52 protein-coding genes and 1 riboswitch (1 of these 53 running past the window's edge) are annotated in these 57,671 nt (G+C 42.3%); of the genes, 38 read left to right on the top strand and 14 right to left on the bottom strand.

All coding sequences use genetic code 11. The annotated features are described in order from the left end of the window. The 3 genes in view from BLS49_RS07445 to BLS49_RS07435 are tightly spaced (at most 30 nt apart) and all read left to right on the top strand, a layout consistent with a single transcriptional unit that may run on beyond the window. Positions 1–229, top strand: the final stretch of a protein-coding gene (locus BLS49_RS07445; RefSeq protein WP_091228218.1) for a carbohydrate ABC transporter permease. 647 nt of this gene lie to the left of the window's left edge; only the last 229 of its 876 coding nucleotides appear in the window; the start codon falls outside the window, past its left edge; the stop codon is at positions 227–229. 19 nt (positions 230–248) lie between these two features. Further along, the gene (locus tag BLS49_RS07440) at positions 249–1,088 is read left to right on the top strand and encodes a carbohydrate ABC transporter permease (protein WP_091228002.1); all 840 of its coding nucleotides are present in this window, start codon (positions 249–251) and stop codon (positions 1,086–1,088) included. Between the two features lie 30 nt (positions 1,089–1,118). After that, the gene (locus BLS49_RS07435) at positions 1,119–3,848 is read left to right on the top strand and encodes a glycoside hydrolase family 2 protein (protein ID WP_091228000.1); all 2,730 of its coding nucleotides are present in this window, start codon (positions 1,119–1,121) and stop codon (positions 3,846–3,848) included. Positions 3,849–3,939: 91 nt separating this feature from the next. Here the strand turns inward: BLS49_RS07435 and BLS49_RS07430 are convergent, their stop codons facing one another. Both BLS49_RS07430 and BLS49_RS07425 read right to left on the bottom strand, forming a co-directional pair. Next, positions 3,940–5,139 carry an AI-2E family transporter gene (locus BLS49_RS07430; RefSeq protein ID WP_091227998.1) on the bottom strand — a complete coding sequence of 400 codons (1,200 nt, stop codon included), beginning with the start codon at positions 5,137–5,139 and terminating at the stop codon, positions 3,940–3,942. Positions 5,140–5,318: 179 nt separating this feature from the next. Continuing rightward, entirely contained in the window at positions 5,319–5,540 is a 222-nt protein-coding gene (locus BLS49_RS07425; RefSeq protein ID WP_091227997.1) for a hypothetical protein, read from the bottom strand. A 202-nt stretch (positions 5,541–5,742) separates the two neighbouring features. Here BLS49_RS07425 and BLS49_RS07420 point away from each other — a divergent pair, with 202 nt between their 5' ends. After that, positions 5,743–6,408: a YheC/YheD family protein gene (locus BLS49_RS07420; protein ID WP_091227995.1), complete on the top strand. Its 666-nt coding sequence runs from the start codon at positions 5,743–5,745 to the stop codon at positions 6,406–6,408. A 276-nt stretch (positions 6,409–6,684) separates the two neighbouring features. After that, the gene (gene sda, locus BLS49_RS07415) at positions 6,685–6,828 is read left to right on the top strand and encodes a sporulation histidine kinase inhibitor Sda (protein WP_091227993.1); all 144 of its coding nucleotides are present in this window, start codon (positions 6,685–6,687) and stop codon (positions 6,826–6,828) included. A gap of 116 nt (positions 6,829–6,944) precedes the next feature. On the opposite strand, the gene BLS49_RS07410 is transcribed toward sda, so the two are convergent. Continuing rightward, the gene (locus BLS49_RS07410; RefSeq protein WP_091227992.1) at positions 6,945–7,946 is read right to left on the bottom strand and encodes an NAD(P)/FAD-dependent oxidoreductase; all 1,002 of its coding nucleotides are present in this window, start codon (positions 7,944–7,946) and stop codon (positions 6,945–6,947) included. A 431-nt stretch (positions 7,947–8,377) separates the two neighbouring features. Between BLS49_RS07410 and BLS49_RS07405 the strand changes: the two genes are divergently transcribed. Further along, the gene (locus BLS49_RS07405; RefSeq protein ID WP_091227990.1) at positions 8,378–9,571 is read left to right on the top strand and encodes an NAD(P)/FAD-dependent oxidoreductase; all 1,194 of its coding nucleotides are present in this window, start codon (positions 8,378–8,380) and stop codon (positions 9,569–9,571) included. Position 9,572: 1 nt separating this feature from the next. After that, positions 9,573–9,827, top strand: coding sequence for a hypothetical protein (locus BLS49_RS07400; RefSeq protein WP_091227988.1), 255 nt, complete (start codon positions 9,573–9,575; stop codon positions 9,825–9,827). Between the two features lie 136 nt (positions 9,828–9,963). Here the strand turns inward: BLS49_RS07400 and hemQ are convergent, their stop codons facing one another. Continuing rightward, positions 9,964–10,710, bottom strand: a complete 747-nt coding sequence (gene hemQ / locus BLS49_RS07395; RefSeq protein ID WP_091227987.1) for a hydrogen peroxide-dependent heme synthase — start codon at positions 10,708–10,710, stop codon at positions 9,964–9,966. A 239-nt stretch (positions 10,711–10,949) separates the two neighbouring features. Between hemQ and BLS49_RS07390 the strand changes: the two genes are divergently transcribed. The 3 genes from BLS49_RS07390 to dnaI all read left to right on the top strand — a co-directional run bounded on the left by BLS49_RS07390 (position 10,950) and on the right by dnaI (position 13,937). Further along, the gene (locus BLS49_RS07390) at positions 10,950–11,243 is read left to right on the top strand and encodes a YuiB family protein (RefSeq protein ID WP_091227985.1); all 294 of its coding nucleotides are present in this window, start codon (positions 10,950–10,952) and stop codon (positions 11,241–11,243) included. Positions 11,244–11,420: 177 nt separating this feature from the next. Next, the gene (locus BLS49_RS07385) at positions 11,421–12,944 is read left to right on the top strand and encodes a replication initiation and membrane attachment family protein (protein ID WP_091228216.1); all 1,524 of its coding nucleotides are present in this window, start codon (positions 11,421–11,423) and stop codon (positions 12,942–12,944) included. Positions 12,945–12,983: 39 nt separating this feature from the next. Beyond that, on the top strand, positions 12,984–13,937 hold the full coding sequence (dnaI, locus tag BLS49_RS07380; RefSeq protein WP_091227984.1) for a primosomal protein DnaI: 954 nt from the start codon (positions 12,984–12,986) through the stop codon (positions 13,935–13,937). 78 nt (positions 13,938–14,015) lie between these two features. Here the strand turns inward: dnaI and BLS49_RS07375 are convergent, their stop codons facing one another. Beyond that, entirely contained in the window at positions 14,016–14,171 is a 156-nt protein-coding gene (locus BLS49_RS07375) for a YqzM family protein (RefSeq protein WP_091227982.1), read from the bottom strand. Positions 14,172–14,415: 244 nt separating this feature from the next. Here BLS49_RS07375 and trxA point away from each other — a divergent pair, with 244 nt between their 5' ends. After that, positions 14,416–14,733, top strand: coding sequence for a thioredoxin (trxA, locus tag BLS49_RS07370; protein WP_091227981.1), 318 nt, complete (start codon positions 14,416–14,418; stop codon positions 14,731–14,733). Positions 14,734–15,082: 349 nt separating this feature from the next. Next, a complete protein-coding gene (gene uvrC, locus BLS49_RS07365) occupies positions 15,083–16,993 on the top strand; it encodes an excinuclease ABC subunit UvrC (RefSeq protein ID WP_091227979.1) in 1,911 nt (636 codons plus the stop codon). On the opposite strand, the gene BLS49_RS07360 is transcribed toward uvrC, so the two are convergent. Further along, positions 16,965–18,701, bottom strand: coding sequence for a CPBP family intramembrane glutamic endopeptidase (locus BLS49_RS07360; protein WP_091227978.1), 1,737 nt, complete (start codon positions 18,699–18,701; stop codon positions 16,965–16,967). The genes uvrC and BLS49_RS07360 overlap by 29 nt on opposite strands. Positions 18,702–18,986: 285 nt before the next feature. Beyond that, a riboswitch (cyclic di-AMP (ydaO/yuaA leader) is annotated at positions 18,987–19,153 on the top strand. 113 nt (positions 19,154–19,266) lie between these two features. Between BLS49_RS07360 and BLS49_RS07355 the strand changes: the two genes are divergently transcribed. The 6 genes from BLS49_RS07355 to BLS49_RS07330 all read left to right on the top strand — a co-directional run bounded on the left by BLS49_RS07355 (position 19,267) and on the right by BLS49_RS07330 (position 25,419). Further along, positions 19,267–20,556: a TrkH family potassium uptake protein gene (locus BLS49_RS07355; RefSeq protein WP_091228214.1), complete on the top strand. Its 1,290-nt coding sequence runs from the start codon at positions 19,267–19,269 to the stop codon at positions 20,554–20,556. 13 nt (positions 20,557–20,569) lie between these two features. Beyond that, a complete protein-coding gene (locus BLS49_RS07350; protein ID WP_091227976.1) occupies positions 20,570–21,241 on the top strand; it encodes a potassium channel family protein in 672 nt (223 codons plus the stop codon). 41 nt (positions 21,242–21,282) lie between these two features. Further along, positions 21,283–22,530 carry a cation:proton antiporter gene (locus tag BLS49_RS07345; protein ID WP_091227975.1) on the top strand — a complete coding sequence of 416 codons (1,248 nt, stop codon included), beginning with the start codon at positions 21,283–21,285 and terminating at the stop codon, positions 22,528–22,530. 263 nt (positions 22,531–22,793) lie between these two features. Beyond that, a complete protein-coding gene (locus BLS49_RS07340; RefSeq protein ID WP_091227973.1) occupies positions 22,794–23,366 on the top strand; it encodes a sigma-70 family RNA polymerase sigma factor in 573 nt (190 codons plus the stop codon). After that, complete coding sequence (locus BLS49_RS07335) at positions 23,359–24,327, top strand: DUF4367 domain-containing protein (RefSeq protein ID WP_175471342.1); 969 nt, start codon at positions 23,359–23,361, stop codon at positions 24,325–24,327. Before BLS49_RS07340 ends, BLS49_RS07335 begins: the two co-directional genes overlap by 8 nt. 501 nt (positions 24,328–24,828) lie before the next feature. After that, entirely contained in the window at positions 24,829–25,419 is a 591-nt protein-coding gene (locus tag BLS49_RS07330; protein WP_091227970.1) for a DUF1349 domain-containing protein, read from the top strand. Positions 25,420–25,492: 73 nt separating this feature from the next. Here the strand turns inward: BLS49_RS07330 and BLS49_RS07325 are convergent, their stop codons facing one another. From BLS49_RS07325 to BLS49_RS07310, 4 genes are all read right to left on the bottom strand, one after another. After that, positions 25,493–26,179: a hypothetical protein gene (locus BLS49_RS07325; RefSeq protein WP_091227968.1), complete on the bottom strand. Its 687-nt coding sequence runs from the start codon at positions 26,177–26,179 to the stop codon at positions 25,493–25,495. Then, complete coding sequence (locus BLS49_RS07320; protein WP_091227966.1) at positions 26,163–27,083, bottom strand: ABC transporter ATP-binding protein; 921 nt, start codon at positions 27,081–27,083, stop codon at positions 26,163–26,165. The genes BLS49_RS07325 and BLS49_RS07320 overlap by 17 nt, the downstream gene beginning before the upstream one ends. After that, entirely contained in the window at positions 27,080–27,451 is a 372-nt protein-coding gene (locus BLS49_RS07315; protein ID WP_091227964.1) for a GntR family transcriptional regulator, read from the bottom strand. The genes BLS49_RS07320 and BLS49_RS07315 overlap by 4 nt, the downstream gene beginning before the upstream one ends. Before the next feature lie 92 nt (positions 27,452–27,543). Beyond that, positions 27,544–28,446: a LysR family transcriptional regulator gene (locus BLS49_RS07310; RefSeq protein ID WP_091227962.1), complete on the bottom strand. Its 903-nt coding sequence runs from the start codon at positions 28,444–28,446 to the stop codon at positions 27,544–27,546. A gap of 278 nt (positions 28,447–28,724) precedes the next feature. Between BLS49_RS07310 and BLS49_RS07305 the strand changes: the two genes are divergently transcribed. The 4 genes from BLS49_RS07305 (at position 28,725) to BLS49_RS07290 (ending at position 32,934) form a co-directional block, all read left to right on the top strand. Beyond that, the gene (locus BLS49_RS07305) at positions 28,725–29,393 is read left to right on the top strand and encodes a succinate dehydrogenase cytochrome b558 subunit (protein ID WP_091227960.1); all 669 of its coding nucleotides are present in this window, start codon (positions 28,725–28,727) and stop codon (positions 29,391–29,393) included. A 391-nt stretch (positions 29,394–29,784) separates the two neighbouring features. Next, a complete protein-coding gene (gene sdhA / locus BLS49_RS07300) occupies positions 29,785–31,530 on the top strand; it encodes a succinate dehydrogenase flavoprotein subunit (protein ID WP_091227959.1) in 1,746 nt (581 codons plus the stop codon). Between the two features lie 17 nt (positions 31,531–31,547). After that, the gene (gene sdhB / locus BLS49_RS07295) at positions 31,548–32,312 is read left to right on the top strand and encodes a succinate dehydrogenase iron-sulfur subunit (protein ID WP_091228212.1); all 765 of its coding nucleotides are present in this window, start codon (positions 31,548–31,550) and stop codon (positions 32,310–32,312) included. Between the two features lie 112 nt (positions 32,313–32,424). Further along, positions 32,425–32,934, top strand: coding sequence for a GNAT family N-acetyltransferase (locus BLS49_RS07290; protein WP_091227957.1), 510 nt, complete (start codon positions 32,425–32,427; stop codon positions 32,932–32,934). A gap of 61 nt (positions 32,935–32,995) precedes the next feature. Here the strand turns inward: BLS49_RS07290 and BLS49_RS24500 are convergent, their stop codons facing one another. Both BLS49_RS24500 and BLS49_RS25510 read right to left on the bottom strand, forming a co-directional pair. Beyond that, positions 32,996–33,460, bottom strand: coding sequence for a CBS domain-containing protein (locus tag BLS49_RS24500; protein WP_139173110.1), 465 nt, complete (start codon positions 33,458–33,460; stop codon positions 32,996–32,998). A 191-nt stretch (positions 33,461–33,651) separates the two neighbouring features. Further along, the gene (locus BLS49_RS25510) at positions 33,652–37,773 is read right to left on the bottom strand and encodes a S8 family serine peptidase (protein ID WP_091227956.1); all 4,122 of its coding nucleotides are present in this window, start codon (positions 37,771–37,773) and stop codon (positions 33,652–33,654) included. Between the two features lie 257 nt (positions 37,774–38,030). Here BLS49_RS25510 and BLS49_RS07280 point away from each other — a divergent pair, with 257 nt between their 5' ends. The 11 genes from BLS49_RS07280 to BLS49_RS07230 all read left to right on the top strand — a co-directional run bounded on the left by BLS49_RS07280 (position 38,031) and on the right by BLS49_RS07230 (position 50,527). After that, positions 38,031–38,867: a CPBP family intramembrane glutamic endopeptidase gene (locus BLS49_RS07280; protein WP_091227954.1), complete on the top strand. Its 837-nt coding sequence runs from the start codon at positions 38,031–38,033 to the stop codon at positions 38,865–38,867. 266 nt (positions 38,868–39,133) lie between these two features. Then, on the top strand, positions 39,134–40,528 hold the full coding sequence (locus BLS49_RS07275; protein WP_091227952.1) for an ABC transporter substrate-binding protein: 1,395 nt from the start codon (positions 39,134–39,136) through the stop codon (positions 40,526–40,528). 118 nt (positions 40,529–40,646) lie between these two features. Continuing rightward, on the top strand, positions 40,647–41,489 hold the full coding sequence (locus BLS49_RS07270) for a carbohydrate ABC transporter permease (protein WP_091227950.1): 843 nt from the start codon (positions 40,647–40,649) through the stop codon (positions 41,487–41,489). Continuing rightward, positions 41,489–42,325: a carbohydrate ABC transporter permease gene (locus BLS49_RS07265; RefSeq protein ID WP_091227949.1), complete on the top strand. Its 837-nt coding sequence runs from the start codon at positions 41,489–41,491 to the stop codon at positions 42,323–42,325. The genes BLS49_RS07270 and BLS49_RS07265 overlap by 1 nt, the downstream gene beginning before the upstream one ends. 200 nt (positions 42,326–42,525) lie before the next feature. After that, entirely contained in the window at positions 42,526–43,557 is a 1,032-nt protein-coding gene (locus BLS49_RS07260) for a LacI family DNA-binding transcriptional regulator (protein WP_091227948.1), read from the top strand. A gap of 154 nt (positions 43,558–43,711) precedes the next feature. Continuing rightward, complete coding sequence (locus tag BLS49_RS07255) at positions 43,712–46,066, top strand: S-layer homology domain-containing protein (RefSeq protein ID WP_091227947.1); 2,355 nt, start codon at positions 43,712–43,714, stop codon at positions 46,064–46,066. 132 nt (positions 46,067–46,198) lie between these two features. Next, positions 46,199–46,903, top strand: a complete 705-nt coding sequence (locus BLS49_RS07250; protein WP_091228210.1) for a DNA alkylation repair protein — start codon at positions 46,199–46,201, stop codon at positions 46,901–46,903. Between the two features lie 248 nt (positions 46,904–47,151). Further along, the gene (locus tag BLS49_RS07245; protein WP_091227945.1) at positions 47,152–47,835 is read left to right on the top strand and encodes a type 1 glutamine amidotransferase; all 684 of its coding nucleotides are present in this window, start codon (positions 47,152–47,154) and stop codon (positions 47,833–47,835) included. Positions 47,836–47,857: 22 nt separating this feature from the next. Further along, positions 47,858–48,388 carry a hypothetical protein gene (locus BLS49_RS07240; protein ID WP_091227944.1) on the top strand — a complete coding sequence of 177 codons (531 nt, stop codon included), beginning with the start codon at positions 47,858–47,860 and terminating at the stop codon, positions 48,386–48,388. Then, a complete protein-coding gene (gene nagZ / locus BLS49_RS07235) occupies positions 48,385–49,650 on the top strand; it encodes a beta-N-acetylhexosaminidase (RefSeq protein ID WP_091227942.1) in 1,266 nt (421 codons plus the stop codon). Before BLS49_RS07240 ends, nagZ begins: the two co-directional genes overlap by 4 nt. Positions 49,651–49,771: 121 nt before the next feature. Beyond that, the gene (locus tag BLS49_RS07230) at positions 49,772–50,527 is read left to right on the top strand and encodes a DUF1361 domain-containing protein (protein ID WP_245742294.1); all 756 of its coding nucleotides are present in this window, start codon (positions 49,772–49,774) and stop codon (positions 50,525–50,527) included. A gap of 163 nt (positions 50,528–50,690) precedes the next feature. Here BLS49_RS07230 and BLS49_RS07225 read toward each other — a convergent pair whose 3' ends face one another. Continuing rightward, positions 50,691–51,500 (bottom strand): histidinol-phosphatase, encoded by an 810-nt coding sequence (locus tag BLS49_RS07225; RefSeq protein WP_091227941.1) that lies wholly within the window; start codon positions 51,498–51,500, stop codon positions 50,691–50,693. A gap of 32 nt (positions 51,501–51,532) precedes the next feature. Further along, positions 51,533–52,435 carry a LysR family transcriptional regulator gene (locus tag BLS49_RS07220; protein ID WP_091227939.1) on the bottom strand — a complete coding sequence of 301 codons (903 nt, stop codon included), beginning with the start codon at positions 52,433–52,435 and terminating at the stop codon, positions 51,533–51,535. A gap of 247 nt (positions 52,436–52,682) precedes the next feature. Here BLS49_RS07220 and BLS49_RS07215 point away from each other — a divergent pair, with 247 nt between their 5' ends. The 5 genes from BLS49_RS07215 to BLS49_RS07195 all read left to right on the top strand — a co-directional run bounded on the left by BLS49_RS07215 (position 52,683) and on the right by BLS49_RS07195 (position 57,559). Continuing rightward, on the top strand, positions 52,683–53,144 hold the full coding sequence (locus BLS49_RS07215) for a chemotaxis protein CheX (RefSeq protein ID WP_091227937.1): 462 nt from the start codon (positions 52,683–52,685) through the stop codon (positions 53,142–53,144). Positions 53,145–53,185: 41 nt separating this feature from the next. Then, positions 53,186–53,962, top strand: coding sequence for an SDR family NAD(P)-dependent oxidoreductase (locus BLS49_RS07210; protein WP_091227936.1), 777 nt, complete (start codon positions 53,186–53,188; stop codon positions 53,960–53,962). A 138-nt stretch (positions 53,963–54,100) separates the two neighbouring features. Continuing rightward, positions 54,101–55,525: a DEAD/DEAH box helicase gene (locus BLS49_RS07205; RefSeq protein ID WP_091227934.1), complete on the top strand. Its 1,425-nt coding sequence runs from the start codon at positions 54,101–54,103 to the stop codon at positions 55,523–55,525. 60 nt (positions 55,526–55,585) lie between these two features. Further along, positions 55,586–56,341: an ABC transporter ATP-binding protein gene (locus tag BLS49_RS07200; protein ID WP_091227933.1), complete on the top strand. Its 756-nt coding sequence runs from the start codon at positions 55,586–55,588 to the stop codon at positions 56,339–56,341. A 3-nt stretch (positions 56,342–56,344) separates the two neighbouring features. Next, complete coding sequence (locus tag BLS49_RS07195) at positions 56,345–57,559, top strand: ABC transporter permease (RefSeq protein ID WP_091227931.1); 1,215 nt, start codon at positions 56,345–56,347, stop codon at positions 57,557–57,559. Positions 57,560–57,671: the final 112 nt, after the last annotated feature.

The following is a 57,671-nucleotide window of genomic DNA, read 5'->3' as shown; positions in this document are numbered from 1 at the left end:
CGTCATTCTTCTGCAAACGATCGCCTCTTTCAAGCTTTTTGGTCAAACCTGGCTTATTACAAAAGGCGGACCGGGAACATCTACCACGCCGCTTGTTCACTATATTTATCAAATCGCATTTCGGCAATGGGATACGGGATATGCCTCAGCTGTATCATTCGTCCTGTTCCTAACGATTGCACTGATTTCATTAGCACAATACAAGCTGCTGATGGGCAAAAAGAATTAAATAAAGAGGTGATACAAGCGTGAGTAACATAAAACGAATCATTGACTCAAAAATCGTAGGCTACATTATCGGGTATGCGTTAGCTGTCATCATGTTTGCACCCATATTGTGGATGCTTATAGCGGCATTGAAGCAGCCTGGCTCCACGGTTACTGTGCTTGGTGAGCTGTTCACAACGAAGTTTTCACTTGAGAGCTTTAAAGCTGTGTTAAAACCGGACGGAACAGCCATGATGTGGAGATGGACATGGAACAGTGTCATTGTTGGTGTTGTGCAAACAGCTATTACCGTATTGTTCAGTTCATGGGCGGCATTTGCAGTATCACGAATACAATTTAAAGGTAAGACATTTATTTTTGCACTCATTCTAGTAGGAATGATGGTACCTGTGGAATCTATCGTTGTTCCATTGTTCGATATGATTACTGAATTTGGTTGGACTAATAGCTATAATGCGTTAATTTGGCCGGGAATGATGTTGCCTCTTGCCTTCTTAATTCTTAAGCAATTTATCGATCAGCTTCCAAATGAATTACTTGAGGCTGCCAAAATTGACGGAGCCAATATATTCGTTATCTGGTGGAAAATGATTTGGCCATTATCTAAAAGCTCCATGGCTGCGGTTAGTATCTTTATTTTCATACAGTCGTGGAATAACTTGCTCTGGCCTTTACTCGTTGCACAAGAGACTTCGATGATGACACTGCCTGTAGGTATACCGACGTTCCAGAGTATCTTCGCGACAGATTTAGCTGTGCCAATGGCATCGAATGTTCTTGCGAGTATTCCTGCAATTCTCGTCTTCCTGTTGTTCCAACGGCACATCATCAAAGGTATTTCTATGACTGGAATAAAGTAATAACAGGATTTATGTAATGGAGGAGAAGATATGAGAGAGAGTCATAACTTAAGCGGATTGTGGAATTTTCGAATCGACCGGAAGGATCAGGGAGAAAGAGAAGCTTGGTTTGCCGAAGGTTTAAAAGAATCTCGGCAGGTTGAGGTTCCGCATATATGGCAGCGAGAAGAGGATTACGTGCAATACTGTGGTACGGGGTGGTACGAGAAAGAATTTGCTAGCCTGGAAATCCCTACTGATAGACACGCATATCTTCATTTTGGTGCAGTAGATTTTCAGGCAAGAGTATGGTTGAACGGAGTGTACATTGGAGAGCATGAAGGCGGATTTACTCCTTTCGAATTTGACGTAACGGATGTTATAAATCGGGGGGGAATGAACAGACTTACGGTTCGAGTATTTGATCCCCAGGATAATGCTGAAATTCCGATTGGTAAGCAAGGCAGCTGGTATACAAGAATCAGTGGGATCTGGCAGGATGTTACCTTGGAATTACGTGCAAATTGCTTCATTAAACAAGTGCATGCATATCCGAATATTGATGATGAGATAGTAGAGGCGAAGCTGACTATTTCTGGTGAAATAGAGGGTGAGCTAGTAGTTGAATATGTTGTAACAGACCATATGGACCCTCAGAATATTCTATCGATAGCTAGAGAGAGCGTTACAGATAATGAAGCAAAACACGTTATACCTCTTAAGAACGCGACTCTGTGGTCACCGCAAAATCCGCATTTATATGATATGCTCGTAAAAATCATAGACGTTAAGAGCGATATAATCATCGATGAGATTAGTATTTATTTTGGGATGAGAGAGATTGAATTTCATGATGGACAACTGCTATTGAATCATAAGCCACTGTATGTGCGCGGGGCGCTGGATCAAGCTTTTTATCCGGATACCATTTACATTGCTCCGTCTGACGAGTGGATACACAATGAAATCAATTTAGCGAAACAGATGGGTTTTAACTTGCTTCGCAAGCATATTAAGGTTGAGATTCCTCGCTACCTCTACTGGGCCGATCGAATGGGGATGCTAATTTGGGCTGAAACCCCTAACGTAGTGAAATGGTCAGCACAGAGTAGACAAAGATTTCATAGTGAGCTTACGGGTATGATCGAGCGTGATTTTAACCATCCATCTATCCTGATTTGGTCTCTATATAATGAAGAATGGGGATTGGAATGGGATTTAGCTAATGATATAGAGAAGCAAGAGCATGTGAAAAAGATGTACGACGAAATTAAGCAACTAGACCCTACTCGACTGATCTGCGACAATTCCGGCTGGGTACATGTGAAGACCGATATTAATGACCATCATCGCTATTTTGTATTGCCTGAGCAGATAGAAGATTGGAAGTCAGATATAGACGATTATATGGTAGGAACCCCTGAGAAGAACTATGTGAAAGGCTATAAACCGGAGGGTGAGCCGATTATCGTATCCGAGTTCGGGGTATGGGGATTGCCAAGTATTCAAAAATTGTTCGAGTACTATCAGGGAGAACCTTCGTGGTTTTCAAATCTGGGGGATGATACTCATCGTGAGGATTTCAAGAATCCTCTTACCGCCTTGCGTAATTTCGAAAAATATCAATTAAATGAAATCTTCGGTGATTTTGAGCAATTGTCGTTTTATTCTCAGCGCAGAATGCATCGGGCTGTGAAATCCCTTATCGAAGAAATGCGTAAACAGCCAAAAATCAACGGATATGTTGTTACAGAATTCACAGATATTGAGTGGGAAACAAACGGCTGGCTGGACTATACAAGAAACATGAAGCTCGGCATAGATCATGCGGCTGATTTTAATGGCAGTTTAATTGTAATGGCTGATCGAATGAAGCGAAATCTTTGGTGCGAGGAAGAGCAGGCATGGGATGTCATTATATGCAATGATGATATGCTTCCGCTTAATGGAGTTGTTAAATGGGAAATTTGCGGAACTAATGAATGTGGGAGTATTCCGCTTCATGAAGGAAACCGCGCTTATGTAAAACTCTCGGAAGTGATTCAGTTTACGGTTCCAGCTGTTCCAAAAGCGTCATTCCATCGTTTGAAGCTAACTCTAGTTTTAGATGGTGAAAATGCGGCAGTTAACGAAGAGGAGCTAACGATTTCTCCTCAAACTCAGATGTCTCAGGTTGCTGTATGTGCATATAAGCTGGGGGGAGATTTTAAAGCCGTGCTCCAAGATAACGGATTATCAGTAGTTGATACAATTGAAGCTGCTGAGGTTGTAATCACTTCCACTCTGGACGATGCTGTCATGGAGTATTATCGCCAAGGTGGACACGTATTGTTCTTGGCTGAAGAAGGAGATAAACTGTCGCAAAAAGGACAATTTACGTTCCGGCAGCTTGTACAAGGGGAAAGCTGGGATCGCACATCTTCCTTTAACTACGTTGATCCTGGTTATTTTGAAGGTATTCCTCTGCTCCATGAGATGGGCTGGGAGATGGAAGGCCTGTACCCTGAATATATCGTTCCGTTTAGCAATTACAATAAATTAGGTGGAACGATGGGGCGTGTTGTGTACATGTTCGGAAATGAGAATATCACAGAAACAAGCCGGATTCTTTCGGGGTACTTTCAGGGGTGGCTTGGGCAAGCTGGCGGTTCCTTGATTGTACAGCGAAGCGCTCAAGGCAGTCTCATCTTAACAACTTGGAAGCTGAAGGACAATTACGGTAAACATCCAATAGCAACTCAATTAGTAAATGCTTTAATAATGAAGCGTAATGAATACTAAAGAAGAATAAAAACAATAAATAAAAAGGTATGTTACCTCAGAGTATGAACTGTGAGAGTAACGTACCTTTTTCTATGTCACATGAAACTAATTATTGTCCTTCATTTGCTGTCACTGTTGTTGCAGTTGCAGTTGGATCTGTCTCGTTGTCCGTATTTTCTGGTTCATATAGCTGGGAACGCATTTCGAACCATTGGAACAAGTGGGTCATAATGACCTTGAGTACGGCGTATCCAGGAACAGCTAGGATGATACCAAAGACGCCAAACAGATTTCCAGCAGTCAAAATAACAAAGATGATCGTAATTGGATGTATCTGCAGTGTTTTACCCATAATTTGCGGAGATATGAATTTTCCCTCGATCAATTGCACTACAGTCCATACGATGATTAATTTCAGCAGCATGAACGGAGAAGTGACTGTCGCAATAATGAGCGCAGGGGTAATCGCGATGGCAGGACCTAGATAAGGAACTATACTTGTACAAGATGCGATGATCGCTAGAACAAGAGAATAATCAAGCCCAATAATCAGAAATCCAAAATACATAAGAATACCGATGCAGAAGCTTACGATAATTTGTCCACGGATATAGTGACTGATTTGTCCGTTCATTTCCGACATGACATGGCCAGTCGAATTACGTAAGCGTATAGGTACAAAACGCAGAATGAATGCTGGGAGTTTCTTTCCGTCTTTTAGCAAGTAGAACAAAATGAACGGAACGGTGATGATCGCCAGAATGAAGTCTTTGAGTGCCCCTAAAAAACCGCCAATCCCAGACCATGCATTATTCAGAATTGAGGTGGCTTGCTCAGATACATTTTGCCAGATCTCGTTCAAATTAAAGTTTGCCGTACTCTGGAACTGATGAAATAAATCGCTGCCAGTCAGATTTTCAAATAGGATTTGCAGTTCATAGCTGTACCGTGGGAAATTGTCAATTAACCTAGTAACCTGCTCCTGAACGATTGGAACGATGGAAATCACAACAACAGTAATGATGCCAATGATAAGCAAATACAAACCGATAATCGTAAAAACTCGTTTGACGCCTTTGTTTTCCAGCCAATCGACAAGTGGATTAAGCAGGTAATAGATCGCTCCAGTTAACAGAACCGGAAGCAGTACGGTTTTTATAAGTACCACGAATGGTGTGAATATAAAAGAAATTTTGTTCAACACAAGGACGTTAAGCCCAATTAACAAAAGAACGAGTAAAAATAGAACGAAACGGTTGTTGATAAAAAATTTCTTGAACCTGTCGCTCCATATATGCGTATTTCCCATGCTGGTAAGGAACCCCCTGTCTAAAGTAAAAAACGTCTCAAAAATTATTACTATATAAATAATACGATTTAAATGAAATTAGTTTCAAATTTATTATTTAAATGTCTCTATATTAAGAAAAGACCCATCTCTATTATGCGCTAATACGAGATGAATCTTTCTATAATTTGGTCTGGAAATTAGAAAAATTGCCTGTTAATCATGAGGACTACCATACCGGCGGCGATTACAGAGAACAGGATGCATCCTACTCCAAGAGCCTTGCGGCTGCCTTTGAGCGTTTTAATGCCAAACATGAAGAGTACTACGGTGATCGCTGCAAGAACGAGCGACATTGCAATCATAGAGAACCAATACAAAATTTTGAATACAGCTGGTGCTATGGAGCTATCGTTGTTCAAGTAATAATCCTCCTAGGTTCAAGCTTATTTCATATGCTTGTTTTGTCTCATATATTCCACTTGAAAATAACTATACGTTAATTTGAACAATTTGCATAGAAACAAGGATAGATTAAAACAGGCTTATGCCGCGGACAGACATACAAGAACACTGAGCGTTGGTTGAGTATGAATAACGTATAACGGAAAGGGGGATGGTGCTATGGCAGGAAGACAATTTGCTAACAAATGGCTTAAGACGGAAGCTCTGTTAAGCAATGCGGACGTGGCCGGACACATACCGCAAACCCGTATTTACAGCTCTGAAGCTCTTAGGCAAATGCTAATGCAGCATGGAATGGTAGTTATTAAGCCTCTTCGTGGCGGGGGTGGATATGGTGTAATTAAGGTGGCTTATAGTAATGGTGTATATTCTTATATGTATATGTCACAACAAAGGTCGTTTCCTAGCTACGAAGCGATGTTCAAGTCATTGAATCGGGCAAAGGTAGGGCGCAAGTATATGATACAACAGGGAATCAGATTAGCAAAAATCGCAGGTCGTCCAATTGATTACCGTGTTAAGGTCGTCAAAGACAACGGGACATGGGTATACCGTTCTATGGTTGGCAGATTGGCTAGACCAGGATTGTTTGTTACGAATCTTTGTAAGGGTGGCACACAGCTGACTGCTAGGGAAGGGCTGGGTCGATCACTTCATCACAAAGGAGCGGCGAAAAAAAAGCGTCAAGAAATGCGAAATCTAACGAATAAATGTATTGGTATTATGGAATCGTCTTTTCCTGGGATCGAGCAGCTGGGGTTTGATTATGGCATTGATAGATATGGCAAAATATGGATTTTCGAAGTGAATACACGTCCTCAATAGTGGTGAAAATGCCAGAAATCGATATTTTGTAACACAATTACAAAAAAAAGAACTAAAAATTCGTAGTTTTACATTTTTTTTTAAGGTTAAAAGGTTATAAAATGTCCTGTGAATAACTTTTGTCCACATTATCCCATCATATTTAGCAATGGTTTGGCTTTTTTACTAACAGGTTATTCACAGGATTTCCACAGATAATTGTGGATAACAGGAACGCTTGTTCTTACCTCTTTTTCTTGTTATGATAAGGAAAAATATAGAAAGGATGTGTAAACAATGGAGATGTTAACAGATGATATGTTGCTTGAATCCTATCGCATGGCTACAGTACTTCATCTAGATCAGGAGTTCATTGGGCTGCTGTTGGCAGAAATCCATAGACGTGACCTTAAAACTCATACAGAAGTGATGATACATTGATATTGAGGTGGACAAGTCTTGCTAGCAATAAGTAAAATTAATTAAAGGGTATCTTTCTTTACCGTACATAGTACGACGTAAAGAATAGATACCCTTCGTTGTTCCATCTGGAATTATTATAGTTTTAAATTACTGCTGTGTCCTGGTGAGAGCTTGGCATCCGGGTCAACATATACTTTAGCATTATTGACCGCTGTAGGCGCTTCGCCGAAGCCTACTGCAATGAGATCCAATTTACCTGGGTAAGTGGTGATATCACCTGCTGCAAAGATACCTGGGATAGAGCTCTCCATCCGTGAATCCACTACGATGGAGCCTGATTCGATATCAAATCCCCATTCTGCGATAGGTCCCAGGGAAGACACAAAGCCGAAATTGACGATTACATCATCGACTTCGATTTCCTGAGTCTCCTGAGTTTTCACATGGGACAGTGTTACGCGCTCGATGGAATCTGTACCATGAAGAGTGGTGATCTCAGTAGGAGTAATTACTTCTACTTTGGATTTCATCAGGTTCTCAACGCTATGCTCATGTGCGCGGAATTTATCGCGACGATGCACGAGGATTACCTTTTCGGCAATTGGCTCTAACATAAGTGCCCAGTCTACAGCAGAGTCTCCTCCGCCACTGATCAGAACCTTCCGGCCTTTAAATTTATTCAAATCGCTAACGAAATAATGAAGATTGCTCTTCTCAAAATGGGCAGCATTCTCTACATCCAGACGGCGTGGTTCGAATGCGCCAACACCTGCTGTAATGATAACAGCGTGTGCATGATGAACCTCTTTGTCAGTAGTGACTACAAAATGACGCTCATCCTTTTTCTCAATTTGAAGCACTTTTTCTTCAAGACGAATGTCAGGCTCGAAGCGCCCTAGCTGTTCATTAAGATTGTTTACCAGCTCTTGACCCGTAATTTTCGGAAAGCCAGCAATATCGTAAATATATTTCTCAGGATACAAGGCAGCTACTTGTCCGCCTAACTGAGGCATACTTTCGATGAGTTTAACAGATGCTTTGCGCATTCCGCCGTAAAAAGCGGCAAACATACCTGCCGGACCGCCTCCGATAATGAGCAGGTCAGTAAAATCGCCGCTAGTAGTTTGGGATGACACAGGTAAACACCTCCAGTTGTTTTCGTAATACTTTATATTGTCATTTCTACTTTATTATAAACATCCCATTCCATGTTGGAAAGGCAAGGAAATTATTGTGTAATCCGATGCTCCTGAAGCCTTAAAAACCGCTGAAAGTCGCGTAAAATAAGACTTGATCTTTTAAACAAAAGCCTATATCATTCAAATGTATGTACATCTATTTGTGACGAAAAAGGTACATTTGGTATATTTCTAAAAGGTACCCTTTATTTTTTGCAATCATTCAACATATGGTTCGTTTGGTTAAGTTAAATGTTGGATGTATAATTATTGTAGTTATTGTATAAGGCTAATTGGTTATGTGTTAATTTTCACATTGAAGTATGAGATTAGCTTTTATCCCAAAAAATATAAATATAGAAGCTTCAAAACCGGAAGGAGATCAAAATATGAGTACCATACCTAAAATAGTTATTCTTGGTGCGGGCTACGGGGGGATTTTGACTGCCCAGAGACTGCAGAAAGAGTTGAACTATAATGAAGCTGACGTTACGCTTGTGAATCGTCATGATTATCATTATTTCACGACACATCTTCATATGCCTGCGGCCGGAACCGATTCCATTGATCATACAAGAGTGGCAATTTCTAAATTAATTGATGAATTTAAGATCGATCTGGTTAAATCTAACGTGCAGGAGATTCGCCTTTCGGACCGTAAGGTTGTTCTTCAGGACGGAACATTATCCTACGATTACCTTGTGATCGCTCTGGGCGGCGAGCCTGAATCATTTGGAATTCCGGGACTCAGTGAATATGCGATGACGATCCGCAGCATTAACTCCGTTCGTCTGATCCGTCAGCATATTGAATATCAGTTTGCTTTATATAAATTGGATGAAACTCGAACAGATCGCTTGAACTTCGTGGTTGGAGGCGCCGGCTTTAGCGGTATTGAGTTTGTTGCCGAGCTGGCAGACCGGATTCCTCAATTGTGCAAGGAGTACGATGTAGATCCTAACCTTGTTCACGTATACAACGTAGAGGCTGCGCCAACAGCATTGCCAGGATTTGATCCTGAACTGGTGGAGTATGCCATGGACGTCCTTCGGAAAAAAGGTGTAGAGTTCAAAATCGGAGTAGCGATTCAGGAGTGTACACCGGATGGTGTCTTTTTAGCTACTGGTGAAGAGATTAAGACGGCTACAGTGGTATGGACCGGGGGAATACGCGGCAACCGTCTAATCGAAGCGGCGGGATTTGAAACAGCGAGAGGTAGAGTCAAGGTAGATGACTACCTCCATGCTCCTGGCCATGATAACGTGTTTATTATAGGAGATAACTCGTTGATGTTTAATGCAGAAGGTCGTCCATATCCGCCAACTGCACAAATAGCTATGCAGCAGGGTGTGACTTGCGCACAAAATGTCGTTGCTTCTATCCGCAGCAAAGAGCTTAAGAAATTCGTGTTCAGCAATAAAGGCACAGTGGCTTCTCTCGGTAAAGGCGAGGCCATTGCTTCGGCATTTGGCAAGAAGTATAAAGGCTGGGTAGCGGCACAGCTTAAAAAACTTGTGGATATGCGTTATTTGTTTACGATCGGTGGCATTTTGCTTGTACTGAAAAAAGGCAGGTTCCTGTAGTATGCGTCACTGTAGTGTACAAGTCAGAGGATTGTTAACCAGAGAAGAGCTGGATCGATATAACGCCCTGATGCAGGTAGGCTCATATCTGGAGTCGCAGCAGCAATATGATCATGCCTACGTTATTCAGAAAGAAGTAGATATTCTGATTCTTCCAGCAATCGAACGTCTTAAGGAAAAAAGCAGAGCCCGCGATCGTGCTACTGCGGAATTTCTGGAAGCGATGCGAGAGCAGGAAGAAGACGAGGATGAATAGGAGAAATATGACGGTCTGGCCTTGGGATATCAGGTTAGGCTGTTTTTTTATTTTGGTAGTCCTTATGTTTGTGGGCATATTTAAAAGGATGGGTGCACCCCATCCTTTTCGTTAATCTATAGCTCTATGTCTGTTATTACAGCTTAAGCATTTCTTCGAATAGCTGCTCGTTAAGCAGGTTGCCTACATAGAAAGAACCGAATTCGCCAAAACGGGCACTTACTTCATCAAAACGCATTTCATATACGAGCTTCTTGAAATGGAGCGCATCATCGGAGAATAAAGTAACTCCCCATTCCCAATCATCTAAACCGACGGAACCGGTAATAATTTGCTTAACCTTGCCAGCATAGCCGCGGCCGATCATGCCGTGGCTACGCATCATGCCCCGGCGTTCTTCCATCGACAGCATGTACCAGTTATCGCTCAGATCGCGTTTTTTATTCATTGGATAGAAGCAAATATATTTCGATTTAGGAAGAATCGGCTGAAGTCGAGCCATGACTTCTGGATTTGCTTTAGGATCACCGTCACCGGAAGCCATGTAATTGCTCAGCTCCACGATGCTGACATAAGAATATGCCTTGGTCGTATATTGAGCAAAAGTAGTTTTGTTAAATTCGTTCTCCAGATCATTCAGCTCTTCAAGAGATTCGCGCAGATGCATGAATACGAAATCGGCCTTTTGCCCAACGATGGAATACACTGCTGTGCTTCCAGTTTTGTCTTGTTCAGCAAGATTCCACTCTTGAAGGAAGTTATGTAGCTCTTCCAGAGCACCTGCGCGTTCCTCATCATCAGCAGCCTTCCAAGCTGTCCAGTTGATTGAGCGGAAATCGTGAAGGGCATACCAGCCTTCCAATGTTAACGCTGCTTCATTCATTTATTATCACTCCTAATTTCCTGTCATCATCATTAATTTATTGTAAATTGCGTATTATCTTTATTGTAACTAAAGGCAACAAAAGGAGCAAATTGATTTATAAAGGTTTCATTGAAACTTCATAGCTTTGTTTATCGAAAGTTCATTGCTTCGTTACATTTTTTCTAGTAAACTATCTACTAGTTCCAAATAATGTGATCTATATTATAGTGTTTAATAAGGTGAAGGGTGGGAACTCGATGGGATGGCTCATCGTTTTGGTGCTGATGGTTTTGTTTTTTGTCATGATGTTCGGCATCGGTTTTATTCTTAATATGCTTATGAAAACAACTTGGTTTCCCGCTTATATTTTCGTTCTTATCATATTGCCTATTGTTGTATATACGCTGTGGAACCACGATAAGAGTTTCGGTTCATATTTGGCATCCTATCGTTTAGTGGATTACTTGACCGCGATTGCGGGATTGGCAGGGGCTATACTTAGCGGATGGACCATCCGTAAATTGCGCCAAGGTGGATATAAAATGTTTTAAGCAAGTCGTAAAGTTAATTTTTGATCATGAAATGGGGGTATCTGCCAATTGACAGATACCTTTTTGTATACACAATTATAGCGTTTTTTGTAAGGTTTTAACGATTCGAGATTTAGCATTTTATGATAGAATAGAGAAAGTCCTGTAGAAAGCGACTAGGAAGGAGCGATGAAGAACTTGCGCATGAACAATATGTTGCATTTTACTGAAAACCACCGCTATTGCGTATATCGCGACTTCAGTCTCAGTTCCGTGGACGATAAAATGCTGGGACTGGCCTATCAACCGATGGTAGGTGCTTTCGCTGTGGCATTATATCGATTGTTGGCGGAGCAGGTGCCACTGGAGCAAGTTGGTTATTCATCAATAGAACAGCAGAGAGGGTTGTTTTTGACACTGGGTCTTGAACCGAGTGAAAAAGGACGCAGCTTTCTTATTGAGCAAGCCTCCAAACTGGAGGCGGTAGGTTTGATGCAAACCAGTCGTTTGTACATACCTGATAGTGATGATTATTTATATGAATATGAATTACAGCAGCCTTTGTCTCCGGCGGATTTTTTTAAAACCCAGCACTTAACGCTATTGCTGCGTGACAAAATTGGCAAATTCGCAGTTTTGTCTCTGCGGGAGCGTTTCTTTAGCAAGGAGCCAGGAGATTTATATGGACTTGCATATAATAAAGAAAATATATCTGTACCTTTTTATGATATTTTTGAGCTTAACACGCATTCTATAGATTACGAACTGGAGCAGGCGATCGCTGAGACTTCAATTGCTAGGCAGCAGGGAGCTAAGGCTGTGGCGGAAGAGGATTTATTCAATTATGCGGATATTATTCTCCGTTTCCCGAGAGAGTCAGTGAACCGATCCTACGTGGAAAAAATGCGTTTTGATTCAGAAGCTTTGGGAATCGCCAATTATGTTGCGCGGAAATATGATCTCAGCATTCAGGATTTATGCAGACTGCTGGATGAAGACGGAGTGTTCGATCCGGGTAGCGGTCTATTGCTCGACGAACTGCAGCATAAGGCTAACCTTCATTTTCGGCAAGGTAAGAGAAGGAAGGAAGAACGGGAAGTCGCGTATGCGAAGGTTGTCTCGGTCCGTACAGAGCAGAAAAGCACAGATAATAGCCACCAGGAAGAATTCGCTGTACAAATGGAGTATTATGTTGAAGTTCCACCGCAGTTCCGTAACAAATGTGATGTTCACCAATACAATATGATGCTTCGTAATGAACCATATACTCGTTTATTGAAGACTTTTTTTCCTGGAGCTATTCCGGATAACCTGCTGGATATGTTTGAGAAAATCGATCTCAACTACAAGCTGCCGGGAGAAGTCATTAATGTTCTTATCCATTATTTAATGTCACTAATGCACGCTAATGGGGAACAGCGGATTAACCGCAATTTTGTAGATGCCATCGCATCCAATATGCTGCTGAAGCAGGTTAACACTTATGAGAAGGCGGTTCAATATATTCGGGAACAAGCTAAGGTAAAAGATAAGGTAGCTGCCAAAAATACTTCCTCTACAGCGAGCAGGGGCCGTTCTTATGCTGGGCGCAGCGGGATTGTTAAGCCTGATATACCGATTGTTGAAAGTACAGCTGACGCTCAACCGGTATCTGATGAGGAAATGGCTGAACTAATGAAACTTGCGGAACAGATGAAGGCTAGTAAAAATAAAGGTTTTTAACAAGGGACCTTTTGATGGTAGAAAGGTGAGGGTTAACCTATGGAATCACTTGGGCAAATACTTTCAGGGATGGCTAGCCCTCAGTTTCGTCGTCGATCTGAGGAATTGGCTGCTAGATTAATGAGTGAACCGCTTGTACAACAATTACGAACTAGTCATCCTGAGTTGGGTGATGAGCAGTTGACGATCGGGATGGCGAAGCTGTATCAATATGTCAAGGATAATCGCAGCTGTAGTCAATGTCCTGGACTGGACAATTGTCCTAACAATTTTCAGGGTCATTTTACGAAGGTAACGGTTGAAGACATCGCGGGAGTACCGCAGCTGATAGAACGACAGGTTCCGTGTGCCAAGCAGCTGCAGCATGAACGGGAATCAGCGATTAAGAGCCGAATTCATAGCTTTTATGTAGATGAGCGGGTTTTAACTGAAGGTTACGATGAAGCGGAGATACTGACTAAGGATGGGGTTCGTGCACCCGCGGTAGGTCAAGTTTTTCGATATATTAATGAGACGAAAAATAAGGGGCTTATGACTCGTGGCCTGTACCTGGAAGGTAACTTTGGTACAGGCAAAACCTTTTTAATGTGCTATATGCTGCATGAGTTAGCCAAAGTAGGCTACTCTGGAGTCATTGTATACATGCCGGAATTTGTGGAAGACCTGAAATCAATGATGCAGGATAATCAGAAGCTGAAGGAAACGGTAGAAATGATGAAGGGGACTGATTTGCTTATCTTCGATGATATCGGAGCGGAGAATTTAAACCCTTGGACTCGGGATCATGTGCTAGGCTCAATTTTGAATTATCGAATGAACCGTAAACCAACATTTTACACGTCCAACTATTCTTTGAATATGCTTGAGAAGCATCTTGGCTTTACGAGCAAGGATGGAGAGGAATCCCATAAGGGACAGCGATTAATGGATCGGATTGCTCCATTTGTAGATGTTGTGGCCGTAGGAGGCATCAACAAGCGAGGCAAGGTGTAGATTCGGACAAAATATAACAAAGAGCCAGGTACTCCAAGTGGAGAGTCTGGCTCTTTGTCTTACATTAACGTAGTGTTATTAACCTGCGATGAATTTAACGATAACCATACCAAAGAAAATCACAAACATAAACGTAAGCATTCCGAAGAAACCGTTCATCAAGTCAAATAAATCGTTCCGTGGTTCTTCATTAACATGCTCCCGGGGGTCGATCACATGATGGTTTGCATCCATGGCGAGAAGGCCTCCTCGATAAGTTAATTAATTGTCAATAATAAACATCATAGACAAATCGCTTATTGGTTATTACTAGTATAACCAATCGCCTTGAAATTTGTAAAGGAGGCGGATACATTGTGTTTTTCCTTTTGCAAAAAAAGTGTGGTATAATCGAGATGACGCCAAATTTTGGCTTGATTTATGTCATTGATTATTAGTAATTACAAATAAGTGACAGACATATAAGGAGGAATAAATCATGGCAATTGTGAACGTATCTGATCAATCTTTCAATAATGAAGTAGAAGGACAAGGTGTTGTCCTTGTTGATTTCTGGGCTCCATGGTGCGGACCTTGTAAAATGCTTGCTCCAATCCTTGAGGATTTGGCTGCAGATGTAGGTGATTCGGTTAAAATCGCAAAGGTGAACGTTGACGAGAACCCTGAATCAGCTTCCCGTTTTGGTGTAATGAGTATCCCTACACTGATCTTCTTTAAAGACGGTCAACCTGTTGATAAAGTTGTTGGTTTGAACTCCAAGGATGCACTCAAAAACCTGATCGCCAAACACCAATAATCATCATAAAGATGATTTCAAGAGCGCTTGCTCCACGCCCTCGGCATGCCGGGGGCGTTTCGTTTTTGGTTGGTGAAGGGAAGCCTGCAAAAGTGCAGTTTTATCTCATTATTGGCTCATGAAGTTATAAATTCCTGCAATTATACATTTATTTACCGCCCAGCCTAATGTTAAAGTCTATATAGTGAGAAAATCCTGCGGATTTGCAGGTTTTTCTTCCATAACTGGAGATTTAGATTAAAATAAATGCATTTTTGCAGTTTTACTTGGCTCGGCAGCACATAGTTATGTACCTTATGACTGAGTGGTGGTTAAGAGCTTTTTTTCGGAGAGGAGGGTAACAGGCAGAATGGATTCTTCTGATTCTTATGTAAATGATTTAATGGAGCAGGAAAAGGCGCTTGAAGCAATTCGTCACAAGCTGGCTCTTTTGCCAGATCTCCCTGGCTGCTATTTGATGAAGAATAAAGAAGGAACGATCATTTACGTGGGGAAGGCTAAAGTACTCAAAAACAGAGTACGATCCTATTTCACAGGCAGCCATGATGGCAAGACGCAACGAATGGTTTCTGATATCAGGGATTTTGAGTACATTGTAACCGGAAGTAATACTGAAGCACTTATACTGGAATGTAATCTTATTAAAACGCATCATCCGCGGTATAACGTATTGCTTAAGGATGATAAGACGTTCCCATATATTAAAATCACAAACGAGCCTCACCCGCGTCTTGAGGTTACTCGCAGAGTACTGAAGGATAAAGCTAAATATTTTGGACCTTATCCTAATGCTTATGCTGCTCAGCAGACAAAGAAATTACTTGACCGCATGTATCCGCTGCGCAAATGCAATGTGATGCCAAAGGAAGTATGTCTTTATTACCATATGGGACAATGTATGGCTCCATGTGTGAAGGAAATTCCGCAATCTTCTTATGATGAAATTACCGGGGAAATAACATCATTTCTTAGCGGTGGGCATGAGGAGATCAAGAAGGAATTGCAGCGCAAAATGGAAGAAGCGGCCGAAAATTTGTATTTTGAGCGAGCGAAGGAGCTTAGGGATCAAATCATTAATATCGATGCTTTGATGGTGAAGCAGAAGATTACGATGGCAGATGCCAAGGATCGGGATGTATTCGGTTTTGCGGTTGATAAAGGCTGGATGTGTGTACAAATCCTGTATGTGCGTCAGGGGAAAATGATTGAACGTCATGCCTCGGTTTTCCCATTCTATGGAGAAGAGTATGGTGATTTTCTGTCTTATGTGACCCAGTATTACAGCGACAATCCAGCATTGCCACAAGAAATATTGCTGCCGGAAATGAAGGACTTCCCGGCTGAGGATGTAGAAACGGCTCATCCTGTTGAGACCGCAGAGGGAGACAACCTAGAAGGTCTTGATCCTGAGAGTGGAGCAGCGGCGCTGCATCAGTGGCTTGGCGTGAAGGCTCTGGTGCCTCATCGGGGCCTTAAACGTCAGATGGTGATCATGGCTGAGGATAACGCAAAAGTGACGCTAGATGAGAAATTTAAGCTGATTGAGCGCGATGAAGAGCGTACCGTGAAAGCCGCTGGAAATTTAGGACAGCATATTGGGATGGAAACCTTGTCTCGGATTGAAGCGTTCGATAACTCTAACATTCAGGGGACCAATCCGGTATCGGCGATGGTTGTGTTCATTGACGGAAAACCGGCCAAAAAAGAGTATCGAAAATACAAAGTCCGTACCGTTGAAGGACCGGATGATTATGACACCATGCGTGAGGTGATTCGGCGCAGATATGAACGCGTGCTGAAGGAGAATCTTCCCAGACCTGATCTTATCATTGTCGATGGTGGTAAGGGGCAAATATCGGCAGCGATCGATGTGCTGGAGAACGAGCTAGGTCTCTATATACCTGTTGGCGGCCTAGTCAAGGATGCCAAGCATAAAACGGCGCAGTTGATGGTAGGAGAACCGCCAGAGCCCGTTCATCTGCCGCGTGACAGTCAGGAATTCTACCTGCTGCAGAGAATTCAGGATGAGGTGCACAGATTTGCGATTACTTTCCATCGGGAGCAGCGTGCCAAATCAATGGTTGTCTCTCGTCTGGATTCTATTCCGGGTATTGGTGAGAAGCGGCGTAAAATGCTGCTAAAGCATTTTGGATCTCTTAAAAAAATTAAAGAGGCCTCCGTCGAAGACTTCCGGCCTCTTTCTATCGGTGATAAGCTAGCCAATCAAATTATTAATGCCCTTCAGGATGAGGAGTCGTAATAAACGGCTCCTCTTGTTTGTCCTCGTACGGAGGTGCTGAGCCATCTTGATGACGTTCTTTACTAGGTGGATTGAAAAGATAAATAACATATGCAACGATCGCCGGCAGGGCAATATAGAACAATCCGGCAGCAATGTTCAGAACGCCTCCCATAAACATAAGGCTAAGAGCCATCAGAATACTGTCAAAGATAACATGTGCAAAGACTACTGTTACGAAGCCATATCTTAGGAAAATAAAGCTGAAGATCAAACCGATGAACAACAGCTCAATGGGTCTGGAAATGACTGGGTAGATCGGATAAAGCGTATGTCCCAAAGCCCAGATCAGCGTAGTGATTACACTTGCTACAAAGGTGCTGCGGAACATCTTTTTGAGCATTGGAATACCAAATAGTCGATACACGGCCTCTTCACCGATCCCTGCCACCCATGCTAGCAGAGGAAAGAGTACCGGATAAAGCATGTTATAGGGTGATTGCGTCGCATCCGTGGTTGACCATGTATGAATGGTTTTTTCAAGAATAAAGAAAATGATCGCCTGTACACCAAGCAAGATAAGGGCCCATGCATATCCATCCCAGACGGAGTCAAGCACATGGCGGCCATATCCAGGTTCTTTAGAGCGTGACCACAAAATAATACCTTTTTTGCGCAATAGCCCATCGCCGCCAACAAGTGAAAAGTAGACAGAGGCAGCCATAAACAGTGTGAAAATAATTTGTATGATTAAACCGAACAGCAGCATCCCGGAATTCATATCTTTTTGCAAAATCGGGAGCATATTCACCGTACCCAGAATAGACAGCACAAAGTAAATAGATGACAGGAAGATCCCTCTTTTAAAGGAGGTATGTGCACGTGTCAGAGAGCTGTAGACAATCGCAAGAATACCAAGAACTAAGGTCAATAGAGCATATCCGGCAAAAGTAAGCCAATTAGCAAGGACTGTTTGTTTTTCTACATATTTAGTATGTGCCACAGGAGGAGAAAAATAGGATTCTACTGAGGATACACTGCCGTACTCGAAATGAAACAGAAGCTGTGCTTTTGCCTCCCCTGCACTATACCCCGAAACCTGATAGGTTAACCCAAGCTCTTGATCTTTAGTGAGCGGCTTGAGCTGATTGCTGTCGAATCCAAACATTTTCAAGTAAGGTGCAGACAGGGCTACTTTATCATCAAGACTGAGGTCACCCTCCCAAGTACGTAAAGTCGCTAGCGATTCTGCCCCCAAATCGAGCATCATTTTTTTATTAGCTTTACTCGAAGAAACGATCTTTTCAAAGCCAACGGCTTGACCAGTACTCATATGGATGTCTACTGTCAGAGCGCTTAGCACATCATCAGGGTTGTTGAAACGGACTCGGAACACGTCGAGTGGAAATTGTTTATCATAAGATGACGTATACTTCCCAAGTAAATCTTCCTTGCTTAAATATCCGTAAATATCGGAACGGGTCTCATAGGTGACCAGAGCATCCTCAAAATTGCCATTCAGTTTTAGCTCTGATTTTACAAACTTGATGGCGGATTCTTTAGCTTGTTCTTTAGTAATAATTTTAAAGGACTGTTCTAACTGCTGGTTATCGGAAGCGGCGGGAAAAATAAATTGAAACAGGAAAAAGAGAACAACACTGATTCCAGCCAGCAGCCAAAGAGTACTTGACTTGAATTTTCTAGAGTATGGTTTCGTCTCGGATTGCATTAGAAAACTCCTTTATCTACATTTTTGGTGAAGCTGTATGATTTAGGTTAATGTATATCAAAGTAAAGATAACATAGTGAGGCATTAATCGCCATAGATCAAGGATGAAACATGAAAAGACGCAATAACTACGGCAAAGTCAAGCATGGCTCAGATTTGAGATTACCTGACTCTTTGTTTCAGCTCTTTTAGGCTAATTTCAACAAATTTCATCCTACAATCGCTTTGTGAAGGAACAAAATAAAGCTTATAATCCATTTGACGAAAATGAAATGAAAACAAATGAAATATAAAAGGCCGAATTTCAATATTGAAAACGGGGGAACCGATCAACAGGGGTGAATTTCGTATCTTCGTGACATAATGTATTATGTCTGGCGAAGACATGAATAGGGCAAACCGTGCATGCCCGAATCCGTCAGCTAACCTCGTAGGCCAAAGTGGCAGGGACCAGTCGAAAGGCATTGGGGGTTTCCAGTGTCTTTTTTTCGTTGTCTACCTACTTTTGAAAGAGGTGAACAAGTTGCGTAAAGGGTTTAAATTCTCCCCTCCCCAAGTTCTGGTTATGGGGTTCGCGATCATTATTTTAGCTGGAGCATTTCTGTTGATGCTTCCTATATCCAGTGCAACGGGTGAAAGTCTGCCTTTCATAGATGCCTTCTTCACTGCGACTTCCGCAACTTGTGTTACAGGACTAGTTGTCCGAGACACCGGGGTTTATTTCTCTACATTTGGGCAGGTCGTGATCATGCTCTTGATTCAAGTCGGCGGCATTGGATTCATGACCATGGCGACATTGTTCTCGCTTGTATTCAAACGGAAAATATCGCTGAAGGATCGACTGCTCCTTCAGGAGGCAATGAATCAAAATACAATGGAAGGTATCGTTCGTTTAATCCGAAAAGTTCTCCTGTATTCTGTGGTTATTGAGTCATGCTCTGCTCTGATCTTTGCTATTCGTTTGGCTTTTGATATGCCGCTTGGTCGTGCACTTTATTTCGGTATATTCCACGCTGTTTCCTTTTTTAATAATGCCGGATTTGATCTGTTTGGAGATTACCGCAGTCTAACCTCCTATGTGGCTGATCCCGTCATGAATCTAGTGTCGATGTTTCTGATTGTGTCGGGTGGCTTAGGGTTTATTGTTTTGTCTGACCTTATTGAGCTGAGACGCCGCCGTAAAATGTCGCTGCATTCCAAGGTTGTTCTGTCTATGACAGGTTCTTTGATTGTGATCGGCGCATTAGTCATATTTATATTCGAATTTTCTAACTCCAAGACTTTGGAGCCGTTAAGCTGGAGCGGAAAAATTTGGGGCTCGTTGTTTCAATCAGTAACACCGAGAACAGCAGGAGCCAATTCTCTTGATATTGGGGCGCTGCGGCAAGCATCACAATTTTTTATTATCATACTTATGTTTATTGGAGCGTCGCCTAGCTCGACTGGGGGCGGGATTAAGACGACGACGTTTACTATACTGGTCGGAGCGGTTTTTTCCATGATTCGAGGGCGCTCAGATTTGGTATTATTCCGATACCGGTTGGCAGAGGAACGGATATTTAAGGCGGTTACGATCACTATGTTATCCTTGTTCCTCGTAATATTTGTAGCGATGTTATTGTCTACGACCGAGGATGCCAGCTTCCTTAGCATTTTGTTTGAAGCGACATCGGCTTTCGGAACAGTAGGGCTCACTATGGGGCTTACTGGCAAGCTGACTGTAATGGGTAAAGTGATCATCAGTCTAACGATGTTTGCTGGACGGCTTGGTCCGTTGACATTGGCTTATGCGCTTGGACCGAAGAAGGAGAAAGAGTTGTACAGGCATCCTGAAGGTAAAATGATTATTGGATAAGGGGAAATAAGAGATGAAAACACAACAGTTTGTAGTGGTCGGGCTAGGACGATTCGGGTCCAGTCTGTCGCTGGAGCTGATGGATCTTGGTTATGAGGTACTGGGGATTGATCGGAACGATGAAGTCGTGAACGACATGAGCCATCAATTAACCCATGCGGTTTGCGCGGACTCTACCGATGAAGAGGTACTGAAATCGCTTGGTGTGCGGAATTTTGATTGCGGCATTGTAGCGATCGGCAATGATATTCAAATGAGCATTTTGACTGCCATTTTGCTTAAAGAGCTAGGTATCAAAACGGTAGTGGCTAAAGCGATCTCCGTCCTGCATGGTCGGGCTCTTGAAAAGCTGGGTGTGGATCGTGTTATTTTCCCTGAGAGAGATATGGGTGTGCGGGTTGCCCATCAGCTCGTAACTCCGAATCTTCTGGATTATATCGATTTATCAAAGGATTATAGTATTGTGGAAATGAATGTCCCGGAAAACCTGCATGGAAAAAATGTAGGAGACTTAAGTCCACGCGCACGTTTTGGTTGCAGTATTGTGGCCATACACCGGGAAACCGGAGTCATTATTGCCCCGACGGCAATGGATATGCTGAAAACTGGGGATATTATGGTTATCATCGGTTCGAAGAAAAATATCGAAGAGTTTGAAGTCATTATTAATGAATATTCAGTATAGATTTATAAATCCATAGTCCATCGGGCTGGAGTGTGACTAAGATGGAATCGACAGCTACAGAAGCGATTCGTCATTTACTTATTTTGGTATTGTTTGTTATTAGTGTAGGCATGATCTCCGGGAAGCTTGCAGCTTGGCTTAAGCTTCCGGATGTAGCCGTCTTTATCGCTGCGGGAATGCTGCTTGGACCCGGACTCAAGCTAATTCATGAATCAAGTGGTTCACTGATTAACCAGATGATTCTGACTATTGGCTCGACGTTAATTTTATTCGATGGTGGACGTAATCTAAAGCTGAGCGGCCTGCGGAAGGTGTGGCTGACAGTGACTTTACTTAGCATACCTGGAGTGTTGATTACAGTTGCGGTAGTAGGTATAGGGGTACATTATTTGTTTGGCGTTGGATGGCTGTTCGCGTTTCTGGCAGCTGCGGTTATAGCCTCTACTGACCCCGCTTCGATTATCCCTGTCTTTAGACAGGTTAAAATTAAAGAACGGGTCCGAGAGACGGTCGAAAGTGAATCGGCATTTAATGATGCTACAGGCTTGATCTTAACCTTTTCCTTGCTGGCCGCTGTGGTAGGAGGTAACGAGCTTAACTTCGGTATCATGACTTGGGATTTCGTGAGGACGGCGATCGGTGGGATTGCTGTCGGTGCAGTGATTGCATCTTTGCTAACGTATTTCACAGGACATGCCCGACACGGGATATTGAGGGAGTATACAACGATCGTTATGATACTCTGTGCATTATCCAGTTACTTGATCGCCGATTTATTGCATGTCAGCGGTTTTATGGCTACCTTTGTATCTGGCATCATATGGGGAAATGCAGAGATGTTCCATTTATCGATGCATGAAAAAGAGCCGGAAATGGGATCTTTTGCAGACAATGTTACGGTCATGATGCGAATGCTGATTTTTGTTCTACTAGGCAGTCAGGTTAACTTTGGAACGCTGGGACATTATTTTTGGCCAAGCCTTGTAGCTGTCTTGCTGCTTATGTTCGTTGCTCGCCCGCTTACGGTACTACTATGTGCCTTGCCTGATCGAAAGGTGAAATGGGGCTGGCGTGAAATAATATTCATGAGCTGGGTTAGAGAAACCGGAGTAATCCCGGCCGCGCTTTCCGGCATGATTGTTGGAATGGGAGTCGCGAATGCAGAAATGATTTCTGCGATTGCATTTATGGCGATTGTACTGACGATTCTGGTACAGGCGAGTACAACTGGATGGGTAGCGAAAAGGCTTGGTTTAGAAATGAAGGAAGACGCTTTAGGTAACAACTAAAAAGGAAGCTGCTCATGAAGCTGCCGAAGATACAATCGATCCCTTTATTTTGGGCTGGTTGCATCTTTGGCAGCTTTTTTTTGCTTCAATTATCGCTATGTTCTTCGTTTATGTAATGAAAAATGCTTTGAAGCGTATTAACTAACGGATGACTAAAAGAGAGTGATTAGATATAAATACTCTTCTGACTCTCGCTTTAGTCATTAGCAGGAAACACGTGTTTTTGCAATGAATGTCTATAAACAGTGAAAGGAGGGCGAGACATGATACAGCTGCGCGCACTGTCTCATCCCTTGCCAGAACGGGACAAGCTGGAAGTGGAATCGAATGATATGGAATTGGCCGAAATCTTTGAAGCTTACTATGAACGAATTTTTAATTATATAAGGTATCGGGTAGATGATGGATTTGCCTCGGAGGATTTGACAAGTCAGGTGTTTGAGAAAATGCTGGCCAAGCGTTCGACCTTTCGGGCAGATCGCTCACCATTTGAGGTCTGGCTATTTGCAATCGCCCGTAATACAGTGAATGATCATTTCAGAAGTCAAAGACGGCAAAGGTTCTTTTCTTTAGAGCTGCTAAAGGAAGCCCAGTCAAATCAAAAGGGACCGGAGTCCATGGCGATCGATAAGGAATCCGAAGACCATTTAACCAGGGCCCTGCAAATTTTAAAAACAAAGGAACGCCATATCGTGGCGCTTAAATTCGGCGCCGGTCTTAAAAACGTAGAAATTGCTCAGTTGTTTAACATCAGTGAGAGCAACGTCGGTGTGATGCTGTATCGCGTCATGAAAAAATTAAAGCTTGAGCTTGAAAGGAATGATGAAAATGTATAAAAGAGAGGAAGAACAATTTGGAGCTGATCTGGAGACAAGTCTGGATAGTCGATCGACAACACTACGTGACAGACCGGACGAATATCAGAGCTTGCTCGATTTAGGTTCAGCGTTAGCTTCTAAAGATTTGGGCAGTCGGGAGCATAAGGCAAAGGTATGGAATCGGGTTGTGCAATCATCCTCACCCCGCAAGGAACGTCATAGAAATGGAAAAAGAGGCAGGATATCGAGAGGTGCGGCTATCGTAACTGTATTAATTCTTATGTTGGGCGTTCTGTTTACTCAACCGTCTTTGGCTAGCGGTTTGCTGGACAAAATTATATCCACTATTTCGCTTGGACATATTACGGTGGTACAGTATGATACTCCTGAAGACAGGGCTGTACCGGTCCCTGATTCACTGCAAGGGAAATTGTTTACGAAGGACGGTCAGCCAGTATATGAGTTGAGTAAAAATAATGGACCTCTATATACGGCTGAAGGTGAGGAAATTGCAGGGATTAGTAACGGTGAAATAATAACTAAGACTGAAGCGGAGTTGTCACGGAATGAAGGAATCCGGGTTCTGACAGATCTTGCTGAGTTAAGCGGCTATACCAATTTTAAAATTGGTATGCCAACATATTTGCCTGAAGGCTATGAGTTCAAGCAAGCTGAAATGTATGTTGACGAACAGGATGAGATTAGCCCTAAATACGTTACTTTAGTATTTACAAAAGCTGGCGATGACGATAAGAAAATCACGATTCATGAAAGATATGCTGATGATGAGACGGCATATTCCGTAGCGACAGACAGCATAATTGAAAAAGCGAAGGTAAACGGAGCGGATGCTATTATTACGGATGGAAGATCTATTGATTGGGAAGACGGAGAAGTGCTTTACGGTATTCATACCAGCAAAATGGGTGAAAAGATAGAAACAAGCGAGCTTATCCGAATAGCGGAATCGATTGAATAAAAGTTATATAGGGCTGTCCCAAAAGTAGGTTTAGTGTCATCAAAACTAGAAATAGCGGTGCAAGGAAGATGATCCCTGCACCGCTTGATCCTGCCACACATTCTATGACCGTATCTTATGTGTAATAGTGTCATGATGCGGAATTCCTGAAATTCCTGCAAATGTGCAGGCTTTGATCATGTAAAGCCTCTAAATGCCCTAAATTGCTGCGAATGTGCAGGCTTTCTCTAAGGATTCTCTTCAAACTAGTCTATTCTGAAACATATTCCTGCATTTTTGCAGGCTTTTGTGCATCCTTTCATGGCTGCTTTTATAAAACTGCATTTTTGCAGCTTTTCCTGATAACTTGCCTTTCCACTGCTAAAAAAGAGGTTGTCCCTCAAAATTATCTTAGATAACTTTTGGGACAGCCTCGTTTTTATTTTGCAGGAATTAGATTTATAATAGATTTTTAGTGATGTATGCTTCAACCCAAAATAAACAATAAGAGGAAGAGGTAGCATGAGAAAATTTTGTAAGGAAAATTTATTTTGGATAAATGAACCTCAAACATATTTTATTAACGATGACAAAATTACGATTGTGACGGAGCCGGGAACTGACTATTGGCAAAGAACTTATTATGGCTTTCAGAATGATAATGCTCCTGCTTTATTAATAAAGGTAACAGACCGCCAATTTTCCTTTGTCGTGAAAACGGAGTTTGACAGTAAAAATCGATTTGATCAATGCGGCGTAATAATTTATCAAAACAGTGATAACTGGATAAAAGGCTCTATTGAATATGAAAATCAGGAATTCCAGCGTTTAGGAAGTGTTGTTACCAATCACGGTTATTCGGACTGGGCTACCTCAGACATTCCGGCAGCACAGAAATATATGTATTATCGGTTAAGTCGGCGTGACAGTGATTTCTGTATAGAGAACTCTTATGATGGAATAAATTACAATCAAATGAGGATTGCCCATCTATTTCAAGGAGAAGAAGAAATTCAAATCGGCATTTATGCCTGCAGCCCGGAAAATTCTTCTTTTGAGGCAGTCTTTACCGAAATAGCTTTTATGGACTGCCAATGGAAAGCGCATCAATAAGTATTAAAAACGGTCGACAAGGATACACCCTGATCGACCGTTTTTATGTTTTTTCTATAGAAAATAAAATGGATCAGTAAGTTCTGACTGCCGATCTTCGGTACAACAGCCACCCGGCTACTGCAACTATAGCGCTAATGATCCACGTATAATGAATGTAGGTGTGATTGTTATATTCAAGTGATGTACTGAAGTAGTCCATAAAATCAAATTTATTGTCGACTGGAGTATAGCTTAGCACGGCAATATATGCTGCAATCACCAGTATTCCAGGCAAAGTGCCATAGAGGTAAAAGACGCTGCCAATCAGGAAGCTAAGATAGAATATCATGCAGTATATTGCAAGCTGTAAATAGCCAACGGATACTACGGACCAGATGGGTGTCTCTAAATGATAGCCTAATGCATTTAATATCCCTCTTCCGCAATAAACGATTGTACACTGAATGATCGCCATAACTGCACAAAAAATCGGACCAGACACAATCGTTGTCAGATAAAATTGCTTGCGGGTATATCCTACGCTCATCAGCAAAGGAAAGGTTATGGTAGCAGATAATATACCGCTAACCAGTACGAACACGGAGGCAGCACCGTAATTAGGCATGAATACAGAGTAGATCGTGCTTCCCGTTTTGCTTGACCAGTATAGGAGATCAAGCACCTGTACGATATTCACCACGATTAGAATCGCCCAGAAAATTATTAACGACCGCCAATCCATCAATTGAAATGCCAGTTGATTACGAAACGATCTCATGAGGCAATTCCTCCTTACCATGACTTCTTTTGTTTTTGCGAGTTAAATATACAAAAAGTTTTTGAAGTGGGACAGGACTGATCTCTACACCTTGCTGTCTCAGGCTCATCTCCTCCTCCAGCTGTCCGCACCAGACAACGATGCTTGTGCTTCCAAGACGCTCGTGATGCAGCACACGTTCATCGGGCATCAATCGTTCCAGGATAGATGAGTTTCCTTGCAGATAGTAGGCTTGCTTCATAAATTCCTCTGTCTCAAGATGTGAAGTGATCTTTCCGTGCTCAAGCAGAGTAAGATATTGAAAAAGTTTGGCAGATTCATCAATAAGATGAGTAGAAAGAATGATCGTCCTTTGGGACTCACCGTAGTCCCGGATCAGCAAATCGTAGAACGTCTCCCGCATATCAGCATCAAGCCCTAGTGTAGGTTCATCAAACAATACGACCGGGCATCGGCTTGCGAGTCCTTTGACGATTCCGACAAGCGACTGCATTCCTTTGGATAAATTTTTATATTTTTTATTAGCTGACAAATGAAATAGGCGCAGTAGCTGTTCTGCATAAGACTGATCCCAGGTCGGTATTAACAATGAGCAGAAGGTCATTAAATCCTTGATTTTGTAATCACTCCATGCTCGCTCATCGGATTTGACAAAACATATTTGCGACATGGCCAGCGGATTTTCGTGGATCGGCTGTCCTTCATATAGACATTTCCCGGAGCTAGGGTAAATTTGACCGGACAGAATATGAAGAAGTGTAGTTTTGCCAGCGCCATTTGCACCTAAGAGGCCATGAATTGCTCCACGTTCAAAAGCTACTGTCGCTGAGGCAACAGCTTCGGTTCCTCTATATCTTTTGGTTAAATCATGACATTCCAAAATCACATGTTCAGCACGGCTCACGCTTCATCTGCTCCTCTCTGTATCATATCCGACAATTGCTGAGGAGTAATACCCAGCTTGCCTGCTTCACGAACCATAGTGATAACATATTGCTCGTAAAATTGCTCTTTACGCTTCTCAATCAATATTGATCTTGCGCCTTCTTTCACAAACATACCGATCCCCCGTTTCTTGTATAAAATTTCTTGATCTACGAGCTGATTGACGCCTTTAGCTGCTGTAGCCGGGTTAATCTGGTAGAAGGCAGCGAATTGATTCGTTGACGGTACTTGTGATTCTTCGGCCAGTCTGCCCTCAATAATGTCATCTTCAATTTTCTCTGCAATTTGTAAAAAGATTGGACGTCCATCGTCAGTTAGCAGTCCCATTGGTTCACCACCATATTGGTTAATTACTTATGTAACTAACCATATAACATATACAAAAACCTGTCAACAGATGTTCACCTAAAAAATGTATTTCAAATGGAAAAAGATTGAATCAGGCTGCCTCTAATTTCTGTAATCCATTCCTTTGTTTCCGCGCTAAGCTCGGATTTGTCCCCATAAATGAGACAGGTTTCCCTCTCTGTCTGCTCGAGCTCCTTCATTGGAATAGAAACCAGATCGTTATCTCTAAGCAGCTGTTTGCGCAGATAAGACTTAGGAAGCAAAGCTGCTGCTCTACATGTTGGAAGCAGGCGGACAATCGCCTCAAAGGAGTCGATCTCCATTCTAATATCAGGGATGATGCTATATCTGCCGAACAGATCATCAATTAATTTACGGTACCATGTTCCTTTGGAAAAAATAATCATGGAAAGGCCATTCAAATGTTCCATTTCGGCATGCTTAACTTTAGATAATTCGTGCCCACTGGGGATGACCAGCTCCAAATGATCATGAAATAGAGGAATGCATTTTAGACCGGATTCGCTGATTGAAGAGGCGATGACGCCGAGGTCTACTTTCTTGTCTCTCACATAGGAGACGATTTCATGAGTTTTCCCAGTCACGAGCTTAAGCTCAATGTCAGGAAATCTATTCATAAGCGCCGTCACTAGAGGTGGAAGGGTCGTCTGAATTGTCGTGAGACTTGCGCCAAGCGTAACGATACTGCGTTCCGTTTTTTTAAATCTGGAAACGGACTGTAAAAAGGTTTGGTGGCGCTGCCGTACTTCAATAGCATAGTTATATGCTTCCTGTCCCACTCGGGTTAACTCCAATCTTTTTCCTTTGCGGTTAAAAAGAGAAACCCCCCACTCCTCCTCCAGCTTGACGATTTTACGAGATAATGCGGGTTGTGATAAGTTAAGCAACTTGGACGCTTTGTTCAAGCTGGACTGCTCCACGACTGTGGTAAATACGATAAGTTCTTCTAACATGTAAATCTCCCCTTGGGATTAGTTTATGTGATTGCTTATGCGTTTTTTTTATAATGATTAATAAGTATATTGCAATTCCATTATAAGCTGAAAAGGAGTAACATGAAAAGTGACACAAGTTGTTCACAAGTTACAATAGTTACAAGCAAGACGACTGCTATTTGTGTAATTTTTCATATATACAATTGATAGGTTGTAGAGTATGCAGTCGGGTATTTATATTAAAAAATGAAGATCACTGAAAGAATGATGTAGATGGGAAAGGGGCATACGAGCTTATGAAAGGGTTTTATTCCAGAAAACTGCACTCGCTTTTGGGGGTAATTCCGTTAGGTTTTTTTATTCTGGAACATATGCTTACTAATTTTTCTGCGGTTGAAGGTGGAAGTCAGGGCTTTAAGGATAGTGTAGCTTTACTGAATAGCTTACCGCTCGTCCTAGTGCTTGAGATATTCGGGATTTGGCTTCCTATTTTGTACCATGGTGTTTATGGATTGTATATCGCTTTTCAGGCAAAGCCGAACAATTCACACTTTAGAAATGAGCGGAATTTCCGCTATTTGATGCAAAGAGTTACTGGAGTAATTGTTTTCGCGTTCATTATTTGGCACCTTTATGAGACAAGGCTGCAGGTAGCCCTAGGTAATGTTACTCATGAAGAATTAGGTGGAGTAATGCATGGAATTGTAATGAATCCAATCTTCTTTACTTTATATGTAATCAGTGTAGTTGCTGCTTCGTTCCACTTCGCAAACGGACTTTGGTCGTTCCTCGTCAGCTGGGGGATTACGGTTGGACCACGCGCGCAGCGTGTATCCTCTCATATTTGCTTGTCATTGTTCGTGATTGTTTCAGTGATGTTCGTATGGTCGTTGTTTGCGTTCCGTAGTATTGAGTTTCAAACGGATGGTGTAGCGATACTTCAAACGGTGAAGACGCTAATCTAGATGGGGTCTGACCTATAGGATTTTATAGAAGGAAGAAGGAGGCCGTTAGCAGCGGACAGGTGAAAAATTAGAAAAGCCTGCAAAAATGCAATTTTTTGGGAGTTGAATGAAGGGATTGAGCAAAAGCTTGCAAAAGTGCAGGAATATTGCTCGAAATGGTTAGTTTGAAGAAGGTTTTTAAATAAAGCCTGCACTTTTGCAGTAATTTAGCATACCAAGCGAATTTATATGATCAAAGCCTGCATTTTCGCAACAATACTGTATCAAGCTCCATTCTCCCAATAGCGTAAATATTGAAGTCAAAGCCAAAGCAATGCTTATGAAGTAAGTTTTGCTCGATGTAAATCAATGAAGCTGATGCTCACAAAACTTTTAGGAGTTGAACATATAGATGGCAAAACAAAGCGTAATAGTCGTTGGTGGTGGTCTGGCCGGGCTGATGGCTACAATTAAAGCGGCGGAAGCTGGAGTTCAGGTGCATTTGTTCTCGTTAGTTCCGGTTAAGAGATCCCACTCTGTTTGTGCGCAGGGAGGGATTAACGGAGCAGTAAATACGAAAGGCGAAGGTGACTCTCCGTGGGAGCACTTTGATGATACGGTATATGGCGGCGATTTTTTAGCAAATCAGCCTCCTGTTAAGGCGATGTGTGAGGCGGCTCCAGGAATTATCCATTTGATGGACCGTATGGGCGTCATGTTTAACCGGACACCTGAAGGGTTGCTTGATTTTCGCCGCTTCGGAGGTACGAAGCATCATCGTACTGCGTTTGCTGGTGCGACAACAGGACAGCAATTGTTATATGCACTGGATGAACAGGTTCGCCGTTATGAGGCGGAAGGACTCGTTACGAAATATGAAACTTGGGAGTTCCTGTCCGCAGTTCTCGATGACGAAGGTATTTGCCGTGGTATTACCGCGCAAAATCTTCGCTCAATGGAAGTTATTACATTTGCTTCAGATGCTGTTATTTTAGCAACGGGTGGACCCGGTATTATTTTTGGCAAAACGACAAATTCAGTTATCAACACAGGAACAGCAGCCAGTGCGGTATATCAGCAAGGGGTAAATTATGCTAACGGCGAATTTATCCAGATTCACCCTACGGCCATTCCGGGAGATGATAAGCTGCGATTGATGTCTGAATCTGCTCGTGGAGAAGGCGGGCGAATCTGGACCTATAAAGACGGGAAACCTTGGTATTTCCTGGAGGAAAAATATCCTGCCTACGGTAATCTGGTTCCTCGTGACATTGCGACACGTGAAATTTTCCATGTCTGCGTGGACGAGAAGCTTGGGATTAATGGCGAAAATATGGTGTACCTCGATCTTTCTCACAAAGATCCTAAGGAGCTTGATGTTAAGCTCGGCGGAATTATCGAAATTTACGAGAAGTTTATGGGCGATGATCCACGTAAAATTCCAATGAAAATCTTCCCTGCGGTTCATTATTCGATGGGCGGCATGTGGGTTGACTATAATCAGATGACGAATATTCCCGGATTGTTTGCGGCAGGGGAATGTGAATACCAATACCATGGTGCGAACCGTTTGGGAGCCAATTCACTCGTATCTGCAATCTATGGAGGGATGGTGGCTGGACCTAAAGCGGTGGAATATATTCGCGGTTTGAAAAAGTCGGCTGAAGATGTAAGTCCGGCGATTTTTGAACAAAATCGTAAGGCGCAGGAGCAGAAATACGAAGGCTTGCTAGCGCTGAATGGAACTGAGAATGCCTATGTACTTCATAAAGAGCTCGGTGAATGGATGACGGATAATATGACCGTAGTTCGATACAACACCAAACTTGAAGCTACAATCGGCAAAATCAAAGAGCTGAAGCAACGGTATAAAAACATTAACATTAACGATACTTCGCGCTGGAACAATGCAGGGGCAGCGTTTACACGACAGCTGTGGAACATGCTGGAGCTGGCTGAGGCCATGACGCTGGGCGCTCTTATGCGGAATGAAAGCCGCGGAGCACATTATAAACCGGATTTCCCAACACGTAATGACGAAGAATTTATGAAGACGACCAAGGCGACGTGGACGCCGGACGGTCCACAAATTTCTTATGATGCTGTGGATGTCTCACTTATCCCGCCGCGTATTCGCGATTATTCGAAGGATAAATAGAGGGGAGTGCAATGGTTATGGCGGATACAGCCACAATATCCAAAAAGGTGAAATTTATTATTACGCGCCAGAACGATCCCGAGTCGGCATCGTATACGGAAGAATTTGAGCTAGACTACCGTCCGGGGATGAATGTTATTAGTGCTCTGATGGAAATTCAGCGGAACCCTGTCAATCTTAAAGGGGAGCATATTGCTCCTGTTTGCTGGGAATCGAACTGTCTGGAAGAGGTATGTGGAGCCTGCTCGATGGTAATTAACGGTAAGCCACGTCAAGCTTGTGCGGCGCTCATTGATAATTTGGAACAACCGGTTCGAATTGAGCCGATGCGCACGTTCCCTATTGTCCGCGACCTCGTCATTGACCGCAGTCGAATGTTCAACTCCCTGAAACGTGTTAAGGCATGGATTCCAATCGACGGTACCTATGACCTTGGCCCAGGACCACGGATGGCGGAAAAGAAACGTCAGTGGGCGTATGAGCTGTCTAAATGCATGACCTGCGGTGTATGTCTGGAAGCTTGTCCAAACGTTAATGACAAGACGAATTTTATAGGCCCTGCACCGATTTCGCAGGTTCGTCTATTCAATGCTCATCCAACTGGCGAAATGAATGCAGAGGAAAGGCTTGATGCATTGATGGAGGATGGCGGCATCGAAGGCTGCGGCAACTCGCAGAACTGCGTACGGGCTTGTCCAAAAGGTATACCGCTTACGACATCCATCGCTGAAATGAATAAAGCTACAACAAAGCATATGTTCAAGCGCTGGCTTGGCGTGTAAGCTGAAAAAATAAAACAATGGATAGCTCATCCGAGGCTTTTGAAGACTCGGGTGAGTTTTTTATTATAATATTGATATATTACACTTGAATATACGGAGAGGGTGGATAAGTGTGAGCTATGAAGTTGAGATTAAAGAATTGACGGTATTAAGTGCGGATAAGCTTGAACAATTATCTGAACTGCTGGTCGCCGTTGTAGATGATGGGGCGTCGATAGGTTTTTTGCCTCCTTTAGATTTGAAGGAGGCAAAAGCATACTGGCAGGAAGTGCTAGAGCCCGGTGTCCTGCTATGGGTGGCACAAGCAGGTGATAGAATCATGGGAACGGTTCAATTGCAATTGGCCATGAAAAAGAATGGATTACATCGTGCTGAAGTGGCCAAGCTTATGGTTCATCCCGAGTTCAGAAAGCATGGAGTCGCTAGAAAGCTCATGAATACGCTGGAGATTTCTGCGAAGAACATAAAGAGGAGCCTGCTTGTACTGGATACTCGATCAGGAGATCCTTCAAACCTGCTTTATCATTCGCTTGGTTACATCAAAGCGGGAGTGATACCGCATTATGCGAAATCATCAGGCGGTAAGCTGCACGATACTATTTTTTATTACAAGGAAATTTAGAAGTTTTGAGAGAGAAAAAGGTATGTAAATGAAGGGGGGAACTGAAGGGGATAAGCGGATTTTAGAGCAAATGCTGAATATCGGATGGACGTATAATTCCGACGTATTGACCACAGCTTGTGATAATGATACTATCGTTGCGCATTCCAATTGGACGTTGATTTACGCTTGAAGTTATTTGATGCAAGGAATCGTGGATATCGAGAGTAATAGGAGTGCGATTCATTAGTTTAGTGATAGGAGCATTATAATAATGGTCCATTCCGGAACGACTGCACATCGTCAAGTAGAACTTATCACTCATAACAAGGCCCACTGGCACGTCTCGTTTATCACACACTACGATACATGGTGATTCAGGATAACTAAACATAACTCGGATGGTATCTCGGCAGCTTGCAGTGTTGCAAACCTTTGGCGCATGCTGAATGTAATTTTGGATAGAGCTATCAACATTTGTGTTAGTAGTCTCGAGGCATAAAACGTTCAACATTGCCGATGCTTCAGTAAATGCAGCGCTATTCATCGTTTCTTTCACCTCCATGAATGTATTGAATAACTGTTTTTATATTAGCGCTAGAACGTTAACAGCATATAAAGCAGTGTTAATCCTGTGTAAAAACATCCTTCACCCAAACAAAAGGCTGCCCTGGTCATATTTATGACTTCATGGGCAGCCTTCGTTATTAATATTTATATATTGCTTTACGATAAGTTCTACTCAATGAGACCTGCTTCTTTTAACAAGAGGTAAATGGATGAAGCGGCTGTTTCGCGAGTTGTTGCTGCATTTGGATTGAAATACACACCTTCCTCGCCACTTTTACCTTGTTCTCCGCTGATTACACCTGCAGCCGACAATAATAGAACACTATCTTTTGCATAAGCTGCTATTTGGCTTTGATCAGCAAAAGAAACGGAAGTTGTAGCTTTTATCTCTTGTCCTGTCAGCTTAAGAGCTCTGTCTAAAATAACAGTCAGCTCCTGACGTGTTACTTTAGCATTCGGAGAGAATTTATTACCGCCGGTGCCTTGAATTAATCCTGCTTCAAAAGCGGCCGCAAGATCATTTGCATACCAGTCCGTTGTTTTGATATCCGAGAAATTAGGTGACGCTGTAGATTTGAGTCCAAGAGCTCTAACGAGTAAGGCAGTAAACTCTGCACGTGTCAGATTGTTATTTGGTGAGAACTTGTCTGCGCTCGTTCCTTCAATAATGAATTTATTTGCAAGTGCAGTAATCTGAGCTGCTGCTGAAGAACCGGAAATATCGGAAAAGCTGACTTTGCGGTTTACAGCTGCATATACAGAGAACCCTGGACGACTTACAGTGACGATTGTGGAGTCACCTTTCTGAGCTTGGAATACGGAAGCGATGGGTGAAACTGAACCATTGGCTTCGTATAGAACACCTGCTGTACCAGGTTCAACATGCCCTGGAATCGTAAATGATCTTTTGATAAACACATTATTTGGTATTTTAATTGACTGTTTAGCGTTATTATTCACCCAGTTAGCTTCAAATTGTACTGGGGTTCCAATTACCGAAGCACCGGAAGCGTTAAATATTGATTTGTACTTATCTGACGCAGCTATTGTGACAACAAGTTCAGCTCCGTCGGGCGATTGTTTTAGCAATGACACAGGTAATGAAATGGCAGAGCCTCCGACGTTTATAATGACTGAGCTGGATGCTTCAAGGCTATTAAGCAGCTTGATTTGTTCAGGAGTCAGAACAATATTTACATTTGACTCGCCGCTAACAGACACATTAATTACAATTGCAGCAGCAGATTTTCCTACTGATTGAATAGCTGCTTTTAGATCGTTATCGCTAATTTTTGCGGTGGTTAAATCCGCTGCCTTATTAGTAGTAGCAGTAATAACGCTGGACTTGGCAGCTTGTTCGATAATAGCCTGAGCAGAAGCCGGAACAATTGATGTATTCGAATTTGAAGAGCCAGGTTGTGGTACAGATGGACTTGAGATGCCACCGCCACCGCCTCCTGAGCCGCCCCCAGTGTTGCCGCCAGGGACAGGATCAGTGGAATTATCTACACGCAGGACAGCGTTGGCAGAATAAACGATTTTACTGTTATCCGGGCGTTTCGCAATCGAATCATTATTCACTACTTCAAAATTTAATAACTGCGCAGCAAAGACATTAATTTCGTAAGTTCCGTTCGGAAGATTTTGAATGACAGCGTTATTGTCAACAGCATTATACTTGTTAGTAAGCCCTTGGAACTTATACTCCCCTGGACTAAAATACTCATTGATAGAATCCGTAATTTCTATTGAGTAATAACCAATTGTTTTGTTGTTTGGAATATCAACAATCTCAATTAACATCAAATTTGTATCATCTGCAAGTAACTTGAAACTAAGATCCGTGGATCGTTGTGTACCTTTGTTCGGGTAAATCACTGAGTTAGTAAGTGCAAGCTCCTGAATTCCTAATCCGTTAACAGGTTGTTTGTCCCCCACATAAGCAACAAATGGAAGATGCAAATCAGGTGCGCCGGGACTCGATAGATTGATTTGACCTTCATAAAAACCTTCTTCAGCATTGTCTTCTACATTTAGTGTTAACTGAAATTTCGTAGTGTCACCAACGTAAGCAGATACAGCGCTTTGGCTGAGAACAGCTTCAACACCGTTATGTTCAAAATGCCAGTCAATATCAGCAGTGTAACTCACCTCTGACGAGGAGATATTTTTTAACTGCAGCTCTTTCGTTGTAATTGATCCGGGAAGAACTACGCCGAAGCTCGCTGATGAGTTGTAGTTAATTACTTTTTTTGGATTGTAGTTTGGATCGAGAATCGTGATAGGTTCGACCGCCTGCAGCAGGGCTGGAGTTTGAAGGGCAGCGGCAACATTAGCGCGACCTGCTCCTTGCTCATAGGCGTTATATATATATTCATTCGAATCATATAAAACTTCTGCCGTATTCGTCAAAGCGGATCGAATGTCAAAATGAGACCAGTCCGGATATTTCTGTTTGAGAAGAAGCGCCAAACCTGAAATATGCGGAGCTGCCATACTGGTTCCATTGAATCTCTGATACGCGGTCTCATAAGAGGGTCCACCGTAAGCTGGTATAGTCGACATTATGTTTACACCAGGCGCAACAATATCTGGTTTGATGCCTAATACGGAATCAGAGTTTGGTCCTCTAGCAGAGATGGCGGCCATAAAATCCCCAGGTAGAGTATCCTCTTCGTATGTGTCATCGAAGCTCACCTTCAAGGTTTGGTCGGGATTACCCAGTAAAGTCCTTGCCAGTGCCCTTCCTTCAACTCCCTTTAAATTAAAAGTAGGAACAAAGAGAAAGCTGTCGCCTAGATTATCAACAATAAAATCATCTCGATCAGTAATGTTGTTACTTAAATCAACTTCACCATTCAGTGCAGTACCATTGAACAACAGAACGGCTTTCGCTCCGAAATAGCCAGCATAATAAACTTTTTCGAAATAGGTAATATCTCCGCGAGAGATCAATACAACCTTATCTCGAACATCTTTATTGATGAAATCGTTCATTTTTCCAAGTCCGGCATACACGACCTCAACTGGTGAGTTACCCATAATTGAAGCGAAATCGGAATTTCCCGTCGTCCAGGCCATGACTCTAAAGTCGAGTTTGTCATAAGTTGCTGTTGTAACCGAGCCAGCATCCTGAAGTTGAGGGGTTAGAGCCCCTGAATATAGCTGGCTTTCGGTGTTTACTGCCCCAACGGAGATAGCTAATTGTGATGTTGCAGGTGCTCCAATTGAATAATAATCAGGCCCGGCATTTCCGTTGGCGACTACGACGATAGTTCCCGATAATATCGCATTGTTAATAGCGATGGCATGTGGTGAATTCACGTTTTTGTTCGAATCTGAGCCAAGGGACAAATTAATAACATCTACACCGTCTTTAACGGCATGTTCGATACCGTCAATAACTTGAGCAGTAGATCCTGACACCGCATTTGGATCTTTTTCTGTAGCGTTATGTCCTAGAACTTTATATGCGTACAAGTCGGCTTCGTAAGCGATCCCTTTTTGTACAATGTCACTTTCGGTGTTTTGGGCTCGTCCGATAATTGTTCCGGCCACATGAGTCCCATGGGAGGTTCCAATAAAACCTTCAAGTGGATAATCCTCATAAGGGTCGTTATCTCGATTAAATGAGTCATAACCGCCTTTGTAGGCTGGACTTATGTCGGGATGCTTGTAATCTACTCCTGTATCAACAACTCCAACTTTTAGCCCTTTTCCTGTCAGACCCTCTGCCCAAGCAAGGTCGGCTCCGATTTGTTTAATCGGATTAATGTCGTAGCTGGAGTCTGGATCTGTAGAAGAGGATTCAATAGGAATAGGATACCAAGTGCTGTTCTCCTGAATCGATTTAACTCCGGGTATTTCTGCAAGCTTTGGAATTTCGTTGGCAGGGATCGTAATCTCCATACCATTTAGAACTGTATTATATTGATAGTTAATGTCCAGATTGAGGCCTTGATCGCTGGTTTCTTCAATAAATTCGTGCTGTTCCTGATCTACACTTTCTTCTGTTGCTGTTGCAGCTAAAGACCGAAGACCGATGTCAGAAGCATACTTGCCTACTGCTGCCGGTTGTCCTTCTAGCTGTACAATGACTCGAATTTTATTGCTAGATTCTGTGTCAATCTCTGGTGAAACGTATGTCTCCCCTATATCGTACGATGGCTGTAGTAACTGTCGAGGTAGAGGGCTTGCACCTGCGTCAGCAGCGGGAAAGGTACTGAGGATCAGGCCCAATGCCAATGTAACAGCAGGCAATTTGCGAAAAAAGGTTGAACGATTACTCAAAATAAATCTCCTCCAGATGACAAAATTTTACTCCTGCCATAGATAATTTATTATCTATAAAAAGTAAATAATAAGAATATTTTACCATACAGGATGCCTGTAATCTATTAAAAATTGGAAGAAAACAAAGTATTTTCATATATATACTGAATTTAAAGTATGAAATCATCAGATTTGAGAGATTTTATTGCAGAATAGTTTAGGAATGTGACAAAATCAATACTAGGTAATAAAGACAAATAATAGGGGGTATCCAGTTGAAAAAAGCGATAGCAACAACAGGAAAGATTTTGCTTGGATTCACTATGTCTATCATTTTCATCGTAATTATTTCAACAATTCTGACCATGACTGGAGCAATGCAAGAATGGAACATGCAGTTGATTACACCTACGGGAATGATTTTTGGTGGGTTGCTCGTATATTTCATTTTTGAAAGAAAGAACAAATGGAGCATTGGGTTTAGACAGACGAGACTAGGCATAAATTTAATAGAAGGAATGGCTTCGGGTATATTATTCATCTCCCTAGCATTTTTAGGGATTTGGATACTTGGCGGAATACATATTGATCATTTTCAGTTTGATGCGATAGCTTGGAACTTGCTGGGTACACAATTTGTAGTCTTTCTTTTTGTTGCGGTGGGTGAAGAGCTTTTATGTCGCGGATATTTCCAAGGATTGATAAAACATAATTACGGATTGCGACCAGCTATATATGTACCTTCAATTATTTTTGCATTGCTTCATTTGGGAAATCCGGGCATTTTAATGAATCCTTTGCCTCTATTGAATATTTTCCTGGTTGGAGTGTTGTTTGCATTGACCCGCGAGCTGACTCAAGGCTTGTGGTTTCCGATAGGATTTCATTTAACTTGGAACTTATTTCAAGGAAATGTGTTTGGATTCGCAGTGTCCGGTACGGACCCGGGTGGGTTTATGACGATTGCTCCACAGGGGAGCTCCTTAATCTCTGGGGGCACATTTGGTGCAGAGGGGAGCTTTATCACGACTATTATTTTGATTGTGGGCTGCATTATTGCATTGACTAAGCTACAAAAGCCGAAATCCGGCAAGTTTAATTTATCGAGATAAAAAATTAATCATTTTTAACCTAACCCATGAGGGTTAGGTTTCTTTGCATAAAGGAAAACAAGGCTGGATAAGATATGACAAAGAAATATTGATCAAATTCAAAGAAAAATGATTGCGCACTTCAAATTGATATGTTACTATGACAATGTACCGAAAACGTTACCGATAAGGATTTCGGTAGAATTAGAAAGCGTTAACATTTTTTGCTGAAAACTTTCGTGTACGTTTAATCAAATTTTTAATCATCAAAAAGAGGGGGATAAAAAATGAAGGTTAAAAAGCTTTTAGGTATGGCGCTGGCTTTAACTCTTGTTGCCGGTTTGGCAGTAGGATGTGGCAACAAAAACGAAAACGCAGGTACATCCAATACTCCAAGTAACTCTGGTACAGCAACTAAAGGTGCTGGGGAAATTTACTTCCTTAACTTCAAACCAGAAATCGCTCCAATTTATGAGAAGATTGCTAAGGATTACGAAGCAGAAACTGGGGTTAAGGTTAAAGTTCAAACTGCTGCAGCTGGTACTTATGAAACTCAGTTGAAGGCTGAGATCGCTAAATCTGATGCTCCAACGATTTTCCAAATGAACGGGCCGGTTGGATATCAGAACTGGAAAGATTACACTTTGAATTTGAAAGATACTAAGCTTTACAGCTACTTGTCTGACCAAAGCCTTGCTGTAACTGATGGCGATGGCGTTTATGGTATCCCTTACGTTGTAGAAGGTTATGGCATCATTTATAACAACGCTATCATGCAAAAATACTTTGCACTTGCTGACAAAGCAGTATCCGTCTCCTCAATGGAAGAAGTTAACGACTTCGCTACTTTGAAAGCGGTTGTTGAGGATATGACTGCCAAGAAAGATCAGCTTGGAATTAAAGGCGTATTCTCTTCTACTTCCCTCGCTGCTGGTGAACAATGGAGATGGCAAACTCACTTAGCTAACATACCGCTCTACTATGAATTCAAAGATAACACTGAGTATGACAACACGATTCTTGCTGGTCTTGCTACTAATGAAGCTCAATTCAAATATGCAGACAACTTCAAGAACATTTTCGACCTATATATCAACAACTCGGTTACTAAAGGTACGCTTCTTGGAAGTAAATCTGTAACTGATTCCATGGCTGAATTTGCTCTTGGTCAATCAGCTATGGTTCAAAACGGTAACTGGGCATGGGGACAAATCAACGAAGTTGGCGGTAACGTAGTAAAAGCTGAAGACATCAAATTCTTGCCTGTATACACAGGTATGCCAGATGATAAGAGTCAAGGTCTTGCAATCGGTACTGAGAACTACTTCGCAATTAACAGCAAAGTATCACCTGAGAAGCAACAAGCTTCTATCGCTTTCTTGGAATGGTTGTTCTCCAGTGACAAAGGTAAGGCTTATGTAACAAATGAACTTGGTTTCATCGCTCCATTCAACACATTTAAAGACAACGAAAAACCTGCTGATCCACTTGCAAAAGAAGTGTTGGCATGGATGGAAAAAGACGGAATCACTTCTGTACCTTGGACATTTGCAGCATTCCCAAGTGAAGAGTTCAAGAACATTTTTGGTGATGCACTCTTGCAATACGCTCAAGGCAACCAAACTTGGGATCAAGTTGTAACTGCATTCAAGGATGCCTGGAAGTCTGAAAAAGCTAAATAATGACTGATTAGTTTATGCCACGGTGTGCCTTTCACGGTGCACTGTGGCATAAATTTCTAGATGAGAAAAACCTGCTGAACCTCATTATTTTTTAATCCTGGATAAGGAGAAGAACATCATGCAAAGGTCTATAAAAAAATACTTTCCTCTTTTTGCATTACCAACCATACTGGCGTTTACAATAGCATTTGTAATTCCCTTTATTTTAGGGGTATACCTGTCCTTTACAGAATTCACAACAGTGAATAATGCTAAATGGGTAGGGTTTAGTAATTATATTAAAGCATTTTCTAACAAAGAATTTCTTGATGCATTATGGTTTACAGTAAAATTCACAGTCGTAAATGTCATTACAATAAATGTACTTGCTTTTACTTTTGCTTTATTACTTACACGTGGAAAAAAAGGCACCAACGTATTCAGAACGATATTTTTTATGCCGAACTTGATCGGCGGGATCGTGCTCGGTTATATTTGGCAACTGATTATTAACGGTGTTTTGTATAAATTCGAAGCTACACTAACCTCTGATGCTAAGTATGGCTTCTGGGGATTGATTGTTCTCATGTGCTGGCAATTAATTGGTTACATGATGATCATCTATATCGCAGGTATTCAGAATGTATCGAAAGATGTTATTGAAGCAGCAAAAATTGATGGATGTACGCGTTTCGGAATTTTACGTAATGTAACCATCCCGCTGGTTATGCCTTCGATTACGATTTGCTTGTTCCTTTCATTGTCCAACTCATTCAAATTGTTTGACCAGAACCTGGCGTTAACTGCAGGTGCTCCGGCTAAACAAACGACGATGCTGGCGCTTGATATTTATAATACCTTCTATGGAAGAGTAGGTTATGAAGGCGTTGGTCAAGCTAAAGCCGTAGTATTCTTTATTCTTGTAGCTCTCATCGCTTTAATACAACTTAAGATGACCAGAAGTAAGGAGGTTGAAAACTAATGCAGCAGAAGGCGCGTATTCAAAATGTTGTAATTTTCATCATAATGTTGGCCTTGGCGGTGTTGTTTCTATCTCCGATCTTTATCGTCCTAATGAACTCCTTCAAAGGAAAATTCTTTATCAGTGATGCACCTTTTAAGCTGCCGGACAGTACGACTTTCGTTAAACTTGAGAACTATACGAGCGGTATTGAGAAGACAGGATTTATCAATGCATTTGGTTTATCTTTGTTCATTACAGTATTCTCTGTCGGAGTTATCGTCTTGTTCACGTCCATGACTGCATGGTATATCACAAGAGTCAAGGGTAAATTTACAAATACGTTGTATTATGTGTTCGTGTTCTCCATGATCGTTCCATTCCAAATGGTAATGTTCACGATGTCGAAGGTTGCTAATATGACGTATATTGATAATCCAATCGGGATTATTTTGATTTACTTGGGCTTTGGATCAGGCTTATCGGTGTTCCTGTTTAGCGGATTTGTAAAATCCATTCCACTTGAAATTGAAGAAGCGGTTATGATTGATGGATGTAATCCGGTGCAATCCTTCTTCAAAGTTGTATTGCCGATTTTAAAACCGATTGCGATTACAGTAGCGATTCTTAATGTCATGTGGGTATGGAATGACTATCTGTTACCACTCTTGGTTATTGGTTCGGAGTGGAAAACAATCCCGATTGCGATTCAGTACCTTAAGGGTGGATATGGTTCGATTGATATGGGCGCAATGATGGCTATGTTGGTTCTGGCTATCGTTCCTATCGTTATTTTCTTCCTGACTTGTCAAAAGTATATTATTGAGGGCGTTGTTGCCGGGGCTGTTAAGGGTTAATCGCAGGGCAAGGATAGTCGTTTAAAAGTAGGGTGTTCCTAACAGGTGATTTCAAAGTCCCTAGAATACCCTGCTTTTTTATATCCAGCATGTTTTCAAGCGATTTAATTGCTATATTCTCATTTATAATATAGCATTATAGAGAAACGATTACTTAGTATTATTTTTTGGATGAAATAAGGTGTAAGGGAAGAACGTGTATGGCTTCAATTACGATAATAGATATTGCAAAAATGTGTGGTGTTGGAGTTACTACGGTGTCTCGCGCGATCAATAATCATCCTGACATTAGTGAAGAAACTAAAGCGATGATTATGCAAGTGATCAAAGAGAACCACTATGTGCCGAATAACAGCGCAAGAAATTTAAAGCGTTCCGCATCGAAGACGATTGCTGTGTTGATTAAAGGGATAACAAATGCCTTCTTCAACAGGTTGATTCAAGTATTTGAGAAGGAAATCCAGCAGAAGAAATATTCGTTTATACTCCAGAGAGTTGACGATAAAGAAGATGAACTTGAAGTTGCCATAGAATTGGAAAAGGAAAAACGTCTTAGAGGAATCGTATTTCTCGGAGGTTATTTTTCCCATGCTAAAGAAAAGCTTGAACAGCTTTCAGTACCTTATGTTCTGTGTACCATTGGCATGACGGAGGAATTCGATCCTAATGAGTATTCCTCGGTTTCGGTTGATGACTTCAAGGAAAGCTACAAAATGGTAGATTATTTGTGCAGTCAAGGTCATAAGAAAATCGCTCTTATTTCTGCCACGATGGACGATGTAAGTATCGGGAAGCTGAGACTTGAAGGATACAAGAAAGCGTTGGCTGATCATGGTTTGGCGTATAATGAACGATTAGTAAGATGTATGAAGGAAGATCTGGAAAGTTATTCCATGAAAAATGGTTATGTGGTCACCAAAGAGCTGTTAGAGTCCGAGGACGAGTTTACGGCTATTTTTGCGATATCTGACAGTTTGGCGATAGGTGCTTGCAAAGCGATCTTTGAAGCAGGCAAGCGAATTCCGGAAGATTATTCTGTGGCAGGATTTGATGGCGTGGATATTTCTTATTACTACAATCCATCTATAACGACGATCCGGCAGCCTGCTGAAGATATAGCTGAAGAAACAATTAAAATCCTGTTTGATCTAATTCATAAGAAAACTACACACATTCATAAAGTGTTCCCTGCAGAATTAGTAGTTCGGGAGTCTACGATGCGTATTGAGTAAGGATAATCTTGCAATGCAGTTTTATCTCTCTAAAATAAAGCCCAGTCTACTTAGACTGGGCTTTGGATATGTAAATATTTGTTTCTGTTTATGGTAAATACATGTAAAATGCATTAATATTGGAGGAAGTATAAATAGGGAAGGGTGGAATAGATTGAAAACTAGAAAAATGGCATTGCTAACTGTAATAGCGTTATCATTGATGCTGCCACAAGGGTTAGCTTCGGCAAATACAGTGACGGTAACTACAAATGCATCGGGCAGCTCATCTCAAATGGATGCTCCCTTGTATACAGGAGATGACTCAATAACTGCGGAATCTGAGAATGTTAAGTTTTCCAAGGATCAAGCAATCGCTAAAATCAAGGAATTAGTGCCTTCGTTGAAGAACGCCAAGGTGGAATATGCTCAGCTGAGAGAGAATGATACATACATGTCCAATGATAGCTTTTTGATATGGGACATACAATGGAGAAATGGTGATTCGTATAGGGATTATAATGGAACCTCTACTCAGTTGAATGCAAATACCGGAGAATTGATTAATTTGTATGCCAATTTTTCTAGCCAAGAGGATGCATCATATTATCCTCCTAAGCTATCAAGGGAAGAAGCAAAGGAACAAGCGATAAAGTTTATTTCCAAGGTATTACCGTCCTTGAAAATTACGAATTTGCATTTACAGGATCAGTATTGGAACTCTACATCAACGGCGCTTTTTGGACCTATTCAATATAGTTATTTTTTTACGCTTAATCGTAACGGGATTCCTTCACTAGATAATGTATCGATGACTATAGATTCTAATGGGAATATCACTCAATACTCTAGTATTGCCGAGGGCTTGGAATATCCTTCTGCAACTCCTAAAATTTCAAAGTCTGCTGCTGAGAAAAAATTTAATAATGAGTTTAATGTGGAGCTATATTATGTTCCGGTAATTAAAAAAGAAGTTGTTCAAGAATGGATTCTTGGCTGGCGTCCTTCTGACGAATCTCTTTACGCTATTGATGCTATAACGGGAAAGAGATTGAACTACTCAGGAGAGTCACTATCTTCTACTAAGAATGAAAAAATAGCTGTTCCAAAAAGTAAATCAGTTTTTCAACCGAGAACTGAAAATACAGAGATGACGTCCAAGGAAGCAGTGGAAACTATTAAGAAGGTGGCAGTGATACCTTCAGGTCGTTCGCTCTCATCTCAAACCATAGGAAAAGATTACAACGATTCTAAGAGAAAAGTTTGGAGATTACTGTGGCAAGAAGATACTCCTAATATTGGGCAAGGCTATCCGCTTCAAACCGAGGGAGTAGTGGATGCAGTTACAGGTCAAATACTGGATTATCGTATTGAGAATTATGGATTGTCTGAAGGACAGGAATCTTTACCTGCACCAGTCAAAGGAACACCATTGACTAAGGAGACCGCGAAGCAAAAGGCATATGAATTTATTAACTCTTTGTATCCAGACGCCAGTTCTAAGTTAAAACTGCTGGAGTTTTCTGGTGAAGATCATTATAGCAAGGAGAGCGGACAGTATAGTTATCAGTTTGGTCTTTTTGTAAATGACGTTCCAGTCTCTAATGCCCTGACAAGCGTTAATTTTGATAAATATGGCCGTTTAACGAACTACTACGCTGACCGTATCACTGCTTTGGATAAAATCACATTATCTCCGGTTGCTTCTGTAACGAAAGAAACGGCATTACAAACCTATTCGTCACTTTTTAAATTGGATCTGAAATATAGTTATTCAGGTGGTTATTATAATAGTGCATCCAGTGTACCTGAAATCAAGCTCGTATATGAAGTAAACACAGAGGGTCAAGATCTATACAGCAACGTACTTGATGCCAATACCGGTAAATGGGTAAAAGTTAATGATTACTCTGTGTATGGAAATAAAGGAATAATAGCAGACGCGGTAGATTTGAAAGGACATTGGGCGGAGAAGGATCTGACCACCCTGATCGAGCATAAGATCATCGAGCTCGATGAGGAGAGCCGAATAAATCCGGATAAACAGGTGACGCTCGGGGAATGGCTCACTATGATGGTTAAGGCGGTAGCACCTTATTATTCGAGTTATACCAGCTATTCATATGGTGGAGATGAAAGCGACAAGAAGCCAATAGCAGGGGTTGCTCCAGACAATACTTACTATGATGTTGTTGGTTTTGCTGCCGAGCGAAAATGGATCGATTGGAATCAGACGCTGGAGCTCGAGGACAAACTGACACGTGAACAGCTGGCAGTTTCACTCGCTTCTATCGTGAACTACGATAAGTTCACATCATTTTTGAACCAGGATGCTTCTCTTAACCAGTTTAGTGATACCACATCCATTCAAAATCGGGGTGCAGTTGCCCTTAGTCTTAAATTAGGCCTCCTACAAGGACAGAATGGACAGATTAATCCTAAAGGAAATGTAACTAGAGCAGATGCAGCTACAATCATCATGAATCTTGTCAAACTTCAAGGTAAGATGGATCAGGTCATTAGTCAATAATATAAAATAACTGATACGAACTGCCTGGATTTTTCCGGGCGGTTTATTTATTTTTTGTCTCCCAATTACGCTGATTTGCTATTTTACTCTGTTGAAACTTGATGGGAAAGAGGTTGGAATGTGGAAAAGAAGATGAAGGAACAGATCAAGAACCAGCTTTTACAGCTGGCGGATCACAAGTATCAGAAGTTTGCTACATCACTTATTCCGAATGTTGATAACGATACTGTATTAGGCGTACGGTTGCCTGAGCTTCGTAAACTTGCTAAATCATTGGCTAAGGATAATTGGAGAACATATCTTAAGGCGAGCCTTAAGGGCTCAGAGAGTGAGTATTTTGAGGAGATTATGCTACAGGGAATGTTGATCGGCTATGTAAAGGCAGATATAGAAGAAATACTGGAATACGTAGGCAATTTTGTGCCGAAAATAAACAATTGGTCCATATGCGACAGCTTCTGCATTGGGCTTAAATTTACCAATAAAAATAAAGACAAGGTATGGCCTTTTCTACAGTCATACCTATCCTCGACTCAGGAATATGAACTGCGATTTGGCGTCGTTATGCTGCTGAATTTCTTTGTTGATGAGGAGTACATTGATGAAGTTCTAAGGCTACTGAATCGTATCGAGCATAAAGGCTACTATGTGAAAATGGCAGTTGCCTGGGCGGTCTCTATATGCTTCATAAAACTGCCCGGGCAAACGATGGTATTGCTGCGGAACAATACGCTTGACGATTTCACCTTCAATAAAGCGCTGCAAAAAATTACAGAGTCCTACCGTGTCGATCAAGAGACAAAAATGCTCATAAGGGGAATGAAGCGTAAAGCTTAGCTGGGCTGGCGTGATGTCGGTTAGCTTTTTGAACAGCGTAATGAAGTAAGGAGTGTAATGGGTAATAGGTCGAAATCCACTCGTCATCAGGCAATTTTTCTCCTGTAGGTCCAGCTATAATAGCAAGATAACAAAATCAACAATTATTTGCACTATTATACATAACGAATAGACTTACAAGCTTAATACAATTATGATCAAAAAAACAGTAAGCAACATGTTTAATTGACCGATGGAGAGTGAATCCTATGAATATTTTGATACTGAAGCATTTTGAATTAGGCAATTATGATGTAGTTCATCAATGGGCTGAGCAGCGCGGCTATAATGCTTGGATTCGAGAAGCTACCATAGGATTATCAAGGAAGGAATTCGATACAGCTGATTTAATTATCATTATGGGCGGACCGATGAGTGTATATGAAGAGGAAACCTATCCATGGTTAATTCAAGAGAAGGAGTACATACTTGAAGCAATCAGGCAGAACCAAAAGGTGCTGGGGATTTGCTTTGGCGCTCAAATGCTGGCAGAATTGTTAGGAGGACGTGTCTATCGTCATGATCACAAAGAAATAGGATGGCATCGTATATCAAGAACGGGTGAAAATCATCCTTGGTTGCAAGATCTACCGGAGGATTTCTATTCATTTCAGTGGCATGGTGACACCTTTGAGCTGCCGCAAGGGGCAGTGTGGTTAGCCCAATCTGAAGGATGCAGGAATCAGGCGTTTGCTTATAATGAGAATACGGTCGGATTACAGTTCCATTTGGAGACGTCCCCAGAGAGTGTCGAATTGATGCTGCATCATTGGAAGGACGCATTGGTGGAAGCACCTTATATACAGACCAAAGAGCAAATCGTGAAGGAAATGGATCGGAGCGAAACGGCCATCGGCATATTATACAGCATTCTTGACCGTATAGCTGGTTAGATTGCTTCAGGAGGAGACAGGAATGAGACATAATATTCAAGTTCCCTTTGGATACGAACCACCTCAGAAGAAGCGCAAAGGGACACTGTTTTATTATGATACCTTTGAAGAAGTAACAGAAGAAGACTTGGAACGTGCTGCTGCAGTAGCTGCGGGCAGGGATTTTGAGAAGCTAGTGTTGTATCCCCTGCATGAGGAAACGGTTAGAAGGATGTACCGCCATGTAACGGTCAGCTCGTATTATAAACGGGAGGATCGCCTTCATGACTGGAGACGGCATGCTGGACATCGGCATGTTATCGTTGAGGGCTGGGAGGGGAAAAGAAAGAAGTACACTCCACTCGAAGCAGCGCTTCGTCATTTGACGGAGAACTATTCAGCTCCTTATTTTGTATACGTAACACCGGAAATGGCGAATGTGCTGGCTTCCTTCTCTTCCTTTGAAGAATGGATTGTGAAGGTTAGATTGATATTGACGGCTCAACCTCAAAATTTGCATCCACGGCTTCAGCAGTATCATCATCGTTGGGATGCAGGGGAGGATCAACAATGAAACGTAGCATATGGGCATCGCTCTTCATTGTATTCGTTATTGTCATAGTAATTGGAGGATGTTCAAAGGGTTCCAGCTCATCTTCAAATGGACAGGCCGGAGGTGCGGAGGAACAGCAAGGGCAAAATCAGGATGAGACAAATTCATCTAGTGAACCTGTAGATCCTATCCGGGAGCAGCTGAACCAAATGACAACCGCTGAAAAAATTGGTCAGCTTGTGTTGGTGGGGATGGACGGTGTAACAGCTAATGCCAATACACGAGAATTAATCGAGAATTACCATGTGGGTGGGTTTATATTTTATAAAGACAACATTAAAAATTCTGAGCAGACTTTGACACTGATTAATCAACTAAAGATTGATAACAAAAACTCCAAAATTCCATTGTTTCTTAGCGTAGATGAGGAAGGTGGACGGGTTACGCGGCTGCCCGGTGATTTTCTAAAAGCACCTTCCGCCGCTAAAATTGGGGCCACTGATAAAGTGGAGGCTGCTTCAGAAATTGGCGCTGTAATAGGCCAGCAGCTGAGCGGGTTTGGTCTGAATATGGACTTTGCTCCTGTTCTTGATATTAACAGTAATCCGAACAATCCAGTTATTGGAGATCGTTCTTTTGGCGATAATGCTGATGTTGTTAGCAAAATGGGGGTAGCAGCAATGAAAGGGCTTAGTCAGCAGGGGATTATTCCTGTGGTGAAGCATTTTCCGGGCCACGGTGACACATCGGTTGATTCACATATTGGATTGCCTGTAGTTGAGCACAATATGGATCGACTTCGCGAATTGGAGCTTGTACCTTTTCAGAATGCAATCGCTGAAGGGGCTGACGTTGTCATGATTGCACATCTGCTTATGCCAAAGCTTGACCCTGATCATCCGGCATCTTTTTCTAAGGCAATCATTCATGATCTGCTCCGGGAGGAGCTTGGTTTTGAGGGAGTTGTCATTTCCGATGATATGACGATGGGTGCTATAACAAAAAATTATAATGTGGATGAAGCAGCGGTTGAATTTATTGCGGCAGGCGGGAATATTGTGCTTGTTGGGCATGAGTATCTTAAAGAGAAGACCGTAATCGAAGCCATTAAGTTGGCTGTTGAAACAGGGGGAATTTCTGAAGAGACGTTAAATAGTCGAGTTTATGATGTGTTGAAGCTGAAGCATAAATATGGACTTAGTGGAGAGTTGGCTAAAGGGCCTGACGTGAAATCTATAAACAAACAATTGCAAACGATGCTGGATAAATACGGTGTCAAATAGCAAATGCATAATGGAAATTTATTTGTAGTAACTATCTGCCTACACCAAACGTATATCGGGTGACTGTTCTTAAGAACAAGAACAAACTTTACGAGACACAATAGGCAGGAGGTAGCGCAAATTGCTGCTAAAACTTAAAAAAATGGGATATCCCGCAAAAATATATTTGTACGTATTTCTAGTTATCGCAACTGTAATCGGGATGAAATATGTGGTTGAGACGACTTTGCCAGAGGGAGGGAAACCTCCTTATTTATTTTTGATATGGAATACTTTTTTAGCCTGGATTCCCGTAGGATTAGCTGTAATGCTGGATTTAATCAGTGCAGGGACACGGAATAGATCGCTAAAAATGATTTTGCTACTCGGAATTGGCTTATTGTGGCTGTTTTTTTATCCGAATGCGGCTTATCTGCTAACTGATCTTCTGCATCCATTTCATCGCTATCCGATCGAGTCTGACTTTTGGTGGGAAAATTCCTTTTGGAATCATTTATTTACTGTACTTTTCACTGCATTGCTTGGGCTAACTCTGGGAACAGTATCACTGGCTTCAGTACATGGTCTTGTCAGACAATCCTTAGGTAAATTCGCTGGCTGGGCATTTGCAGTGATCGTCCTGCTGCTGAGCAGCTTCGGAGTTTATCTGGGGCGATTTATACGCTGGAATAGCTGGGATATCCTGCAGGAGCCTTCCTATGTTTTGAAGGAAACCTTGCTTTATTTTACCGATCTCAATAATGTGTCACATGCGGTATCATTTTGCAAATGGATATTTCTAATTACCTTCTTCAGTTACGTGGTAATGTATTTGTTCAGAACAATCAATGTGCACAATACAAGCGTGAAAAGAGACAGTGGAGAAGTTGCAGATTAACCATGTGATATGCCTGTGATGATTTGTTACACAATTGAAATATACCTGTGATCAATCCCTAATAGTAAGAGGGTACACTTATTACATGACCCCCTTTTGAATATATTTGTCTTAAGAATCCAGCGGTGTTACCGTGGATTCTCTTTTTTTTGTGATTTGTAAACTACAATGGTACGATGACCTTTTGCTTATTCTTAAAATATACCCATTCGGAATAGCCGATCTCTTTTAACCGTTTTGCAACATCATCCCATTCATCAGCCACCCGTTTTGGAGTATGGGCATCTGAACCGAAGGTTACTTCTACTCCCAAATGAAGTGCTCTCTCCAAAATGGCATCAGAAGGATACCAGCCGCCTGACAATTTGGTTTTGCCGGATGTATTGATCTCAATAGCGATTTGATTTTCGGCGATTACCCGCAGTGTCTCATCGATCGCTGCATCGGCCGGAATATCAGAAAAAGCCGGGTAATTCCCTTTCATCGCGTCGATATGTCCCAAAATCTGAAACATTCCGCTGCGGGCAGATTGCTGTATTAAGGAGTAGTAAGCCTCTTTTGTGGCGATCTTGTCCTGCTTGTTTTGGTTTTTCCAACGATTTTTGTTAAAAATACTTACTTCGCTGACACTATGCACCGAACCGATAATGTAATCAAACGGATACTGCGCCAATACTTTACGATAAACCTCGGCATGAGCGGGGAAAAAATCAGATTCAATACCGAGCAAAACATCAATGGTCCCCTCGTACTCTTGCTTCAGCTTCAACACTTCTTCTACATAATTGGCAAATTCCTTCTTCGCCATTGCGATATGGGGAAAGGGATGTTCTTCTGGATCTCCAAAATAGGGAGTATGGTCACTAATACCGATGACCGACAATCCGGCGGCGATGCCAGCTTCAATGTAATCACGAATGTTTCCGTCAGCATGACCACAGCGAAAATGATGTGTATGTAGATCGAATTTCATGTTGTTGCTCCTTTCTTGTTTAAACCTGGGACCTATTCCGAGCTAATAAAATTCGTTTCAGGCATTCCCTTTAAGTCGCAAAGGAACTGCTGCATGGCAGAGTTGATATAGCGGCTGGATTTATAGATGACTCCAACAGGATGAGTGACTTCGAGTTCAGGAATATGCACGACTTTTAGAGTTCCTTGCCGCAGCTCGCGCAGTATAGATTGTCTGGAGATGATCGCTGCACCCAAATTGAGCTCGACCATACGCTTTACTTCCTCACTACTGGACAATTCCATCACAATATGTGGTTCAATCTCATTCTCTTTGAATACCTCGTCAACGAATCTGCGGCCTACAGTATCAGGCGACAGCATGATTAATGGAACCTCTCGTAATGTATCCAGAGTAGGCATTGAGTTGTTAGCAAGCGGGTGGAGTGGAGAGACGACCAATTCGAACGTATCGTAATACAGCACTGATGACAGAACTTGAGGATTGTTCTCGATTAAATAGCCAATCCCGATATCAACGAGCCCTTGCTCGACGTTCTGATAAATAAGACATGAGGGCATGGATTGAATTGTTGTTTTGATTAATGGGAACTGATCTTGAAAATAGGATAATATACGCGGGAGAATCTGAATGGCGATTGAGGTAGTTGTACCTAGAACAATATGTCCTTGAGGTGTATGCTCCATGTCAGACAGTTTTTGCTTAAGCTCCTCCACAATATCCAGGATTTGTTCAGCACGGTCGAGAAATACTTGTCCCCGATCGGTTAATGTCACAGGTTGGTTACGATCAACAAGGACGGTATTGAATTCATCTTCCAGGCTCTTGATCTGAGCGGAAACAGCGGGCTGCGTCAAATTCAGCATTTCGCCTGCCTTTCGGAAGCTTCTGGTTTTAGAGATCATAATTAGTGTCTCCAATTGACTTATATTCACTCGTAATCCCCCTTTCATGATTTTCTCTGCCGAGGCTTGATTTTATTAATTATAGGTGATTTTCTGTAGTGAAATCAATGATTCTAAAGAGAACTAGTATGGAGAAACTATGTAATTCAAGATAATGATGAGTAAAGGGTTGGATTTTTAATGACTTATAATTAGGAATAAAGTATAATAAACTTCAATGAAAAGTCGGGACTTTGGTAGCGGTATTATTCTTTTTCATAGGAAAGGGGAGCCTATAGTGAAAGCGGAAGTGATCAATCCTTTTCTTGAATCCGCACGTTCGGTTATTGAACAAGTTATCCAAATTTCTCCTTCCACTGGCAGCATGGGTGTTAAGGAAGTAGTTCCGCTTCGGGACCACATTTGGATACAGGTTGGTATGACCGGCCATTTTAGCGGTATGGTAGTTTTCGGGCTGCAGGAAAATGTTGCTCTTCGGATCGTATCGGCGATGATGGGTGGGTTTGTTTTGACTGAAATGAATGAGATGGGACAGAGCGCGATCTCTGAGCTGGGAAATATGATAAGCGGTAACGCCAGTACTATTTTGTCCAATCAAGGCTTTGCTGTAGATATTACGCCTCCTCGAGTCATTACAATGGATGTTATCCATGCAGAGACTGGCCCTCGCAAGGCGTTATGTATACCACTCTTGATGGATGGCATTGGTGAATTGGATATTCAGGTCATGATCTCATAAAATAGAATCAAATGTCCATGTAGTGGAAGGGATGAGGGATCATGTCGCTGAATGATAAAGTGATCGTCGTTACAGGGGCTTCCAGCGGAATCGGTGCATTGGCCGCACAAATGCTGTCAGAACAAGGAGCTACAGTAGTACTTGCGGCAAGATCGGTGGATAAGCTGCAAGAGGTAAGCACTGGAATGATGGGAGCATATAAGCTGCTGGAGCTGAATGTAGGAGATCAACACTCTGTAGACTCGGGATTCAAACAAATTTACGATGAATTTGGAAGAATCGATTGCTTGATCAACAATGCTGGCTATGGATCATTTCAGTATTGTGATGAGATGCCGGTAGAGGAATTTGCCGAGATGATGAACGTGAATTACTTGGGAGTCGTTCGCTGCACGAAAGCCGTACTTCCAATGATGAAGGCGGCCAGCTCAGGACGAATCGTTAATGTTGCTTCAATTGCTGGCAAGATTGGAACCTCTAAATCAACCGCCTATACAGCCACCAAACACGCGGTTCTTGGATTCAGCAGTGCGCTAAGACAGGAAGTGCGTGAATACGGAATTACGGTCTCAACGATTAATCCAGGGCCTATTGATACACCTTTCTTCAACATAGCTGATCCGGAAGGACATTATGTAAACAATGTTAAATGGTTCATGATGAAGCCGGAGCGCGTTGCCAAGGCAATGGTAGCTGCTGTCAGAACCGGAACGACGGAAGTGAACCTGCCTTGGGTTGCTGGAGTAGGAGCGAAATTTTATCAATTGTTTCCAAGGCTTGCGGATGTTTTAAGCTATCGAATGTTGAACAAAAAATAATTATACTAAATCGACTGTCTCAAAGATGCAACAATGCTGTTGAGGCAGTCTTTTTTGTGTTTCAGGGCCGGCAGGTTGGTTGGAATGAAGTTATCGCATATAATGGAAATAATGATTACAACTAAAGGATGAAGAAGAATGACTAATATGACATTTGCCGGCTTAGGCATTGGAGAACAGCTTGTAACTAAATTAGGGGATTACGGCATTGTTGAACCGTCTCCGGTGCAGGCTGAATGTATTCCTGCTGCGCTGGCTGGCAAAGATATACTCGCTCAATCCCAGACAGGTACTGGCAAGACGCTAGCTTATTTGCTACCGCTGCTACAGACCATTCAGCCTGAGCAGAAAACGCTACAAGGGCTGGTTATGGCGCCTACTCAGGAATTAGCTATGCAGATCCATAGGGAAGCAGAAAAATACGGGGAATCGCTAGGTATCCATGTACAAGCTTTGATCGGAGGGGCTTCGACAAAGAGACAATTGGAACGCTTGAAGGTACATCCTCAGCTTGTGGTAGGTACACCTGGACGGATTCGTGAAATATTGGCTTTGAAAAAACTGAAGCTGCATACAGTGAAAACGGTTGTCGTGGACGAGGTGGACCAAATGTTTCAACTCGGCGGAACTGCCGATGTAGAGCATATTTTACGAGGAACATTGCGTGAACGCCAGTTGCTGTTCTTATCGGCAACGATTAATCCGGAAATTCGCAGCCTTGCAAATAGGGAGATGAAGGACCCGTTGGAGGTGGGCATCGATCCAGACCAGCGGACATCAAAATCGCTGGAGCATTTGTATTTTATTTGCGATGAACGCGACAAAATTGATACTTTGCGTCGAATTATTCGGCATTATAATTCGGCCCGGACGATAGTGTTCATTAATAATACAGCAGATATAGCTGAAGTGGAGGCCAAAATGAATTTTGTTGGTCTAAGTGCCGGGGCTCTGTATGGTGATGCAGATAAAACCGTTCGCAGTGTCGTTTTGCGTCGTTTCCGTGAGGGCAAAATTCATGTTCTGGTTGCTAGTGATGTTGCTGCACGTGGACTCGATATTGAAGATTTATCTTTAGTCGTTAATCTGGACCCACCGATCGATTCGGAGCATTATGTGCATCGTGTTGGACGGACTGGACGAATGGGGCGTGCTGGACTTGCTGTCTCTATCATTACGCCTAAGGAACAATTTATCATTCGCAAATTTTCAAGAGAACTTGGAATCGAAATACTTCCTCGCAGCTTGTATGGAGGACGAGTTATAGAAGCCGGAGACGAAAAGTCTACCGAACATCGCTCCGGTAATCGTGTCTTTAATGGAAATGGAAACCGTGAGCGAAATAGCAGTGAGGATAAAAAGCAAGCGGCCAATGGGAATAAGGATGCCCGTCTCTCCGGAAGACAAGGACAAGGCCCTAAAGAGACTACTAAATCGAACACTGGGAGAACATCCTCGAGTAAGCCTTCTATGCCGACTTCTGCCCGCAAAAAGGACAGTGATAAAGATCGTAAGAATAAAGGGGCTCCAAAGTGGCTTAAGGAAAAGCGCAACAAGGAGTAGCTGACTAGGACAGGTTTATATGGACATGAGGATGGTTGATAAAAATGGAGGGGAAGCCAAATGAACGAGCTTAATGAGACGACCGTATTGCAGGTCGAAGAGCTCAGCGGGGGATACAGTCTTGGTCGACCGGTACTTCATAATATCAGTTTTGAAGTCAAGCCAGGAGAAATGGTCGGTCTGATCGGATTAAACGGCGCTGGTAAGAGTACGACGATGAAGCACATTCTTGGCCTGATGCTTCCACATCAGGGAGGGGTTGTCGTACAGGGGAAAACGCGGGATGAGGACCCTGAGGGATATCAGTCCTCTTTGGCTTTTGTTCCGGAATCTCCGCTCCTGTACGAAGAGTTAACGGTCAGGGAGCATCTGGAGTTCGCTGCGAGAGCCTACGGAGTCAGTGAAGAAGATTATCGCCAAAGATCAGAGAGACTGCTTAAGTTGTTTAATATGGAGGAAAAGGTGGACAGCTTGTCCATGCACTTGTCCAAAGGCATGAAGCAGAAGGTGATGATCATGTGCGCCTTCGTTGCCCGGCCCCCATTATATATTATTGATGAGCCGTTTCTTGGACTTGATCCGCTAGGTATTCGCTCTTTGCTTGATTTCATGATCGAGATCAAGGGTGCGGGCTCATCCATTTTGCTGAGTTCACATATTTTATCGACCATCGAGAATTACTGTGATCGCTTCATCGTGCTCCACCGGGGAGCAGTTATCGCACAAGGTACGCTCGTTGAAATCGCTGAGCAGGCTAAAGCGCCTGGAGCTTCCCTTGAGGATATCTTCTATAGTCTGGTCAAAGGCGGAGATTAATCGATGAAGCTTCGAGAGTTGCGTAATAAGCGAAAGGTTTCCTTTTGGGCAAAAGTGCTTCCTTATCTACCTTATGCGTTCCAGAGTGGAGTACTCGTATTATCCCTGCTTCTGATCATCGCTTTCTCGGCATGGTATACAGCATTTCTACAGAATTTGCCTCCCGGTCTGCCAATTTTGTGGATGATGCTGGTGATATTAGGTCCGTTGACCGTCTATTCCGGATTTCGAACTTATGTTCAGCCTGCCGATGTCGTATTTCTGCTGCCTCAGGAAAATCGCATGAAGGAGTATTTAGCTCCGACTTATCGCAGCGGTGTAATTTACAAGCTCATTGGATTGTATGTTGTTTTACTAGTATTGTGGCCGTTATACATTCGTAATGGAGGCCAGACTCATCCTCTATGGCTGATTCTGATCGTGCTCTGTCTGCTAAAGATGCTAAGTGCTTACGGGGCATGGCAGGAGCTGAGAATTACGACAAATAGAGCCAGAATGGGCTATCGATTGCTTCGCTGGAGTTTTATCATACTGATGCTAGCTGCATGGTTATGGCAGCCTGCATGGAAGAGTATGTTGTTCATGGTGCTCGTGAGCGTTAATTATATCCTGGCACTGCGTTTTCCTATGAAGCATGTAGTTCCGTGGGACAATCTTATCGCTAACGAAAAAGCAGGAGCTGCAAAGGTCATGTTAATTTTGGGATGGTTTGTTGAGGTTCCTGCCGAGGGTCAAAAAGTGATCCGCCGCCGCTGGCTGTCTGCTGTAGGCAACCATATTACATGGACCCGCAAGACATCCTATCGATATTTGCTGGCTAAGACATTTGTACGCAGTGAGTTATTAGGTATCCTAATTCGCCTGGGACTTCTCGGTATGGTAGTCGTGGGTTGGAATGGCAGCACATGGCTTGGAGCCGGCATTTACCTATTCTTTATTTTTTTGACGGGTACACAGCTTACTTCTCTTCGATATGTGCATAGCGATTCCCCTGCTGCTTCTTACTATCCGATTTCCTCGGGAGTCCGTATGCAGGAAATAGTTCGGTTAGCTTCAAATGTTTTGTTGGGCCTTTCTTTACTGCTGTGGATTCCAATGGCTGTTGCTGAGGGTAGAAACTGGCCAATACTACTGGGCAGCCTCGTTCTAGGTATACTGCTTGCCCTTGGCATGAGATCATCATGGATCAAAAAGTGGCGGGATGATGAAGATGAGTAGAGTGAGTAAAATAAATGAAGGGGCTGTCCAGAAAGTCAGTGAAAACTGACTACTGGAAGCCCCGTTTTTGTTGAAAGTTAAAAATAGGCACAAAAAAACCGTCTTTTCCTGT

It is taken from the genome of Fontibacillus panacisegetis, from assembly GCF_900102215.1.
Lineage (GTDB): Bacteria > Bacillota > Bacilli > Paenibacillales > Paenibacillaceae > Fontibacillus > Fontibacillus panacisegetis.
This window is presented reverse-complemented; position numbering and strand designations above follow the sequence as displayed.

Bases quoted from the DNA above. Each gene is read 5' to 3' on its own strand.
- BLS49_RS07435 (WP_091228000.1), top strand. From the start codon at position 1,119: ATGAGAGAGAGTCATAACTTAAGCGGATTGTGGAATTTTCGAATCGAC.
- BLS49_RS07430 (WP_091227998.1), bottom strand. From the start codon at position 5,139: ATGGGAAATACGCATATATGGAGCGACAGGTTCAAGAAATTTTTTATC.
- BLS49_RS07420 (WP_091227995.1), top strand. From the start codon at position 5,743: ATGGCAGGAAGACAATTTGCTAACAAATGGCTTAAGACGGAAGCTCTG.
- sda (WP_091227993.1), top strand. From the start codon at position 6,685: ATGGAGATGTTAACAGATGATATGTTGCTTGAATCCTATCGCATGGCT.
- BLS49_RS07405 (WP_091227990.1), top strand. From the start codon at position 8,378: ATGAGTACCATACCTAAAATAGTTATTCTTGGTGCGGGCTACGGGGGG.
- BLS49_RS07400 (WP_091227988.1), top strand. From the start codon at position 9,573: ATGCGTCACTGTAGTGTACAAGTCAGAGGATTGTTAACCAGAGAAGAG.
- hemQ (WP_091227987.1), bottom strand. From the start codon at position 10,710: ATGAATGAAGCAGCGTTAACATTGGAAGGCTGGTATGCCCTTCACGAT.
- BLS49_RS07390 (WP_091227985.1), top strand. From the start codon at position 10,950: ATGGGATGGCTCATCGTTTTGGTGCTGATGGTTTTGTTTTTTGTCATG.
- dnaI (WP_091227984.1), top strand. From the start codon at position 12,984: ATGGAATCACTTGGGCAAATACTTTCAGGGATGGCTAGCCCTCAGTTT.
- BLS49_RS07375 (WP_091227982.1), bottom strand. From the start codon at position 14,171: ATGGATGCAAACCATCATGTGATCGACCCCCGGGAGCATGTTAATGAA.
- trxA (WP_091227981.1), top strand. From the start codon at position 14,416: ATGGCAATTGTGAACGTATCTGATCAATCTTTCAATAATGAAGTAGAA.
- uvrC (WP_091227979.1), top strand. From the start codon at position 15,083: ATGGATTCTTCTGATTCTTATGTAAATGATTTAATGGAGCAGGAAAAG.
- BLS49_RS07360 (WP_091227978.1), bottom strand. From the start codon at position 18,701: ATGCAATCCGAGACGAAACCATACTCTAGAAAATTCAAGTCAAGTACT.
- BLS49_RS07355 (WP_091228214.1), top strand. From the start codon at position 19,267: ATGGGGTTCGCGATCATTATTTTAGCTGGAGCATTTCTGTTGATGCTT.
- BLS49_RS07350 (WP_091227976.1), top strand. From the start codon at position 20,570: ATGAAAACACAACAGTTTGTAGTGGTCGGGCTAGGACGATTCGGGTCC.
- BLS49_RS07345 (WP_091227975.1), top strand. From the start codon at position 21,283: ATGGAATCGACAGCTACAGAAGCGATTCGTCATTTACTTATTTTGGTA.
- BLS49_RS07340 (WP_091227973.1), top strand. From the start codon at position 22,794: ATGATACAGCTGCGCGCACTGTCTCATCCCTTGCCAGAACGGGACAAG.
- BLS49_RS07335 (WP_175471342.1), top strand. From the start codon at position 23,359: ATGTATAAAAGAGAGGAAGAACAATTTGGAGCTGATCTGGAGACAAGT.
- BLS49_RS07330 (WP_091227970.1), top strand. From the start codon at position 24,829: ATGAGAAAATTTTGTAAGGAAAATTTATTTTGGATAAATGAACCTCAA.
- BLS49_RS07325 (WP_091227968.1), bottom strand. From the start codon at position 26,179: ATGAGATCGTTTCGTAATCAACTGGCATTTCAATTGATGGATTGGCGG.
- BLS49_RS07315 (WP_091227964.1), bottom strand. From the start codon at position 27,451: ATGGGACTGCTAACTGACGATGGACGTCCAATCTTTTTACAAATTGCA.
- BLS49_RS07310 (WP_091227962.1), bottom strand. From the start codon at position 28,446: ATGTTAGAAGAACTTATCGTATTTACCACAGTCGTGGAGCAGTCCAGC.
- BLS49_RS07305 (WP_091227960.1), top strand. From the start codon at position 28,725: ATGAAAGGGTTTTATTCCAGAAAACTGCACTCGCTTTTGGGGGTAATT.
- sdhA (WP_091227959.1), top strand. From the start codon at position 29,785: ATGGCAAAACAAAGCGTAATAGTCGTTGGTGGTGGTCTGGCCGGGCTG.
- sdhB (WP_091228212.1), top strand. From the start codon at position 31,548: ATGGCGGATACAGCCACAATATCCAAAAAGGTGAAATTTATTATTACG.
- BLS49_RS24500 (WP_139173110.1), bottom strand. From the start codon at position 33,460: ATGAATAGCGCTGCATTTACTGAAGCATCGGCAATGTTGAACGTTTTA.
- BLS49_RS07275 (WP_091227952.1), top strand. From the start codon at position 39,134: ATGAAGGTTAAAAAGCTTTTAGGTATGGCGCTGGCTTTAACTCTTGTT.
- BLS49_RS07270 (WP_091227950.1), top strand. From the start codon at position 40,647: ATGCAAAGGTCTATAAAAAAATACTTTCCTCTTTTTGCATTACCAACC.
- BLS49_RS07265 (WP_091227949.1), top strand. From the start codon at position 41,489: ATGCAGCAGAAGGCGCGTATTCAAAATGTTGTAATTTTCATCATAATG.
- BLS49_RS07260 (WP_091227948.1), top strand. From the start codon at position 42,526: ATGGCTTCAATTACGATAATAGATATTGCAAAAATGTGTGGTGTTGGA.
- BLS49_RS07250 (WP_091228210.1), top strand. From the start codon at position 46,199: ATGAAGGAACAGATCAAGAACCAGCTTTTACAGCTGGCGGATCACAAG.
- BLS49_RS07245 (WP_091227945.1), top strand. From the start codon at position 47,152: ATGAATATTTTGATACTGAAGCATTTTGAATTAGGCAATTATGATGTA.
- BLS49_RS07240 (WP_091227944.1), top strand. From the start codon at position 47,858: ATGAGACATAATATTCAAGTTCCCTTTGGATACGAACCACCTCAGAAG.
- nagZ (WP_091227942.1), top strand. From the start codon at position 48,385: ATGAAACGTAGCATATGGGCATCGCTCTTCATTGTATTCGTTATTGTC.
- BLS49_RS07225 (WP_091227941.1), bottom strand. From the start codon at position 51,500: ATGAAATTCGATCTACATACACATCATTTTCGCTGTGGTCATGCTGAC.
- BLS49_RS07210 (WP_091227936.1), top strand. From the start codon at position 53,186: ATGTCGCTGAATGATAAAGTGATCGTCGTTACAGGGGCTTCCAGCGGA.
- BLS49_RS07205 (WP_091227934.1), top strand. From the start codon at position 54,101: ATGACTAATATGACATTTGCCGGCTTAGGCATTGGAGAACAGCTTGTA.
- BLS49_RS07200 (WP_091227933.1), top strand. From the start codon at position 55,586: ATGAACGAGCTTAATGAGACGACCGTATTGCAGGTCGAAGAGCTCAGC.
- BLS49_RS07195 (WP_091227931.1), top strand. From the start codon at position 56,345: ATGAAGCTTCGAGAGTTGCGTAATAAGCGAAAGGTTTCCTTTTGGGCA.